The organism is Nocardia concava NBRC 100430, assembly GCF_000308815.1.
Taxonomy (GTDB): domain Bacteria; phylum Actinomycetota; class Actinomycetes; order Mycobacteriales; family Mycobacteriaceae; genus Nocardia; species Nocardia concava.
This window is the reverse complement of sequence record NZ_BAFX01000150.1, coordinates 56,152-113,822: the sequence shown is the minus strand read 5'-3', so window position 1 is coordinate 113,822 and position 57,671 is coordinate 56,152. Positions and strand designations below refer to the sequence as shown.

Here is a 57,671-nt window from a genome sequence, read left to right as displayed (position 1 = left end):
ACCGTCGCTCGGAGCTGAGTCAGCTCGGCACCGAGGCCGCCAAGCGCGTGCTGGAAACCGGTGAGCGCGAGGCCCTCTCCCCCATGACCCCGTTCGAGCGCAAGATCGTCCACGATGCCGTGGCTGCCCTCGATGGTGTGGTGAGCGAGAGCGAGGGCGTGGAGCCCAACCGCCGCGTGGTGGTGCTCCCCGCCTGACACGGCGACATGACGTAGGGCCCTCGAGTCGAACGGACTCGGGGGCCCTACGCTTATTCGCAGTCACGCGGCTTATTCGCCAGTCCCGCGAGTTCGGTTATTCGGAAGGATGTTTCACGTGGAACCAGAGACCGAGACGACCGCTCCAGGTCCGGTCGAACCCCCGGCCGCGGCGGCGGTGGTCTTCGGTGAGCGCTTGGACAAGGCTCGGCTCTACTACACCGCGCTCGCCACCGCGGGTGTGGAGCGCGGCCTGATCGGTCCGCGTGAGGTTCCCCGGCTCTGGGATCGCCACATCCTCAACTGCGCGGTGATCGGTGACCTCATCCCCCAGGGCGTGCGCGTGGTCGATATCGGCAGCGGCGCGGGCCTGCCCGGCATCCCGCTCGCCATCGCCCGGCCCGATCTCCGAATCACCTTGGTGGAGCCGCTGCTTCGCCGGACCGTCTTCCTGGCCGAGTTCGTGGCCGAGGCCGGACTCGACAATGTCCTGATCGTGCGCGGCCGGGCCGAGCAGGCGGGCGTGAAGAAGGAGGCGGGCGGCGCTGATGTCGTCACCTCCCGCGCGGTCGCTCCCCTGGCGAAGCTGGCCGGATGGTCCATGCCGCTGGTGCACGAGCACGGACGGATGCTGGCGCTCAAGGGAATCAGTGCCGCCGAGGAGCTCGAGCGTGATCGCGACGATCTCACCAAAGCGGGCGCGGGGCACGCGGAGGTTCTGGAATGCGGTGTGGGAGTGCTGGAGACGCCCACCTTCGTCATCAGCGCCGAGCGGCTGGCGCGCGCCGAACGCCGGGCGGAGCGTAAGAGCGGACGGTCCGGGACCAGCCGCCCGAAGCGTCACTGACGAAGCTCGCCGCGTGATGTTTCCCGTGAAACATGAACAGTTTTGCCGTTTTTGAGTGTGTCGCGGCGCGAAGGTGCCCGTTCAACTTCCGTATTGTGTCCTCTACTGGCAAGCTAGTGAACGTCGAGCGTGAACGACTTCCAGCCGATTCGAGCCAGCCCTCGGTAACAACGCAGCGTCGCGGCCGTTGCTGCCAGGTGCGCGAAATCTTGCTCGGCCACGTGTCTTTGAGTTCTCGGGGTTAGGAGCCTGTATGTCCAATCGTCCGGCGAATGTTTCACGGGAAACAACGTCCCGGGTGCCCGGCATGCTCGATAGCGGTCCCTTCGACACGGATGAGTTCAGCCGCACTCCGTTCGGGAACATCTCCCCCACCGAGACTCCGATTGCCGCCGAAGCGCAGCGGGCGAGCCAGGTGCTGTCGGGCACCAACGCGCACATCCCGCGTCCCAAGGAACAGCGCATCCTCACCATTGCCAATCAGAAGGGCGGCGTGGGCAAGACCACCACCGCCGTGAACCTGGCCGCCGCGCTCGCCATTCAGGGCATGCGGGTGCTCGTCATCGATCTCGACCCCCAGGGCAATGCGAGCACCGCGCTCGGCATCGAGCATCACTCGGGCATCCCCTCCAGCTACGAACTCCTCATCGGCGAGTGTTCGGTCAGCGACGCCATTCAGCAGAGCCCGCACAATGAACGGCTGCTGTGCATTCCGGCGACCATCGACCTCGCCGGCGCCGAGATCGAACTCGTCTCCATGGTCGCCCGCGAGGGCCGGCTCAAGGCCGCCATCCAGGAGGCCAACCTCGCCGGGTACGACATCGACTACGTGATGATCGACTGCCCGCCGTCGCTGGGTCTGCTCACCGTCAACGCGCTCGTCGCCGCCAAGGAGGTGCTGATCCCCATCCAGTGCGAGTACTACGCACTCGAGGGCGTGGGTCAGCTGCTCCGCAATATCGGTCTGGTGCAGGCGCACCTGAATCCCGAATTGCACGTCTCCACCGTCGTTCTCACCATGTACGACGGCCGCACCAAGCTGGCCGACCAGGTGGCCGAGGAGGTGCGCTCGCACTTCGGTGACGCGGTGCTGCGCTCGGTCATCCCCCGCAGCGTCAAGGTCTCGGAGGCTCCCGGCTACGGCATGACGGTGCTCGATTACGATCCGGGCTCGCGGGGTGCGATGAGCTACCTCGATGCCGGACGAGAGATCGCGTCGCGGACGGCGCGCCAGAACGCGGTTGCGCCGGTTTCCGACGCACAATCCGGTGTGTAAGTGATTTTCTCGGTGGCGGTGAACAACGGAAGGGGTCGGTACGCCGATGAGTCAGGCTAAGAAGGGTGGACTGGGGCGCGGGCTCGCGGCACTGATTCCGACCGGCCCGGCGACCACGCCCGGCGGGCTCGGCAGTGCCGCCGCCAATGTCGTCATCGGCATCGATCCGGTCGGGCCGCAGCCCGCCTCGGCGTATCTGCATCGCGTTCCGGATCCGGTGGATTCGGTCGACGCGCCCGATGCGGGCGCGGTGTACCGGGAGATCCCGCCGCTGCAGATCGAGCCGAACCCGAAGCAGCCGCGGTCCGTCTTCGAAGAGGAGGCGCTGGCCGAGCTGGTGCACTCCATCAAGGAATTCGGTCTGATGCAGCCCATCGTGGTGCGTCAGATGGCGACCCTGCCGGAGCCGCGCTATCAGCTCATCATGGGCGAGCGGCGGTGGCGGGCCAGCCAGGAGGCGGGGCTCGAGGCCATTCCGGCCATCGTGCGCGAGACCGCGGACGACTCCATGCTGCGGGACGCGTTGCTGGAGAACATCCATCGCGTGCAGCTCAACCCGCTCGAAGAGGCGGCCGCGTATCAGCAGCTGCTCGAGGAGTTCGGTGTCACCCACGAGGAACTGGCCGCGAAGATCGGGCGCTCGCGTCCGGTCGTTACCAATATGATTCGGCTGCTGAAGCTTCCGATTCCGGTGCAGCGCCGGGTGGCGGCGGGCGTGCTGTCGGCCGGCCACGCGCGCGCGGTGCTGGCGCTGGAGGCGGGCGCCGACGCGCAGGAGGCGCTCGCGGCGCGGATTGTCGCGGAGGGCATGTCGGTGCGCGCCACCGAGGAGGCCGTCACCCTGGCCAACCGGAACCCGGATCCGGAGCTCGCTCCCCCGGCGCCCAAGCGCAAGCCGATTCAGATGCCGGGTCTACAGGATGTGGCCGAGCGGTTGTCGGAGTCGTTCGATACCCGCGTCACGGTTCAGCTCGGCAAGCGCAAGGGCAAGATCACTGTCGAGTTCGGCTCCATCGATGATCTGGAGCGAATCGTCAGTCTCATGGAGCAGTCGAAGCCCTAGAAAAGGTCCATCCCGAGGGTCCTGGCGGAAACGTCACTGTGACGTTCGGGGTCAACGGCCCTGGAGAGGCGTAAAGCGTTGATCGCTTATTCTTTTTGGCGAGCACCTTTTGAACTGGCGTGAGTGTGGATGAATCGGACAGCTGGAGGCTGAGCAGAGCGGTGTCGACCAGCGTGACCGCACTTACCCTCGGCGGACTCGACAAACTTCCGGTACATGCGCGACGGTGCGTGTTCTGGGAGATCGATCCGGCGGTGGCGGCGGATTCCCATGACTTCAGCGACCCGACCTTCGAGAAGGAGGCCTGGCTCTCCACCGTGATGCTGCAGTGGGGTTCCTGCGGGCAGGTCGCCATGGTGGAGGACAAGTCGGCCGGCTGCGCGCTGTACGCGCCGCCCAGCGCGGTGCCGCGGGCCGGTCTGTTCCCCACCTCCCCCGTGAGCCCGGACGCGGTGCTGCTGACCACGCTGAGCGCCGAAATGCCGTTCCAGGACACCGACATAGCCCATCAGCTGATCCAGGCCGTGGTGGCCGATCTGGTGCGCCGCGGTGTCCGGGCCATCGAGGCGTTCGGCATTCGCAAGGATCCGCCGACGAATTCGATGCCGGCCATCGGATCCATGACGCTGCGCGAGCGGATCGGCTCGCCCCGCCGCTCCCCCAGCCCGGCGCCGTCCGGGTGCTCGCCCGAGCAGTGCATGATCGAGGCCGACTTCCTCGAGGACGTCGGTTTCAAGGTGGTGGCCTCGCATCACCGATTCCCGCGGCTGCGACTGGAATTGGATCACGAGCACCTCTGGAAGGAAGACGTCGAGCGCGCGCTCGATCAGCTCCTCGCGGCGGCGGAGCTCACCATGCCGACCCGCATCGCCACCCGCTAGATCGGAACGGCTCCCCTACGAAAAACCCCTCCGGCCCGAATGGGTTGGAGGGGTTTGTTTCATGTGAAACATCAGAGCCGGTCTGCGGCCGCCAATTCCTCTGCGAGCAGTTCGGCGAATGTGTAAGTCCCCGTGGGCTGGTCGTCCTGGCCGAGCAGGTACAGCCGCTTGACCGAGATCAGGATGGCCTCGGCGATCACATCGCGCATGCGCGGGTTGGTCAGCACCGACGCGTCGTAATCGTTGGTGAGGTAACCGATGTCGACCTGAACCGTCGGCATCTTGGTGAGCCGCAACAGATCCCAGGTGCGCGGGTGGGTCCGGCAGTCCTGCAGCGAGGTGCGTGCCACGATCTCGCGCTGGATGAACCCGGCCAGCACCTGCCCGATCATGGAGGTCGAGCCGTGCGAGTTACCGAAGTGGAAGCTGGCCACGCCGCTGGCGGAACCGCTGTCATTGCTGGCGCAGCGCAGCGAGATCATCAGGTCGGCGTCGAAGGTGTTGGAGGTCTCCGCCCGCTCGGCGTCGGAGGGGTTGGCGCCCCACGGCCGCGAGAGGAAGGTCTCCATACCCGTTGCGGCCATGCGTCCTTCGAGGCGGCTGGCCAGATCCCAGAGGATCTCGGATTCGTAGACGTCACCGAATTCGGTCGGCACCGCGGAGCCCTTGTCCGGCCCGCCCAGGCCCGGATCAATGACAATGCGCTTGCCGGTGAGCTGCGGCCCGGCCCGGTGCACAACTTCTTCCTCGGCGATGCGGTGCGGGTTGCCGCCGGTGACGCGCGCGCCCAGCAGGTCCAGCGAGCGCAGCGTGTCCGGACCGCAGATGCCGTCGGAGGACAGGCCGATCTCACGCTGGAACGAGGTGAGCGCGTCGTGGGTGTGCGGCCCGAAGTAGCCGTCCACCCGGTGCACGTAGAAGCCCAGGTCCTGCAGTCGCCGCTGCAGGGTGGCGACATCGTCGCCGTACAGCGGGGCGGAGAGCTGGTAGATGAGGGTGCGCGCGCCGAGCCGGTAGGAGGCTTCCTTGAGCGCGCGGTAGGTGGCCGGGCCGACCACGCCGTCGACCAGCAGGCCGCGGTGCTGCTGGAAGGCGCGCACCGCGGAGTCCAGATCATGGTCGAAGGTCGCGTCGGCGTCCTTCCAGTACTCCCCGATCGGACCCGACGGGTCGGTATTGGGGTGGGAATGCAGGAACCCGAGGCTTGCCAGGGTGCTCCGAACCTCTGCTACGGCTGGTCCTGTATCGCCGTGACGAAGTCGGTGCATGCGTGAGAGCCCTTTCCTTCCGCCAACCCGGGTACCCACTCATGCGGCGGTTCACACCTTCGCACGACCGGAGCGTCGAATGATTGTTTCAGACCCGGACCGAATTTCGGCAACTGTCGAGTGCAGGCATCCTAACCCCGGTGCCGGGGTCAGGGGCCGAAGGCGGAAGCTCACGCGAAACACGGGAGCCCCGCCAGCGCCGAAATTCTATCCAGCGTCGTTAAAGAACTTCTTGCAGTTCACGCAAGAGGGCCGCTTTGCCCTTTGCGCCCACGATCCGCTTGGTCTCCTTGCCGCCCTGGAACAGGACCATGGTCGGCAGCGACAGGATGCCGTAGTGGCTGGCGGTCTCCGGGTTGTTGTCGGCGTCCAGCTTGGCGATGGTGATCTTGTCGGCATTGCCGGCCGCGATCTCCTCGAGCACCGGGGCGACCATCTTGCACGGGCCGCACCAGGCCGCCCAGAAGTCAACGAGCACAGGCTTTTCGCTGAGCAGCACCTCATCGGCGAAGGTGGCGTCGGTCACCGTCTTGGTGGCCGAGGTCTTGGCGTCGGACATTGCCTTGCTCCTTAGTTGTTCACTTCCACCGGCGCACCGGCGTGATCGAGGGTGTTGGTGGTGATGTCACCCTGGTCGGCGAGCCAGCGCTCGGCGTCGATGGCCGCGCGGCAGCCGGTGCCGGCGGCGGTGATGGCCTGCCGGTAGGTGTGGTCGACGAGGTCGCCGGCGGCGAAGACGCCCGGCAGCGAGGTGTAGGTGCTCTGGCCCTTGACCTCGACATAGCCCTCGCCGTCCAGATCGACCTGGCCGCGCACCAGTTCGCTGCGCGGGTCGTGGCCGATGGCGACGAACAGGCCGGTGGCCGCCAGCGACGAGTTCTCGCCGGTGCGGGTGTCCCGCACGGTCAGGCTGGTGACGCTGTTATCACCATGCACCGCAACGACTTCCGAGTTCAGCAGGAAACGGATCTTGTCGTTGTTCTTGGCGCGCTCGAGCATGATGCGGGAGGCGCGGAACTCCTCGCGGCGGTGGATGATGGTCACCGAGCTGGCGAACTTGGTGAGGAAGGTCGCCTCCTCCATGGCCGAGTCGCCGCCGCCGACCACCACGATGTCCTGACCCTTGAAGAAGAAGCCGTCGCAGGTGGCACACGCGCTGACACCGCGGCCGAGCAGTTCCTGCTCGCCGGGGACGCCGAGGTAGCGGGCCGCGGAACCCATGGCGAGGATCACGGCGTAGGCCTCGAAGACCTCGCCGCCGACGGTCACCTTCTTGATCCGACCGCTCAGGTCGAGCTCGTCCACGTCCTCGGTGCGGATGTCGGCGCCGAAGCGCTTGGCCTGCTCCCGCATCTCCTCCATGAGGTCGGGGCCCATGATGCCCTCGCGGAAGCCGGGGAAGTTCTCGACCTCGGTGGTGGTCATGAGCGCGCCGCCGAACTGGGTGCCCTCGAAGAGCAGGGGTTCGAGTTCCGCTCGGGCGGCGTACACCGCGGCGGTGTACCCGGCCGGACCGGAACCGACGATGATCAGGTCGCGAACAGGCGTGCTCAAGGTGGCCCTCCGAAGCAGTTGTGCAGATTGGCTCGAATTAGTCGAGCGTGAGCGTGTCGGTCAACAACAGCCTAAACGCTGTTGTTCCCGCGCCTGTTCGACCTCGGATGTCAGCCGATATCGGCGCGTTGGAGCACCTGCGGATGGCCTGGGCCGCAGGCGGTTCCGAGCACGGCCGCGGTGATCTGCGGCGGTTTGGGCCCCGGGAGCAGCACCAGCACCGCGGGTGTGCCGGAGAACACAACGGTTTTCGCGCCGAGTACCTGGTGGTCGAGCCCGGCCGCCTGCAGGCACGTGGTGAGGGCGTCCCCTGCGGCCAGCGGCCCGGTGATGTCATGGCGGCCCATGGCGGTCAGCAGGACCGTGGGCGGCATGCTCGCGTCCAGTGTGGCGTCGGCGGCGAGTTTGGTGCCGGACGTCGCCGGGTGGGTGCCCAGGGCGTCCACGGCGACCACAGCGCCCGCGACGACCGCCGCGACGGCAGCGGCGACGGTGAGCCAGCGCAGGCGGCGGGACGGGCGCTCCAGCGGCGCCGGCTCGCCCGCTTCGGCGAACTCCTCGGGCTCGGGTTCGTGCTCGTCGAGCTCGCGCGGGTCGAGCCGCCCGGTATCGAAAATGGCGGAGCCGTTGAGAATCGGCATGGGCGCGGTGGCCGCCGGGGCCGGATGGGTGGAGCGGACGACCGGTGGCGGGGCGACCGGCAGCCGCGTGACGGTGGCGAGTCGTTCGGCGGGGCCGTCACCGCGGTCCGGAGCGTCCTTGCCGACGGCGAGATCGGCGATCATGGCCTCGAGCCGGTCGGCCACCTCGGGCGGCATGGGATGGGCGATGTGCTCGTCGCGGCCGAGGTCGCGCAGGCGGTCGTCGACGCGGTCGAGCGCGTCGAGATAGCGCATGGCCTCCGGGTCCTGCCGGACCGCGGGCCAGAGCCGTTCGGATTCGTCGGGCGGGAGCACACCGCCGTGCAGATCGGCGAGCAGCTCGGTGGAGAAGGGCGGCGTGGGCACGGTGGTACCCGCGAGTGCTCCTCCTGTTTCCTCCATTGCCCCTCCAGGGCTTTCGTGTGGAATCGCAGACCTGTCTTTGTATCTGACGCAGCGGAACCGTACAAGGTTCCACCAATATTGCGGTGTTCTACCGGAATTCAGGTGTTCATCGAGCGGAGGTGCGCTTCGAGTCGCCGCCGTCCCCGCGCGCACCGGCTCTTGACCGTGCCCTCCGGAATGCCCAGCAGCGCAGCGGCATCGGCGATCGAGTAGCCCTCGAGCTCCACCGCGACCAGGGCGGTGCGCTGCTCGGCGGGCAGTTGGAACAGGGCCGCGTCTACCAGCAGGCTGGCCTCGAGCGCCGCGAAATCGTCGCGGGGGCAGCGCGGTTCGTCCGCTTTGTCCTCGGGCAGCGGTTCGGTGCGGCGCAGCTTGTTGCGGCGGATGCGGTCCAGGCAGGCGTTGGTGACGATCCGGTGCAGCCAGCTGCGCACCTCGGCGTCACCGCGGAAGGCGGCGGCGGCCCGGTGCGCGGAGAGCAGGGCGTCCTGGAGCGAGTCGGCGGCGTCCTCGTGACCGTAGGAGGCGCGTAGCGCGGTCTGCCAGAGGTGGTCGTGGTGGCGGCGGATCAGTTCGGCGAAGGCGTACGGTGCGCCGTCGACGTGGGCGGCCAGCAGGTCGCGATCGCTGACCTGCCGTGCATTCACGAAGTCGTTCGCTGAAGACAGTTCGTTCGCTGACGACAATGCATCCCCTCGGACAGGTGGAGAGTACGCAAGATCATATCGACGATAACGATTCGGTAGCAATGGATCGCGCGAAAAAAGCCCTGGTAGGCGGGCTGTTCGGGCGAATCGGACGGATGAGAACCGTCGGAATGTGCGGGCCGGGTGTGGTCACCGACCGGTGTCGAACTGGGTGTCCCCCGGTGGAGCGGGTCGAGCCGAGCGTGGAATTACGGCGCCGATTCGAAGCGGACTTCGGCGATCGAGGACTGGAACTGTCCCCCGTTGTTGGCGAGCTGGGTGATCCAGATGAGCACGTACCGGGCGGGCTGGTCGGCCCGCACCGGGATCTCGGTGGTGCCGTCGCCGAGCATCGCCGACCCGATCAGCTGGGTCTGGTCCAGGGTCGGCGAGGCGGTCGGCGAGGTGCGGATCTCGACCTGCGTTCCGGGCGCGGGCGATTCGATGAGCACCTTGGTCAGCTTGCTGGGGCTGCCCAGGGTGCTCAGCACGCCCACGCCCTTCTTCAGGGCCGGGAACTGCTGGAAGTAGGCGTCGGTGCGCCAGGTGGTGGCCGGATTGTTGTCCAGCACCGCCCCGACGCTGCCGACATTGTCCGGGGTGCCCTCCGGGGAGAACACCGTGGCGCCGGTGACCGGCACCGGCACGCCGCCCGTGGCCGGGGCGCCGGCCGGGGTCTGGGACGAGCCCGGGCCGGGCGGCGGGGTCGCGGACGTGGTGAGGCCGATATTGCGCTGTTCGTTGAGCGGCGCGTTGGAGGAGCCGGGCGCGAACACGCTCAGCAGCCACCAGATGATGACGCCGACCACCAGCGCTGCCAGCACGCCCAGTCCGACCAGGATCCACATCATCCGCTGCGAGCGTTCCTTCTCGGCGGCGAGCAGTTCCGGATCGGCGAGGGTCTCGTCGGGCGCGCTCGGCGGCTTCTGACCCAGCCGCAGCACCGGGATGAAATCGGTCTTCTGATCGACCACCGACGCCTGCTCCAGCACGTGCTGGACGGTGGCGGCGGTGCGCACGCCCTTGTTGGACTCCAGCGACCGCACCGCGACCGCGGAGATCTCGAAGGGCACCTCGGGCCGAATCGTCCTGGGCTCCACCGGGGTTCCGTCCGGCCCGAAGTCGGCCAGCGGCAGCCCGCCGACGGTGACCGCGCTGCCGGAGATGCCACCGGGCCGAATCGGCCAGTGGGCGGTGATGAGCGCGTAGAGCATGGCGCCGAGACCGCGCACATCGGACTGGGCGTCCGAGTCCGACAGCGTGCCGGGGAAGGCCAGCACGGCATCGCCGGAGGCGCTGATCCGCACCCGGTCCGGATGGTCGATGGACAGCGAACCGCCGCCGCGGTGGGCCATTTCGGCCGCCGCCGCCAGCGCCCGCACCGCGCGCGCCGCGCCGATGGGCGAGGGCACGGTGTCGGCCATCTCCTTGAGCGAGCGGCCGGGCGTCCATTCGGCCACCACGATGCCGCCGGAGGAGCCGCGCACCACGTCTAGCACCCGCGCCAGGCCTGGCGAGTTGATCCGGCCCAGTCTCAGGGTGCGGGACAGAATGGCCTGCGGCCCATCGTGTCCGGAGTTGTCGGTGGCCTGCTGATCGGCGTCGACGAAGGTGAGGGCGACCTCGCGGTCCAGCTTCACGTCGAGGGCCTGCCAGAACTTGAGTCCGCGCGCGCCGCCGTGGCTGGCCAGCAGCCGGTACCGGCCGCCCGCCACGGACGCACCGGGCAGCAGCTTGGGGCCGCGCTGGATGCGCTTGCTCGGCGATTCCACCCGCATGGGCGGCATCATCGGCGAGACGGCCTCGTACACACCGGTTTCGGGACCCAGATGATCCTCTTCCTCCGGTAGGTTCTCGGGTTCCGCCCGATCGCCGCTGCCGCCGGAGCGGGCTGCGGATTCCGCACGGCCACCGGATTTTCCGCCGGACTCGCCGGGCGGAGGGGTGTCCGTGGAGAGCCCGCCGCCCGCGGCCGATGCGGATTCGGCGGCCGGGACACTGCCCGCCGCGTCGTCGCTCACCCTGGTTCCTCCTTCGCCGTGGTGTGTCGAAGACCGATGTGTCGGAGCCGGAACCGCCGCGTCGGCATCCGATGTCATGCGGAAACCACTCTCCTGTTTGCCGCGGGAACCGTCCGCGGGCATGCCGGATCGGGCAGTTGCGTTTGCCTGCGGAACAGGGTACGGGAACTCGCCCGTCCCGGTGATGTCAACCGCATCGGGCCGGATGACGGGCAGCACCATGGTCTGCGCGTCGAGGTACGGGTCGAAGCGGTAGTAGTACGGCGCGGCGCGCAGATCCGGCTTGGGCAGCAGGGTGGTCTCATGGATGTCCTCGAGCGGCGTGCCGTCGAGATCGAGATCCGGTGCGGGCGGCGTGAAGCCGAGCCGGCGCGAGACGGCGACGGTGATGGCCACGATCTCGGGAATACCGAGCAGCCGCATCAGGCCGAAGGCCACGCCGAACATGACGATGGCGGTGAGTGTGACCCGAATGATCGAGCCGATGCCGCCGAAGGACTCCGAAAGCCGGTTCAGCCCGATGACCTTGTCCACGATGAGCATCACCGCGCCGCCGGCCGCCGAGGACAGCACCACCCGGCTGATGGTGCGCTCAACATTGGTCATGCGCAGATCGCCGAGGCTGCGGTGCAGCAACCAGCCGCCGATGAGGGCGCCGGCCGCGAAGCCGAGGCCATTGGCCGCGCCGAGCGCGACGACCACCATGTCATCGGAGAAGAACACCGGAGCCAACAGCGACAGCACGATTTTCACGCCGGTGATGCCGAGGATGATCCAGGTTGGTGTCCAGGCCTGTTCACGCGCGTAGAACACGCGCAGGTGAATCAGCACCAGCGCGTAGGGAATCAAAGTGAACGCCGACCAAGAAACGGCCTCGCCGAGCCGGTGCGCGTCATGCGCGCCGAAGCGGCCGTACGACAGCAGCGCGGTGCCGATCTGCGGTCCGGCCAAAGTCATGAAGGTGACGATGGGGATCAGCGCGATCATGGTGAGCCGGGTAGCGGTGCCGAGATCGTCAACCACCGCGGGCGTGTCGTCGGCGGCGGCATTGCGCGAGAGTCGCGGCATGATCGCGGTCAGCAGCGTTACGCCGAGCACGCCCCACGGCAATTGCAGCAGCAGCCAGGCGAATTGGTAGATGGCCGGACCGGCGGTGTCCACGCCGGACAGCACGCGGGTGCTGACCATCCAGCCGATCTGACTGATCAGCACATAGAGGATGATGGCCGCGCCCATGGTGCCGAACTGCTTGAGCCGCGCGTCGACTCCCCACAGCGGCCGCAGATCGATGCCCTCGTGCCGAATTGCCGGGAGCAGGTTGGCGACCTGGACGACGACGCCGAAGGTGACGCCGATGCCGAGCAGGAGCAGTTTCGGCTCCCCCATCCGGACCGGGTCGAGGGTGATCTCACCGGGCAGCAGCCAGTAGACGATGAGCACCGCCAGCACCACGAGATTGTTCAGAACCGGTCCCCACGCACCGGGTTTGAACACCTGATGGGTATTGAGGATCGCCATGAGCAGTGCCGACATGCCGTAGAGCAGGATGGCGGGCAGCAGCAGATAGGTGAGTGCCGTGGTGAGCGGCGAGTTCACCTTGCCCTCGTCGGGTACCAGCAGGCTGGTCAGCAGGGGCGCGGAGACGAGCGCGATGACGGTGCCGATGCCGAGGACCGTGAACGCGGCCGTGCACAGCCGCCGGACGAAGGCCGCACCGCCGTCCGCATCCTCCTTTTCGGCACGCACCAGAGTAGGCACGACGATCGCGGTGAGGACCGCACCGAGCAGCAGCTCGGAGATCATGGCGGGCAGGGTGCTGGCGACCGTGAAGGCCGAAGCGATGGCCGGGCCGAGCACGGTCAGCAGCAGCAGCTGCTTGCCGAAACCGGTGACGCGACTGAGCAGGGTGGCGATGGCCATCGACCCGGAGTCGCGGACGAGCTTGGCGTTCGAGTTGTCCGGCTTCTCAACGACTTCCGCGGTCGCCGCGGACTGGCGCGGCATGACCTGTCGCTGGGCTCCACTCGGCGGTCCCGGTCGCGGGTTCGACATCGGCGGCGTCGGGTAGCGCTGGGGGCCGGGGCCGGGCGGGCGATTGCCCTCGCCGCCCTGGTGTCCCCAGTGGTAGCGCTCCTCGGGCGGGATGCGTCCCGCCGCGGGATCGGGTCGTCGTCCCGGCTGCTGCGGTGGCTGCTGCCGGGGTCGGTGCATGATGGGTCCGGATTCGGGTCCGGGCGGCACCTGCCGTTGCGGACCGGACGGTTGACCCGGATAGGGACGTCCCGGATTCCCTTGCGGATTACCGGGAACCGCGCGTTGCTGGCCGGAGGGCGGATACTGCTGACCCGGTACCCGGGGCTGCTGTCCGGAGGGCGGGTACTGCTGGCCGGGTACGCGGGGCTGCTGCCCCGAGGCGGGTCCCTGCGGTCGGCGCGGCACACCGCGTTCGCCGGGTACACCGCGTTCCCACGGGGCCGAGGGCGCGCGCCGTGGTGGCGGCCCGTCCGGTCCCTCGGGTCGGCCGGATGAGCGCGGCCCGCCGTACTCGCTCACCGTGCCTCCTGTCGTTTCAACTCCCGCTTACGCGCGCGCCTGCTCTGCCGTGTGCTCGGGTCGAACCCCTCGTCGGCCGGGTCGGACTGGCCGCGGAAGCGGTGCCAGAGTCGGCGGCCGACCAGCAGGAGCAGCAGTGCGCAGGCGCACGCAGTAATTATTGCCAACACCTGACCGTAGGCGTTGGATCGCACCGATACCGACACCGCATTGCCGAGCGGCACGCCGTCGGGTGTGGTAAGTCCGATGGGAATGACCAGGTTTCGGCTGTCGGAAACCTCGGTCGGGATCTGGAAGGATCGATTTCCCTTGGCAGGCAGCTGCTGTTCGCCGATATCGGTGATGTTCGTCTCGGCCGGGGCGTCGATCTTGAAGCGCACCCGGATGGCCACCGGCAGGTCGTTGCGGGCCACCAGCAGCAGCGGGCTCTGCTCCGAGGCGAGGGTGTAGACGCCGCCCGGCGGCAGCACGGTCACCGATCCGAACAGGTTGTCCACGGTCTTGGTGGTCTGGTCCAGGCGCCGCTGGGCGGTGGTGTCCGCGGCGGCGGGTCCGGCCCGGCGGTCGGACAGGGTCAGCACCCGGATCAGGTCGTCGCGCAGCGGCGTGAGGAAGTCGTGCGGGCTGAGTTCCTGCTGCGGCACGTCCACCAGGGCGCTCATCAGCTCGGTGATGCGCTGGGCCTGCTGGTGCACGGGTTCGGTGAAGTGCGCGGGCACCGCCTCGTCGGCGGCGGTGCTCAGGTAGTCGAGCCCGTAGGGCTGCGGATCCGGCTGCTGCGCAAGCAGTTCGGTGAGGGGCCGCGGGGTCGCGAGATTGTTCTTCAACAGCAGGTCCAGCTGTCCGAGCACGGCGGAGGCCTCGTCGCGGTTGGCGCCCCACTGCTGCGGCGGCACCAGCAGCGCCGAACGCGGCCGCCCGGGTTGCGGATTCAGCGCGGTCCAGGCGATGGCGCCCAGCGCGTCCTGCAACCGGGCCGCGCGCGAGTCGACGGTGACGTCGTAGCGGACCTTGTCCGGGGTGAAGGGCGGTGTCGGCGGGTTGGATCCGATGGCGGCCAGCGCGGTCGCGGCCCAGATGTCGAAGGTGACCCCGTGCAGGTCGGTGGGCACGGGCGGCGGTGTCGCGCCGGCGGCGGGCGGCAGGGTCACGTCGGCCAGGTTCACCACGTCGGGCGTGCCCGCTTCGGTGGCGGTGGCGGTCGCGCCCGGGGCGGCGGGGGTCTTGGTGGAGGTGAGGTTGGAGCGTCCGTCGCCGGTGGTGACCGCGCTGTCGGCGAGCACCGCGCTGGTGAATCCGTGGTGCGCGAAGAGTGTCGCGCCCTCGGTGTCCACGGTGCCCGCGTCCGGAACGGCCACGCCGCGCAGCGATTTCACCGAGAGCAGCTCGTCGACGCGATCCGCGGGCGCGTTGAGCGCCCGGTCGGCGAGGGTGACATCCCCCACCGCGGCCAGCGCGTTCGGGTCGACCTGCGCGAACGGCAGTGCCACCACGCACATTCCGTGCGCGAGCGCCTTCAACCGTTCCAGCCAGGCCTTGGCGGCGTGGGTGCCGGTGCCGGTGCGGGTGGGCCCGTCCGGATCCGACGGGCTGGCCAGCACCAGATAGTCCCTGGTCATATCCGACACCGTGTTGAGCAGGTCCGGGTCCACGGCCAGGCAGATGGCGTTGACCAGGGTGCGGTCGCGGCCGCTGTCGGGTTTGACGATGCTCTCCAGCGCCGACAGCAACTGGTCGAGCCGCCCGCCCTGGGCCAGTGACGCGGCCAGATCGTCGTCGGTGAGCAGTGCCGGTCCGTCCGGTGAGCCGGGCCGTCCGGCCACCAGGCGGGGCCGATCGGCCAGCGGCCACAACATGGTGGTGGCCACCGGCGGTGCGTCGGCGACGGGTGTACCGGACTGGGCGGCGGCGGGTTTGGCGTCGGCGCCGCCGGGCACGCCGAGCACCGGCAGCAGGAAGCGGGCGTCGTCGAGGCGGGCCTGGCCGCCGTAGGCGGGCTGCCCGTTCACATTGAGCAGCAGCGGGTACACGCCCGGCGCGGTGATGTCGACCGACGAGATTCCGCTGGGCAGTTCGGTTCCCGAGCGCAGGGCGACGGTGAGGCTGAACTGCTTGCGCTGCCCGGGCGTCAATCGCTCTGCGACATCCTGGAATTCGCCGTTGACGTCGTAGTTGATCTGGTCCAGCCGCAGCGCCGAGCGCAGCCCGCTGGGGCTGGTGACCGCCGCGCCGCGCTGGATGCGCACGCTGACGTCGTCCACCGGCCGGTCGCCGATATTGGTGACGGTCCCCGACACCACGAAGTAGGGGTCGCTGGTGGCGGTGACGGCGGTGGGCGTGACCGAATCCAGCGACAGTTTCAGGAATTTGGGCCCGCTGGACTGTCCGTTCCCGCTGCCGGTGGGTTCGGCGGCGGCAATGGGCGTGCCGATTCCGGGTCCGAGCCCCAGTGTCGTGAGCACCGCCAGCATTACCGCGACGAGTGAAAGCAGCGTGCGCTGCGATCCCGCACGCGTCATTGTCTGCCGTTCTCCATCCGGTCGATCAGCCGGTTGGCTACCTCGGCCAGCCTGCGTTCGTCAGCGTAGGCCAGCCGGGAATCCAGTTCGCTCAAGGGAACCCAGGCCACCTTGGTGACCTCGACGTCCGCGTCGGAGAGTTCACCGCCGAGCGAGCGCATCAGATAGTGGTGCACGGTCTTGTGTACCCGCCGGCCCTCGGTGACGAACCAGTAGTCGATGCTGCCGAGTTCGGCGACCACGGTGCCGTGGATGCCGGTCTCCTCCTGCACCTCGCGAATCGCGGTCTGCTCGGCCGTCTCCCCCTCTTCGATATGCCCCTTGGGCAGCGACCAGAGCAGTCGTCCGCGCCGATCGGTCCGGCCGATGAGGGCGGCGCAGCGCTTTTCGCTGGGGCCGTCGAGCCCGTCCACCACGAGGCCGCCCGCGGAGGTCTCGCGGACGGTGCGCATGCGCGGTTTCGCCGCGCCGGTGGATTTGGCCGCATTGCCGCCCGAACCGCGCCGCCGAGGCTGGCGGCGTCGACTGTTCGCGCGATCGGCCGGGGACACTGCGCCAGTCTATAGGTGATGACCGCTACGCCCGCCCCACCGCGGTGCCTCCCATATATACAGAGCTCTCGCAGCAGGTAGACGCCGGTCACGGGGCGGCACGCCGGGTACTTACCGCGGGTGGCCGGATGCTTTTCGGGGATCGGACACCCGAGCGACTAAGCTCCGTCCTCGTGGTTTCGCCGAAGTCCGAGGAAGCAGCCGTGGAGGATCGTCGTACTCGCCTGCTGGCGGCGGCGGCGATAACTCTGGGACGGCTCTCGGATGTGCTGACCCCGTTGGGCGAATTGTTCGCCCAGCACAATCACCAGCTGTATCTGGTCGGCGGCAGCGTGCGCGACGCGGTGCTGGGCCGGCTCGGCACCGATCTGGACTTCACCACCGATGCCCGCCCCGAGGTCGTGCAGGAGATGATGCGCGGCTGGGCCGACAATCTCTGGGACACCGGCGGCCTGGCCTTCGGCACGGTCAGCGCGTCCAAGGACGGTCAGCAGCTGGAGATCACCACCTTCCGCAGCGACTCCTACGACCGGGTCTCGCGCAATCCGGAGGTGACCTTCGGCGACACCCTCGAGGGTGATCTGGTGCGCCGCGACTTCCGGGTGAACGCCATGGCCGTGCGCATCGGCGAACTGGGCGAGCTGGAATTCGTGGATCCGCTGGGCGGGATCGAGGACCTGCTGGCCGGGGTGCTGGATACGCCTGCGCTGCCGCATGATTCGTTCCAGGACGATCCGCTGCGCATGCTGCGCGCCGCGCGCTTCGTCTCGCAGCTGGGTTTCGAGCTGGCCCCGCGGGTGCGGGCGGCCATTGTCGAGATGGCCCCGGAGATCGACCGCATCACCGCGGAGCGGGTGCACACCGAGCTGGACAAGCTGATCGGCGGCGAATACCCGACCGACGGCATCGACATCATGGTCGAGACCGGCCTGGCCGAGCGGGTGCTGCCCGAGGTGCCGGCGATGCAGTTGGAGATCGACGAGCATCACCAGCACAAGGACGTCTACCAGCATTCGCTGACCGTGCTGCGCCAGGCCATCGATCAGGAGCAGGGCGATCCGGATCTGGTGCTGCGCTGGGCCGCGCTGCTGCACGACATCGGCAAGCCGCCCACCAAGCGCAATGAGCCCGGCGGCGGCGTGAGCTTCCACCACCACGAGGTGGTGGGCGCGAAGATGGTGCGAAAGCGCCTGCGCGCCTTGAAGTATCCCAAGCAGTTCACCGAGGACGTGGCGCGGCTGGTGTACCTGCACCTGCGCTTCCACGGCTACGGCAAGGGCCAGTGGACCGATTCGGCGGTGCGCCGCTACGTGACCGACGCCGGGGACCTGCTCCCCCGCCTGCACAAGCTGGTCCGCGCCGACTGCACCACCCGCAACAAGCGCCGCGCCGCGCTGCTGCGTTCGACCTACGACGATCTGGAGGTCCGGATCGCGCGGCTGGCCGAGCAGGAGGATCTGGCGCGGGTGCGCCCGGATCTGGACGGCAACGCCATCATGGAACTGCTCGACCTGCAGCCGGGTCCGGATGTCGGCAAGGCGTGGCGCTTCCTCAAGGAGCTGCGCCTGGACCGGGGACCGATGTCCCGCGACGAGGCCGAGGCCGCGCTGCTCGAGTGGTGGCCGACCCAGAAGTCCTAGGCCCCTCGTCATTCCGGCGCGCTTTTGGCCGGAATCCACTGCAGCAGGATGGATCCCGGCCAAAAACGTGCCGGGATGACGGGGTGGATCTCAGAAGACGATGAGCGTCGTGCCCGCGACGATGGCCGAGCGGATCTGCGCCAGATCGAACGATCCGGTGATCGCGGGCAGGTCGGCGGCGAAGATGACGTGATCGCCGACGCGCTGTGCCCGGCTGATCCGCGCCTCACTGGGCAAGCCGGTCAAGGGGATCGGATTGAGTGTGGTGAATCGCTTGGGCGCCCGCACTTTTCGCCAGTGCGCCTGATGCACGGTGATCGACAGGACATTGTCGGTGACCTCGGCCTCGGCGAGCGCTTTGATCCTGCGGCGGCGGTGCCTGGCCAGGATCAGCCCGTCGGGAGCGGGTGTCAGCTCCCAGTCGGGCTGCCACCCGTTGATCCAGTCCAGCAGCGCCGCAAGCGATATCACGCCATTGAGGTCGAGCTGTGAGGTCCGCACCTTGGTGGGCACACCGGGCACCAGCCGCACGCCGTGCGCGATGACGGTCAGTTCCTCGATGGGATGCCGGTTCCAGTGCAGCCCGGTGAGCACGGTCTTGGTCTGGAAATGCGCCCCGCGCCGACGCACCTTGAGCGTGTGCAGCGTGGCCCGCAGATCGTGGCCGAGCAGGGTGGCGCTGACCTCCTGCCCGCCGAACTGGCTGAGGATCCCCTCCGAGAGCAGCGTCATGAGCACATCGGGCATCAGCGCGGTGACCGTCCCGGCGCCGAAGTCAGCGGCTGGTTCGAGCCAGGCCGTGGTGAAACTCGTCCACTGATCCAGCCAGCTCTGGTCGAACAAGCGTCTTCCGAGGTCCATGCCCAGGTCCACCGCGCGCAGAGGTGACCAGGCCTTCGGATCGAAATACGTGGCCATGATTGCTTCGAGCGTACCGGCGCGTTCAGGGGGTGTGGGTGTCGGAAACGTGAACAGGAACACCAATTCCTGTCGTGTGATCCGTATCTACGGATATATACGATTAGTAGTTCCGCATCTGCGGACATATCCTTCCCTATATGCCCGAAATTCGGATTCGCGACGCCGCCCAGCTGCTGGGCGTCAGCGACGACACCGTGCGCCGCTGGATCGACAGCGGAACGTTGTCTGCCCGCAAGGACGAGTCCGGTCGCCTGGTGGTGGATGGCAAGCAGCTCGCGGAATTGGCCGTCGAGCAGGCCCGCACTCCGCAGACCCGGATGGGTAGTGCCAGTTCGGCACGCAATCGGTTTCCGGGACTGGTCACCAGGGTGGTGGCCGATACCGTGATGGCACAGGTGGAGATGCAATGCGGACCGTTCACAGTCGTTTCGTTGATGAGCAGCGAGTCGGTGCGCGACCTGGGCTTGCAGCCGGGGAGCGTGGCGTGGGCGAGCGTCAAGGCCACCACGGTAGTAGTCGAGACGGCCGCCACGGTGTCCGATTCAAGGGAAAGCGGCGGCACGGCCTAGTTTCCAAGTCCGGTGCGGCGCTGGCCGCGACCGCGGTGCTGGGCGCGGGCCTGCTGTCGGGCTGTGGCTCCGACTCCTCGACGAGCAGTGACACGAAGACCATCACGGTCTTCGCCGCCGCCTCGCTCAAGCAGGTCTTCACCCAGCTCGGCACCCAGTACGAGACCGCGCACCCCGGCACCAAGGTGACCTTCTCCTTCGCCGGTTCCTCGGATCTGGTGGCGCAGTTGAACAATGGCGCGCCCGCCGACGTCTTCGCCTCCGCCGACCAGAACAATATGGACAAGGCGGTGAAGGGCGGCCGGATCACCGACAAGCCGCAGACCTTCGCCACCAATACGCTGACCATCGTGACGCCGCCCGGCAATCCGGCGCACATCAACTCGCTGGCAGACCTGTCGCAGTCCGGGCTGCGGCTGGTGGTGTGCGCGCCGCAGGTGCCGTGCGGTTCGGCCACCAAGAAGGTCACCACCGATGCGGGCGTGGCGATTTCACCGGTCAGCGAGGAATCCTCGGTGACCGACGTGCTGGCCAAGGTGACCTCCGGTCAGGCCGACGCCGGACTGGTCTACGTCACCGATGCCACCGGCGCGGGCAGCAAGGTGCAGACCGTGAACTTCCCGGAGTCGGCCAAGGCCGTCAACACCTATCCGATTGCCACCGTGGCGGATTCGAAGAACGCCGCAGCGGCCGAGGACTTCGTCACGCTGGTCACCGGTCCGGACGGCCAGAAGGCGTTGCAGCAGGCGGGTTTCGGCAAGCCGTGATCAAACCTCCGGTCTGGCTACTGCTTCCGGCGGCCCTCGGCTTCGTGCTGGTGGCCGGTCCGCTGGTGGCCCTGACCGGTGCGGTGGACCGGTCGCACTTCTTCGCCCTGATCACCTCCGAATCCTCGCGGGTGGCACTGGAGTTGAGCCTGCGCACCTCGCTCGCCGCCGCCGTGCTGTGCGTCCTGCTGGGCGTGCCCATGGCGGCGGTACTGGCCCGCTTCCGGTGGCGGTCGATGCCGGTGCTGCGCGCACTGGTGTTGCTGCCCTTGGTTTTACCGCCGGTGGTCGGTGGTCTGGCGCTGCTGTACCTGTTCGGCAGGCACGGTCTGCTGGGCCGGGAGCTGGAGTCGATGGGTATTCGCATCGCGTTCAGCACGACGGCCGTGGTGCTGGCGCAGACCTTCGTGGCCCTGCCCTTCCTGGTGATCACCCTCGAGGGTGCGATGCGGACCGCGGGCGACCGCTACGAGCGAATCGCCGCGACGCTCGGCGCGCGCCCGTCCATCGTGTGGTGGCGGGTGACACTGCCGCTACTGCGCCCCGCGTTGGTCTCGGGCACGATCCTGGCCTTCGCGCGGGCGCTCGGCGAATTCGGCGCGACGCTCACCTTCGCGGGCAGCCTGCAGGGAAAGACGCGCACCCTGCCACTGGAGATCTACCTGCAGCGCGAATCCGATCCCGATGCCGCCGTGGCGCTCTCGCTGCTCCTGGTGCTGGTGGCGGCCGTGATCGTGCTGGTTGCCTACCGCCGCCCGGGTCTCGCCGCGGACCGGGTGCCCGCCGGTGCGAGCTAGCGTGGCTGGCATGTCGTCGATTTTCGTGCCCCGTGCGCAGCGCATTGTCGATGCGCTGCTGACCGCCGATCCGCACCTGGCCGCCTCGGTCGGTGATCACCGGTCCGACGATCGGCTCCCCGACTTCTCGCGGGCCGCGGTGCGCGGCCGGGTCGCCATGCTCCGGGAGGCCTCGCACGCGCTCGCCGAGATCGACGACGAGGACCTGGGCCCCGAGGACCGGGTCGATCTGGCGCTGCTGCAGCAGCGGGTGGACGGCATGCTCTTCGAGCTCTCCGATACCCGCGAGCACGAGTGGAATCCCCTGCTGCACAATCCCGGACCGCTGCTCTATCACCTGCTGGCGCGTCCGTTCGCGCCCGCCGAGGTGCGGCTGGAGGCGCTGCGCGCCCGGCTCACGGCGCTGCCCGACGCACTGGCCACGGCGCGTTCGGTGCTCACCGATTCACCCCGCGTGCACGTTGAGACCGCGATCGCGCAGTTCGGCGGGGTGGCCGCGCTGATTCGCGAGCAGGTGCCGGAGCTGGCGGGCGAGGCGCCGGGCTTCGAGATCGAACCGGCTGCGGCCGAGGCGATCTCGGCGCTGGGCGAATTCACCGGCTGGCTCACCGAACGGCTGGACGGCTCCGACCGCGATCCGCGCCTGGGGCGGCGGATGTGGGAGGCCAAGCTCTGGCACACCCTCGACACCAATCTGAGTTCGCGGGAGATCCTGGAGCGCGCCCACCAGCACCTCGACCTGCTGACCGGCGAAATCCGCGCCGCCGCAGGGGAACTGCTGGGTGTCGTCAATCCGGACGACGAGACCGTGCGCAAGGCGATCGACCACCTGTCGGGTGAGCATCCCGCCGACGACACCGTGGTGGCGGTCGCGGCGGACGCGCTGGCCGAGGCCACCGCCTTCGTCCGCGACCACGGTCTGGCGAGCCTGGTCGACGATCCGCTGGTGATCCAGGAGATGCCGGAGTTCGCGCGCGGTGTCGCGGTGGCCTACTGCGATCCGGTCGGCCCGCTCGAAACGGCCGCGCTGCCAACCTTCTTCGCCATCGCGCCCACCCCGGCGGACTGGTCGTCCGACCGCGTGACCTCGTTCTACCGCGAATACAACAACCACATGATGCGCAATCTGACCGTGCACGAGGCCATGCCCGGTCACTATCTCCAGCTCGCCCAGGCCCGCCGATTCCGCGGCACCACCCCGATCCGCGCCCTGTGCTGGAGCGGCACCTTCATCGAGGGCTGGGCCGTGTACGCCGAAAAACTCATGGCGGACACCGGATTCGGCGGCCTCCCGTTGCGCCTGCAACAGCTGAAGTCGCATCTGCGCATGACCATCAACGCCATCCTCGACCAGTCGGTGCACTGCGAGGGGATGACGCGGGCCGAGGCCATGCGCCTCATGCTGGACCGCGGTTTCCAGGAGGAGGGCGAGGCCGCGGGCAAATGGCGGCGCACCCTGCTCAGCTCCACCCAGCTCTCCACCTATTTCGTCGGCTACACCGAGGTCGCCGCCCTGGCCGCCGACCGCCCCTCGGTCACCTCTCCGCGCGACTGGCACGACGCCATGCTCGCCCACGGCTCCCCCGCCCCGCGCCACCTGCGCACCCTGCTCGGTGTCGATGATGGGTGACGAGACGACTGCCCGGATCGGCGGCGGCGCCACCGGTTTCGGCCACGGCCCGCGAAGCGCCCTCGTGCGTGGTTCCGAGCCGTCCCCCACGAGCGGATTGCTGGTGGCGGCCACACTGTCGGATCGAGATTTCGACGTGGAGCTCGAAGTCCCGGACGGTCAGGTGCTCGCAGTGCTGGGCCCGAATGGCGCGGGCAAGTCCAGCCTGCTGGATATCGTTGCGGGCCTGACGGTTCCGGACAGCGGTGCGGTGCGCCTTGGTGACCGGGTGCTGACCGATATCGCGACGGGCGTCGCGGTGCCGCCGCATCGGCGCGGGGTCTCACTGCTGGCGCAGGACGCGTTGCTGTTCCCGCATCTCGCGGTGGTCGCGAATGTGGCCTTCGGCCCGCGCAGCCGGGGTATGCGTGGTCGTGCGGCGACGGCTCTCGCCCGGGACTGGCTTCGGGCCGTGGATGCGGATGAATTCGCGAACCGGTCGCCTGCTTCTTTGTCCGGCGGTCAGGCACAGCGGGTGGCGCTGGCTCGGGCGCTGGCGGTGCATCCGGAGATCCTGTTGCTCGACGAGCCCATGGCCGCGCTCGACGTGACCGCCGCCCCGGCCATGCGGGCGCTACTGCGCCGAGTTCTGCGCGAATCGGGCGGGCGCACGGACCGGCCCAAAGCGACGATTCTGGTGACGCACGACATCATCGACGCGGTGACGCTGGCTGACCGGGTCGCGGTGATCGAGGGTGGACGGGTCATCGAATCCGGTCCGGTGGCAACGGTATTGGCTCGACCCCGCAGTCGCTTCGCCGCCCGCATCGCGGGGGTCAACCTGATCCTGGGCACGGCGGCGAGCGGAGGCAGCACGGGTCTGGGCGCGGTCACGGAGGGCACGACCGAGGTTTTCGGCAGGTCCGAGGGCGACTGGCCGATCGGGGGCCGGGCGGCGGCGGTGTTCTCGCCGGTGGCCGTGGCGGTGCATCTGGAGCATCCGGAGGGCAGTCCGCGCAATGTGTTTCGGGTGCGGGTGGCCGAGCTGGAGGATCGCGGCGGCCTGGTGCGGGTGCGGGCATTCGACGGCCCGGGCGCGGCCGCGGGCCTGGCGGCGGATCTGACTCCCGCCGCCGTGGCGCAGTTGGGCGTGGCGCCCGGAATGGATGTGTATTTCGCGGTGAAGGCGACCGAGGTGGACGTCTACCCCTATTGATCGGGTAGTCCTGGATTCAGGCGGCGGCCAGTGCGCGCAGCCCGTCCGCGCAGGCCGGATACTGCGGCTTCCAGCCGAGTTCGTCCTTGGCCTTGGCATTGGAGACCAGCATGCTCGCGTGCGCCATCTCGTACAGGTACGACAGCGGCCGCAGCAGCAGGCCGGGCACCGTGGGCGGCTTGGGCGTGCCGAAGGTTTCGGCCACCAGCCGCACGTGCGCCCCGAAGCCGAGCGGTCCGTCGTCGACGATGTTGTAGGCCGAGCCGGGCACCCCGCCCTCGACGGCGTCGGCCACGGCCGCGCTCGCGTCGGCGAGGTTGATCCACGGCAGTACCCGCCCGTGGTCGTTGACGGCGGGCAGCCGCCGGTTTCGCAGCATCTCGACGATCGATTCGGTGCCGCCCTTGCCGTAGAAGCAGCCGTACCGCAGCGAAATCCCTTCGATGCCGGGCGTATTCAGCATGAGGTCCTCTTTGACCCGCATGCCCTCGAGGTGCCGCGCGATGGGTCCCGCTCCGCCCTGGCCGAATTCGTCGTTCTCGGTGAGCACGTGGTCGCCGAAGTTCTTGTAGCCGTAGCCGAAGACCATGGATTCGGCGATGACGCGCCGCGCCCCGACCAGCTTGGCGGCCTCCATGAGATTGGCGGTGCCGGTGACCCGCAGGTCATCGGTGGCGAACATGTCCTTGTGCCGCATGGGCGCCTTGCGCAGCGCGGTGGCCGCGTGCACCACGGTGTCGACCCGCAGGCCCTCGACCGCGCGCAGCAACTGGTCGCGGTTCATGAGATCGGCGGCTACATCGTTGCCCATGCCGCGTCCGAGGGACAGCACGGTGTAGCCGTGGTTCCGCAGTGCGGTGGTGATGTGCCCGCCGAGGACTCCGCTCGCGCCGGCCAGGAGAACGTTCTTCGTGTCATTCATGTCCATGGGACAGGGGGTGCCCCTGGAAAGTGACACCACACCTGTGTGATCCATGACACAGTTTTGGGCGTGAGATTCTTGTCGCCGGATGCGGGTGCGCCCACAATCGGATCACGACGACAGCTGGAGGACGCATATGACGCTGGATCTGAACAGCGACCTCGGCGAGGGCTTCGGCGACTATGTGATGGCCGATGACGCCGCCATGCTGGACGTGGTCACCAGCGCGAACATCGCCTGCGGCTTCCACGCCGGGGATCCGGCCATCATGCGCCGCACCTGCGCGCTGGCCGTGGAGAAGGGCGTCCGCATCGGCGCGCACGTCGGCCATCGCGATCTGGCCGGTTTCGGCCGCCGCGCCATCGCCGTCACCCCGGCCGATCTGCGTGACGAGACGCTGTATCAGATCGGCGCGCTCGAGGGCTTCGCCCGAGCCGCCGGTGACCGGGTGTGCTACGTGAAACCCCATGGCGCGCTGTATCACCAGGCCGCCGCCGACCGCGCGCTCGCCGATGCCATTGTCGCCGCCATGCGCGATTTCGGCACCGCGCTGACGCTGCTCGGACCGGCCTCGACCGAACTCGAGCACGCCGCCGACGCGGCCGGAATCCCTTTCATCGGTGAGGGTTTCGCGGACCGCGCGTACACGCCGGAGGGCCTGCTCGCCCCGCGTGGCCTGCCGGGTTCGGTGCTCGACGCGGACGCGGCGGTGGCGCAGGCGCTGTCGATCGCCCGCGACGGCAAGGCCACCAGCGTGGAGGGCGGCACGGTGGCGGTGTCCGCGGCGAGCATCTGCGTGCACGGCGACACACCGGCGGCGGTCGAGATGGCACGCCGGATTCGCGCCGCGCTCGACGAATCCGGCACGCCCGTCCGGGCTTTCGCCTGAGTGGGGTGAGCGGTCATGACCGATCCCGAGTTCTCCGATATCGCCGGTGAGGTGCGGGCGGCGGGTGACCGTGCGCTGCTGGTGATTCCGCCGGTGCGCGCCATGGTCGCGGATCTGGTGTCGGCCTTGCGCACCCGTCCGGCCGGAGTGGTGGATGTACTGCCCGCCGCCGAAACCGTGCTCGTCACGCTGACCTCGCCCGCCGTCGCGGAGAAAGTACGAAAACAACTGCTGGCCTTGCTCGCTCACCTCGACGCGGCGGCACGGGTCAGCGCGGGCGGTCGCGAACTGCCCGGGCGGCCGGATCGCGTCCGCCGCTTCATGGACGTAGACGATGCTCCGAGCGAACCCCTGGAAGTCCCGGTCCGCTATGACGGTGCTGATCTCGCCGAGGTGGCCCGCCTGCTGGGCCTGACCACCGCCGAGGTGATCGCCCAGCACACCGGCACCGTATGGCGTTGTGCCTTCGTGGGATTCGCGCCGGGCTTCGGCTATCTGGAATCTCCGGACGGCCGGCTGAGCGTGCCGCGGCGCACCCAGTCGCGGACCGCCATCCCCGCGGGTGCGGTGGCGCTCGCGGGTGGCTATTCGGCGGTCTACCCGCGCAGCAGTCCTGGCGGCTGGCAGCTGATCGGCACCACCGAACTCCCGATGTGGCAGGTGGATCGGGATCCGCCCGCCCTGGTGCGTGCGGGCACCGGGGTGCGATTCGTGAATGTGGGGGCGCGCTCATGAACACGCCGGAAATGCCCGAGCCCGGTTTACGGGTGGAGCGGGTGGGACCGCTGGCCACCATTCAGGATCTGGGCCGCCCGGGCTGGTTCGACTCCGGGGTCGGCACCGCGGGTGCCGCGGATCGCGCCTCGCTGCGGCTGGCCAATCGGCTGGTCGGGAATCCGGAGGGCGCGGCCGGCATCGAGGTGCTGCTGGGCGGCCTGGAGTTGGTGGCGCAGCGGCATGTGACGGTCGCGGTGACGGGTGCGTCGGCCCCCGTCACCGTCGACGACCGCCCGATGGGTCCGGCCAGTGTGCTGGAAATGGAAGAGGGCCAACGGCTTCGGATGGGATACGCGGCCACCGGGCTGCGCACCTATGTGGCGGTGCGCGGCGGTATCGAGGTCGCGCCGGTGCTGGGTTCCCGCAGTCGCGACACCCTCTCGGGCATCGGCCCCGATCCCCTGCGATCCGGGGACCTGCTGCCGGTGGGGAAGCCGCCGCGCAGCTGGCCGATCGTGGATGTCGCGCCGGTGCCCGCGCTCGGCAACGACCTGCTCACGGTGCGTGCCGTGCCCGGCCCGCGCGCCGACTGGTTCGCCGATGCCGCGGCGCTTTTCGCCGGTGAGTGGTCGGTGTCCTCGGATACCGATCGGATCGGCGCGCGCCTGGACCGCCGCAGCGGGCCGGACCTGCGGCGCAGCGTTCCCGGCGAATTGCCCACGGAGGGTATGGCATTGGGCTCGGTCCAGGTGCCGCCGAGCGGGCAGCCGGTGGTATTTCTCGCCGATCACCCCATCACCGGCGGCTATCCGGTGATCGCCGTGGTGGTGGACGCGGACGTGGACACCGTCGCGCAGGCCCGGCCGGGTCAGGCGCTGCGGTTCCGGAGGATCGAATAATGCTGCGTCACTTCAGCTTCGCGTGCATCAGATACACGTTGTAGCTGTTCCAGGCCGACATGGTGAAGTACAGATCCTTCCCGGTCGACCACGGATGGATGTATCCGCCGTAGGTCGACGGATAGTCGTCGGTGTCGACCAGTGTGACCGGATCGGTCCACGTCCCTTGCGGTTCCGCGGCGGTGCGCAGCACGATGGCGTGCCGGTCCAGGTCCAGATCGAGCATCTGCCACTGCCCGCTGGACTCGTCGTAGCGCACCGAGAGCTCCCCGGCCGTCCCGGAAACCAGTGGCGTGGCCAGTAATTCGTCGGGTCCGATCGCGGGCACCCACGTGTTGTTGATCCAGTACTGGTAGGCCGACTTGTTGAGCACCTGATCCGACGCCACCCGCGCCAGCCCGATGGTCCCGAAACGCCCATTGGGTGTGCCGAACATGTAGACGTACCCGTCGTGCGGCGCCATGCCCATGACCTGGAACCGCCCGAGCCCGAAGAAGTTGTCCCAGCGCGCCCATTCGGATTTGGTCCAAGTGCTGCCGCCGTCGTCGGACCAGGCCAGACCGCCCAGATTGGTCCACCACATGCCGGGCTTGTGGCGGCTCCAGCGGGCCACCGACATATAGGTGAGGTACTGCCGCCCGTCGAGCGCGAAACCCGAGGTGGGGATGGTGGTGATCTCGAAGTTGTCGACCTTGCGGCTGCCCAGGATCTCGGCCGCGTGGCAGCGGCTGTCCTGGGCGAAGGTGTCCAGCTTCAGCCCCTCGGACAGATCGCGATTGCTGCTGAAGGCGATGGTGTTGCTGCGCCAGTCCTGGTCCCCGGTGCCCGCGGCGGGCGGCTCCCACCCCTTGCCGAAGGTGTCGCCGAATGCGACCGCGATCTGTCCGGGCTTGGTCTCCCACAGGATTCCGAGGTCGGTGCCGTCCACCGACCAGCGCATATCCGTGCGATTGGTCGACCCGTGCCCGGTCACCTGGTTCACCAGGGTCAGCGAGTCGAGCTCGCCGGGGGCCACGGGCGCGGCGACCGGAGCGGGGGCCGGAGGCTGCATGGCCGGAGCGGGCTGGGCTTGCGGTTCCTCCGGCTCGCCGCCGGGCGTCGGAATCGGGACGGTCTCGGGGATCTGATCGAACTGCACCTTCGGCAGCTGCGGCAGTTGCGGCAGAGACGACGGCTGCGGCGCGGGGGATGGCTGCGGAGAGGGCGGCTCGTCGGCACCCGGATCGCCGGACGAGTCCGCTGGATCGGCGGGCGGATCGACCGGATCATCCGAGGGTGCAACGATTTCCGGCTTGGGGCTCTGGTCATTGCGAATGTCCGGGCACGGATTGGCGCACGGATCCTCGGGCAGCGGCGCGGGCTCGATCCGGGTGTTGTCCTGCCGCGGCCCCGGGATCTCGACCGGCGTGAACTGCGGGACCGGGATCTGGATGTGAATCGTATTGTCCGGCGCGGGTGGCGGAGGTGGCGGCGGCGCGTTCGGATCCGGCTCGCGGGCCAGCGGATCGAATTTCGTTTCGCCGCAGTCGTTCATCTGCGGCGGCTGCCACGGAGCCAGGGGCCCGGCGGTGGCGGGTGCGCCGGGCAGCAGCATGAGCGCCAAGACGGCCGCGCCCGAGAGTGCCAGGGCGGCAGTCGGTCTGGAGCGTGCCGTACGCATCCCTGCCACCGTAACCGGCGCGGCAGCATCCCGGTAGCGATCTTGGCGTGTCGGCGGCGGGGTGTGACCGAGCCGATACGTCGGCACCCGCTATTTCAGGGTCGCGTGCATGAGATAGACGTTGTAGCTGTTCCAGGCCGAGATGGTGAAGTACAGGTCCTTCCCGGTGGACCAGGGGTGGATGAACCCGCCGTACGCGGTGGGATAGTCGTCGGTGCCGAGCAGCGGCACCGGTTCGGTCCAGGACCCCTGCGGTTCGGCGGCGGTGCGCAGCACGATCTGCCCGCGCGTCACGTCCAGGTAGACCATCTGCCACTGCCCACTGGACTCGTCGTAGCGCACCGACAGTTCACTCGCCGTGCCGGACACCAGTGGCGTGGCGAGCAATTCGTTGGCCCCCTCGGCCGGGACCCAGTTGCCGTCGATCCAGTACTGGTAGGCCGACTTGTTCAGTACCTGCGCGGCGGGCACCCGGGCCAGCCCGATGACGCCGAGCCGCCCGTTGGGCGTGCCGAACATGTACACGTAGTCGCCGTGCGGAACCATGGTCGCGACCTGGAACCGCCCGACGCCGAACAGGTTGTCCCAGCGCGCCCACTGCGATTTTGTCCAGGTGCGGCCGTTGTCGTCGGACCATGCGATGCCGCCGAGATTCGTCCACCACATGCCCGGAATGCGGCTCCAGTGATTGACCGACATATAGGTCAGATACTGGCGGTCACCGATCGCGAATCCGGAGGTCGGGATGGTGGTGGTCTCGAAGTTCTTGACCTTGCGGGAGTCCAGGATCTCCGCGGCGTGGCAGCGGCTGTTCTGCACGAAGTCGTCGAGGACCAGGCCCTGCGACAGATCCCGATTGCTGCTGTAGGCGATGGTGTTGCTGCGCCAATCCTGTTGATCCGTACCGGCTCCCCCGGCCTGCCAGCCCTTGCCGAAGGTATCGCCGAACACCACCGCGACCTGTCCGGGCTTGGTCTCCCACAGCAGTCCGAGATCGGTGCCGTCGACCGACCAACGGGTATCGGTCCGGTTCACCGACCCGTGCCCGGTCACCTGATTGACGAGCTCGACAGCGTCCACCTGGCGCGGAGCCACCGGTGCGGCGACGGGTGCGGGCGCGGCGGGCTGGGGATCCGGGGTCGGCGCCGCCTGCGGTTCCGGCGGTTCCCCGCCCGGGATCGGAATCGGAATGGGTTCGGGCTCGGGCGCGATCTCGATTCGAGGCAGCGACACACTCCCGCCGCCGGGCTGGTTCGCGGGCGTCGGCGCGGCGGTGTCGCGGACATCCGGGCACGGGCTGGCGCACGGGTCCGACGGCAGCGCGACCGAATCGACCCGGGTGGCATCGGGTTTCGGGCCGGGCACCGGAACCGTCACGAGCTGCGGCACCGGGATCGGGATCTTGATGGTCGTATCCGCCTGCGGCTGCGGCGAAGCCGGATTCGACTGCCGGGCCAGCGGATCGAATCCCGTTTCGCCACAGCTGTTCACCGGCGCAGGCGCCCACGGATGGGTGGGAGCGGCCGAGGCGGGTGCGCTCGGCACCGTGACCGCGCCCAGGGTCACCACACCCGAAAGGATCAGCAGCGCTGGGATTTCGGAGGGACGAACGAAGGGTCGACGGCGAAATCCCCTGCGGTGCCCGATGAATCCCACTTGGGCACTGTATCGGGTCGGCTATTGCCCCGCTCGACGCCGGGAGTTCGCCGCAATGGCCACGATTCCGGCCGCGTAGACCGCAGCCGCCGCCATCACCACCGCCGGTGAACGCCCGTCGGTGGGAATCAGCAGCGCCGTGCCCGCCAGCGCCAGCACGAAGGTGATGTTGAAAACGGTGTCCTGCAGGGCGAATACCTGTCCGCGGTGGGCATCGTCGATATCGATCTGCATGGCCGCGTCACCGGTCAGCTTGATCACCTGCCCCGCCAGTCCGAGCAGGAAGGCCGCCGCCAGCAGCAGTATCTCGGCCCAGCGCTCGGCGTCTCCGGTGGCGATGGTGATGGGCGTGACCAGCACCAGCTGCACCGCGATGGCGGTCACCAGGCAGCTCACCACCGTGCGCGGGCGACCCAGCCGCGGGATCAGCAGCGGGGCGACCACGGCCGCGGTCAGCATGCCCGCCCCGGTCGCGGTGATGGCCGCGCTGAACTTCGCCAGGTGCGTCCCGACCGCCGCCTCGTCGCCGCGCCGCAGCACCAGCACCATGAGCAGCGTGTCCGCGCCGAAGACGATGCGGTGCGCGCCGATTCCCGCGAAGGTCGTGGTCACCTCGCGCGAGTGCCAGGCCGCGGTCGCGCCCTCGCGCAGGCCCGCGGCGATGGCCCGCACGGTGGTGCGCTCGGCCGGCCCGCCATCGTCCCCGATGCGTTCGGGTCCCAGGACACCCGGCCGGAATCCGGCCACCGCCAGCCCGCCCACCACCGATCCGATGGCGCTGACGGCCGCGGCCACCGCCGAGGCGGCATCGCCCGCGCCGATCAGTCCGATGATCGAGAAGGCCAGGCCCGCGCCCAGAATCGCGCACCCGGAGGCCACGGTGGCCAGCACCGAGTTCATCGGCACCAGCCAGCGCTGGGACAGCACCCGGGGCAGCGACGCGGACACGCCCGCGCCCACGAACCGGCTCACCCCCACCACGGCCAGCGCGCCCAGCAGCAGCGGGGTAGCCCGGATCCCGGCGGCCAGGCCGGCGGCCGTCAGCAGGATGAACACCGCCCGGAGTCCGTTGGCGACCAGCAGCACCCGGCGGCGGTCCCAGCGGTCGAGCAGCGCGCCCGCATACGGCCCGATGATCGAGTACGGCAGCAGCAGCGCCGCGAAACCGCCCGCGATGGCCAGCGGGTCGGTCTGGCGTTCGGGATTGAACAGGATGGCGCCCGACAGCGCGGCCTGGAACATGCCGTCGCCGAACTGCCCGGCCAGTCGGACCGCGGTCAGCCGCAGGGTGCCGGGGTTCTCGCGCAATCCGGTGCGGGCCGCCGCGAGCCGCTCGCGTAGGCCGGTCGGTGCGGGGGTGGTCACCGGGCCGGGTGCGTGGTCACCAGCGCGAAGACGGCCGCGCGCATATCGTCGGCCATGGGTAGGTTGTCGACGGTGTCGGCGTCGATCCACTGGTAGCGGTCGTGTTCGCTCGGATCCAGCCGGATCTCGCCGTCCTCGGCCTCGACCACGAAGCTGTATTTGCGGACCCGGGACTTGGTGCGGGTGGCGTAGTCGAAGCCGCCGAGCACGTCGGTAATGCGCACGACCCGCAGCGCGGTCTCCTCGAACAGCTCCCGAACCACGCACTCGGCGAAGGACTCCCCCGGTTCCACGCCGCCGCCGGGCAGTTCCCACATGCCCTGGTGCGATCCCTCGACACGCCGCACGACCAGCAGCTTTCCGGCCCGGAACACGGCCACGCCCACGACGAAGTGGACGATTCCCTCGCTCTGGGCCTGCAGCCGCAGCTCGCGTTCGATGCCCGCGAGTACCTCGGGTCGCATCCCCCTGCTCTCCCTCCCGTTTCGCTTGCGGCACATCATGATACGGTCGCCGACCTGGGCCCACCGGGCGCCGCGTGCGCCGGGCGCCGGGTCATTATTGTCGCCGTCCGTTTGCCCGCGCCCGCCGTCCGGGGCGAATGGCCTGGTCGGCAGCCGACGGAGCGACGGTGCTCCCACGCTAGACTATTTACCTGGAGTTCAGCGCGAGGCATGGATTGTGCCCCTACCCTGGAACCCGATCGGTGCTCGCCGGTGAGAGGAGTACGGCGGTGTCCACCCTCACGACACCACACATCGATATCCATCGTGGCGGCGACCGCATGAAAACCCGTGTGGCGTGGCTGGATTCGAAGCATTCGTTCTCGTTCGGAGAACACTACGATCCCGACAACACCCATCACGGCCTGCTGCTGGTGAACAATGAGGACATCGTCCTGCCCGGTGAGGGTTTCGAGACCCATCCGCATCGGGATATGGAAATCGTCACCTGGGTGCTGAGCGGCAGCCTGGTGCACCAGGATTCGCTGGGGCACAACGGCGTCATCTATCCGGGCCTAGCCCAGCGAATGAGCGCGGGCACCGGCATTCTGCATTCGGAGAAGAACGATTCCTGGCGTATCAGCGCCGCGCCGGAACATCAGGAGCCGGTGCATTTCGTTCAGATGTGGGTGGTGCCGGACGATTCCGGGCTGACGCCGGGCTATCAGCAGCTGGAGGTCGACGACGAACTGGCCGGCGGCGGCCTGGTCACGGTCGCCTCGGGGCTGCCCCGCTACCGCGACCGCACGGCCATCGAGATCGCCAGCAGCCACTCGGCCATGCATGTGGCCCGGCTGCCCGGCGAGGGCGCCGAGGTGCGTTTGCCGGAGGCTCCCTACCTGCACGTCTTCATCGCGCGCGGCGAGGTGGAGATGGAGGGCGCGGGCACCCTGTACGAGGGTGACGCGGTCCGGCTGGCCCGCAGCGGCGGTCAGCGCGTCACCGCCAACCTGCCGTCGGAGATTCTGGTGTGGGAGATGCACGCCCGGCTCGGCGGCCAATAGCATCGACACATGAACCAGTACCCGCCACCGGGGCAGTACGGCCAACCTGGTCCTTACGGTCAGCAACCGCCGCCGGGCAGCTATCCGCCGCCCGGCGGGCAGCAGTACTGGCAGGAATCGCCGCAGCGCAAGGGCATGGCGATCACCGCCATGATCTTCGGCATCCTGGCCGTGCTCACCTTCTGGACGGTGTTCGTCGGCGTCGTGTGTGGTCTCGTCGCGCTCGTCCTGGGTGCGATCGCCATGGTGAAGGCTCGCCGGGGCAGCACCGGCGGGTTCGGGATGGCGTTGACGGGTGTGATCACCGGTCTCATCGCGATCATCGGCAGCTGCATTGTCGGCGCTTTCCTGTGGATCTTCTTCAAGGACACCGGCGGCACCGATCTGATCGACTGCCTCGAGAAGGCGGGCAACGACCAGTCCAAGGTCCAGCAGTGCCAGGACGAGTTCAACAGGCGCGTGGAGGACAAGTTCAGCGTCACTTTGACGCCTCGGCCTACCCGGTAACGGGTCGGCACTCGCGGGTAGCCGCGACCACTTCGGCCAGTTCGGGGCGAAAGTCCCCTTCCGGCGGGTGAATCCACGCGCGGTAGCCGCTGTGCTCGTCCGACGGCGACGGCAGCACGATGTGGCTACCGGGCAGTGCCACCGCGGCACAATCCCTGAAAAGGTCTGAGAACAAGGCGGAGTCGAGGTACGAGTCGTCGGTCGGACCGGTCAGGAACGTCCATCGCCCCGAGCGCGGATGGGCGATGACGGGCCCGCAGCGGCCCTGTGCCACGAGGTGGTCGCGGACGCGCCGTCCCAGGTCGGTGGGCATGGTGACGGCCCCGACGGCCCCGACCTCCAACATGATTCGGCCCATGGTCGAGTCCACCACGCCGTACAGGCCGTGTTCCTTGCGGTAGCGTCGGCACCGGGCCAGCGCTTCCTGGGTGTCGGTATATGAGGACGGGTCCAGCGCGCTCATGGCGAACCTCCTGCTACCGACCCTAAGCCCGAGTAATCGCTATGACAATAGTCACACGCCCGCGAGTTGCGGGGCGTAGCATCCGTCCTCATGGCACCCGTCTCCCCTACCGTCGCCCGGTGGGAGCTGGTCTTGCGGCTGCGCGAATTGCGCGAGCAGCGCGGCTTCGACTCGGCGACCTTCGCCAAGCGCGTCGGCTTCACCCCGGCCAACTGGTCGCATGTGGAGAAGGGCCGGCGCGTGCTCACCGCCACCACCATCGGCCCGGTGCTGGAGCTGCTCGAGGTGGAGGGCGAGGAGCGCGAGGAGCTGCTCGAACTGCTGGTGCTGAGCAAGGAGCGCGGCTGGTGGGCCAAGTCCTCGGCGCTGATCGGGCCTGAGCTGCAACGGTATTACGGCATGGAGCTGGGCGCGGAGAGCATTCGCAGCTACGACAGCCTGGTGGTGCCCGGGCTGTTGCAGACCGAGGAATACGCGCGGGCGCTCATCAGCGCCGACGTCATGATCCGCCCGGTACAGGTGGAACAGCTTGTGGCCGTGCGGTTGCGGAGGCAGGAGCGGTTGCGCGGTGATGATCGGGTGGAGCTCACCGCGGTGATCGGCGAGGCCACCCTCCTGCAACAGATCGGCGGCCCGAAAGTATTGCGCGGGCAACTCGAACACCTGGCAATGCTGCTGGACGAACTGGATTCCATTTCGGTACGGGTGATTCCGTTCACCGCGACCCGGGGCGCACTGCTGGGCGGCTCGAGTTTTCATCTGCTGGATTTCTCTTCCGAGAATTTGCCCACCTTCACCTGGGTGGAGAGCGCGGTTTTCGGTGGGGCGGTGGAAGATCCGGAGCAGATTCGCGATCTGCGGTTCGCATTTGTGCGCGCACTCGACCAATCTCTCGGTCGCGCAGAATCTTTGGAGATGATCAAACGCTATTCGCAAGGGCAGGAAACGCATGCGTAACGGTAAAATGCTGCCCATGCAAACCACCGCGAAGTATCAGCCGGAATCCACCGGCTGGTTCACGTCGTCTCGTACCAATAACGGAAATCAGTGCGTGGAGGTTCGATTCGACGGTGATGCGGTGCTCATCCGCGACAGCAAGTACCGGCGCAATCCGGAACATCGCCTTGACGACGAGCCCATCATCACCGTCACCGTGGCCGAATGGATGACATTCCTGGCCGCTGTGCAGGGCCGCCATAACCACCGCACTGCGCTCATCGCGGAGACCGGTGCGGACGGCCACACCTCCCTCCGGCACGGAGCGATCACCCTGATCTACACCCCGGGCGAATGGCGCGCCTTCGTCGCCGGGGTCCGGGACGGAGAATTCGACCGAGTCCCCGTCGACGCCTGAGCCCTGAGCCATTGCGTTCACTGATCGTGAACGCACCTGGTGCGAAGTTCACACAGCCCGGCCGTGTGCCTCCGGAGTGGGCATACTGGGCATCGTGACTTCGCAGCTGACTCCCTCCGGTATCGACCTGTCCTTCCGTGACGCGGACGTGCGGGTGCAGGACGACCTGTTCGCGCACGTCAACGGGAAATGGCTGGACAGTTACGAGATACCGGCCGACCGCGCGGTCGACGGTGCCTTCCGCACGCTCTACGACCAGGCGGAACTGGACGTGCAGAAGATCATCCAGGACGCCTCGGCCTCCGGCGCCGCCCCGGGCAGCGATGAGCGCAAGATCGGCGACCTCTACAACAGCTTCATGGCCGCCGACGCCATCGAGGCCGCGGGCCTGACCCCGATCGCCGAGGAGCTGGCCGCGGTGGCCGCCGTGGCCGACCGGGCGGGCCTCGCCGCGCTCATCGGCAGCCTGCAGCGCACCGGCGTGGGCGGCGCGCTGGCCTTCTACGTCGACACCGACGACAAGAACTCCACCCGCTACCTGGTGCACGCCACCCAGTCCGGCATCGGCCTGCCCGACGAGTCGTACTACCACAAGGACGAATACGCGGAGATCCGCGAGAAGTACGTCGCCCACATCCGCCGCATGTTCGAGCTGGCCGGGCTGGATTACGACGCGCAGCGGGTCTTCGACCTGGAGGCCAAGCTGGCCGCGGGCCACTGGGATGTGGTGCGCCGCCGCGACGCCGAATTGAGCTACAACCTCACCACTTTCGACGCTCTGGTCACCGAGCACCCGGAATTCGACTGGACCGCCTGGACTTCCGCGCTGGCCGCGGGCCTGGACCGCTCGGGCGCCGAGCTGTTCGCGGAACTGGTGGTGCGCCAGCCGGATTACGTGCGCACCTTCGCACAGACGTGGGCGGCGGAATCCCTGGACGACTGGAAGGCGTGGACCGCCTGGCGGGTGGTGAAGGCCCGCGCGCCGTTCCTGACCGCCGATCTGGTCGAGGCCAACTTCGACTTCTACGGCCGCACCCTGACCGGTGCGCAGGAGAATCGCGAGCGCTGGAAGCGCGGCGTCTCCCTGGTGCAGGATCTGCTGGGCGAGGCCGTCGGCAAGCTGTATGTGGCGCGGCACTTCCCGCCGGAGGCCAAGGCCCGCATGGTCGAGCTGGTGGAGAACCTGCAGGAGGCCTACCGCCGCAATATCTCCCGGCTGGAGTGGATGGGCCCGGACACCCGGCAGGCCGCACTGGCCAAGCTGGAGAAGTTCACCCCCAAGATCGGTTACCCGGACGAGTGGCGCGACTACTCCGCCGTCACCATCGACCCGGCCGATGTGGTGGGCAACTACCGCCGCGGTTATGCCGCCGAGCACGACCGCGACCTGAACAAGCTGGGCGGCCCGGTCGATCGCGGCGAATGGTTCATGACCCCGCAGACCGTGAACGCCTACTACAACCCGGGCATGAACGAGATCGTCTTCCCCGCGGCCATTCTGCAGCCCCCGTTCTTCGACATGAACGCCGACGACGCCGCCAACTACGGCGGTATCGGCGCGGTCATCGGCCACGAGATCGGCCACGGCTTCGACGATCAGGGCTCCAAGTACGACGGCGACGGCAATATGGTCGACTGGTGGACCGAGTCGGACCGCACCGAATTCGGCAAGCGCACCAAGGCGCTGATCGCCCAGTACAACCGGTTCTCCCCCAAGGACCTGTCCGACGACCACACCGTCAACGGCGAATTCACCATCGGCGAGAACATCGGCGACCTGGGCGGCCTTTCGATCGCCCTGGAGGCCTACAAGATCGCCATGGAGGGCAAGGAATCCCCCGTCCTCGACGACCTCACCGGCCTGCAGCGCGTCTTCTTCGGCTGGGCCCAGGTATGGCGCACCAAGGCCCGCACCGAGGAGGCCATCCGCCGCCTCGCCGTCGACCCCCACTCCCCGCCGGAGTTCCGTTGCAATGGGGTGGTTCGCAATCTGGACAGCTTCCACGATGCGTTCGACGTGAAGCCCGGCGACGACCTCTACCTGGACCCCACCGAGCGCGTGAAGATCTGGTAGCGGTCAGGCGGGATTGCGCGCGTGGGTCAGGGTCTCCCACAGGCTGAACATGAGCACGCCCTCCGGGCGCAGCTGATCGGTCAGTCGCTGGGTTTCGGGTAGATCCTGACCCATCCGGTCGTGCAGCGCGTTCAGTGCGACCTCGGTGATGGGGCCGAGCTTCTTGTCGAACTTCCCGCCGCAGATGTCGGCCGGAAGCGGTTCGCCCAGTTGGTATCTGGAGTGGAACTCGAACGCGGCCCGGAGCCGATCGCCGACCTGCGGGTACAGGTCCTGATTCTGGATACGACTGGTTTCGGCGATATGGGCGATGCTCGAGAGGCCATATCCGGTGTGCTCGAAGTCGCGGCAGGTCTCCTGCGCCAGACCGTCCACGAAGGTGGACTGGTTCTGCCAGTACTTGATGACGGCCTCGGGCGTGCGCAGATCGCTGCGCGCCGACACCTTCGGCATCGACCCGTCCGAGGACAGGTAGATATAGGCGGGTACCCGGTCCAGGTACATGCCGATGGCCTTGTCCCAGGTGGGCCGGTCCTCGGTGTAGACGGCGATGCCGAGGGTCGCTTCGAGCTCGACGAGCTCCCAGTTGCCGTTGGACTGCGAACCGTTGATCACCTTGGGCAGGTAGACGTTTCGCAGCATGTCGCCGAAGCGACCGGCACCGGGCCAGTCGTGGCTGTATCGAATGATCTCCGCCGCCCGGGTCCAGATGGACGCCGCCCAGCCGCTCTGGATCGGCGCATTGGAATTGGTGTGGTCGGTAACGGTGCCGGACCAGGCGTCCATGATCTCGATCGCCTTGTCCGCGTAGCGATTGTCACCGGTCAGGTACCAGGCCAGCGCGTCGGTGTAGGCCGAGACCGCGTCCTTGCGTTCGTCGGTGCAACCGTTGTCGGGCTTCGAATACGACCCGCAATCGACCACGGCCCGCGGCACGGGCGCGTGATCCAAAGCGGCATAAGGACTTCCGATCAACTGATCGAATGCGCCCTTCCACGGCTGTGCACCGGCCGCCACCTGCTGCTTGGCGAAGTCGAGCTGGGCCCGCGAGACCAGCACGCCCGGGTGCGCGAACAACAGGGGCGCGGCTCCGCCCGGCGGCGCGGCGAGGGTGACGGCGGGCAGGAGCGCCACCGCGGCCGCGGCCGCGATCGCGCCCAGCGCCCGACTAGCGAAGGCGCTCTTCGGTTTCGGCATCGAAGAAGAACAATTCATCCTGTTTGGGAGTCAAGTACAGGCGGTCGCCGAGCGCTACTCGGAAGCGGCGGTCGACGCGGGCCACGACCCGGCCGGAGCGGCTGGACCATTCGTCGGCGATGCCGTGAGAGTAGAGGAATGATTCCGCGCCGAGTTCCTCGAGGAGCTCCACCTCGACGGGGAGGGCATTGGCCGGATCGGTGGTGACCTCCCAGGATTCCGGGCGGATGCCGACGACGACGTTCTTGCCATCGATTGTGTGCGGCACCGGGATTCGCAGGTCGTTGAGCACGGCCTCGCCCTCGCGCACCGGAGCGGTCAGCAGGTTCATGCCCGGGGAGCCGATGAATCCGGCCACGAAGGTATTGACCGGATCGGCGTAAAGGTCACGGGGAGCGGCGATCTGCTGCAGCTTGCCGTCCTTCATGACCGCCACCCGGTGGCCCATGGTCATGGCCTCGACCTGGTCGTGGGTGACGTAGACCGTGGTGGTGCCCAGCCGCTTCTGCAGCGCCGCGATCTGCGAGCGGGTCGAAACCCGCAGTTTCGCATCGAGATTCGACAGCGGCTCGTCCATGCAGAACACCTGCGGGCGGCGCACGATGGCCCGGCCCATGGCCACGCGCTGGCGCTGACCGCCGGACAGGCGTGCCGGCTTGCGGTCGAGCAGGTCCTCGAGCTCCAGCATGGCCGCCGCCTCCTTGACGCGAACCATGGTGTCGGCCTTGTTCATTCCGGCATTGCGCAGCGCGAAGCCCATGTTCTCGGCCACGGTCATGTTCGGGTAGAGGGCGTAGCTCTGGAACACCATGGCCACATCGCGCGAGCGCGGCGGCAGGCCGGTCACATCGAGTCCGCCGATGCGGATGTGCCCGGCCGTCACCGCCTCGAGACCCGCCAGCATGCGCAGACTGGTGGACTTGCCGCAGCCGGAAGGCCCGACCAGCACCAGGAATTCGCCGTCGGCGATGTCCAGGTTCAGGTCTTCGACCGCCGGACCGGGCGCACCCGGGTAGGTGAGGGAAACTCCCTCGAACTGCACAGTCGCCATGCTGGCGTGTCTCCTCTATCCGCTCTTACTTGGGCAGCCCGCTCTTATTTGGGCAGTTTGGGCGTGATCTGCCGGTCGATGATGGTCTGCAGCTGGCTCGAGATATCGGCGAAAGTGGCTGCCGTATCCGCGTTCTGCAGGCCGATCTTCTCCAGGCCGGTGCCGATGATCTGGTCGCCGCCGGGCACGAACACGCGCGCGTAGTTCTGCGGCTTGGTCAGCGCGAGCTGGTCGATCGCGGTCTTCGAGTTCGGGTTCTTGGTCAGGAAGTCCTGCTCGCTGGGGTCGTTCACCGCCGACTTGCGCACCGGCATGTACCCGGTGGCCTGCGAGAAGTACGCGGTATTGGCCGCATTGGTGATGAAGTCGATGAACTTGAGCGCGTTCTCCTTGCGCGCGTCGCTGATCCGCGACGGAATCGCCAGGCCCGCACCGCCGGTGGTGGCGCCCGCGCCGTTCGGGTGCGGCAGGAACCCGGTGCCGAATTCGACCTTGCCCGCGGCATTGGTCTTGATGCTCTTGAGGTCACCGGTGGAGCCGATGGCGGAGGCGATGATGCCGTTGCCGAAGTCGACCGCGTAGGTGGGCCGGATGGCCGCGTACTTCTTGTTGTTGATGGAGTCGCGCAGGTAGTTTCCGGCCTTGATGGTGGCCGGGTCGGTGAACTTCAGCTTCCACTCGTCGGAGTAGGCGCCGCCGAAGGTCCAGCACGGACCCTGGAAGGTCCAGGCCAGGTAGTTCTTGGCGTCACCCCAGCCGTGCGCCCACTTGTCGCCGCCGCCCATCACGCTCTGGATCTTGGGGCCCCACTCGTCGAACTCGTCCCAGCTGTTCGGGGTGCGGTCGGGCAGTCCGGCCTTGGACCACAGATCCTTGTTGTAGTAGAAGATCTGGGTCGAGCGCGAGTACGGCAGCGCCCAGGTCTTGCCGTTGAACTTGTAGTCGCCGACGAAGGTGTCCACGTAGTCGGACACGTTCACCCCGGCCGAGGAGAAATGGCTGTCCAGCGGCTCGATGGTGCCGTTGAGCGCGTAGTTGAACCACCACACGTCGGACAGGATCACCACGTCGGGCAGCTCGCCGCCGGACAGGGCCGCGTTGAACTTGGTCGCGACCTCTTCGTAGTTCTTGCCCGCGTCGACCAGATTGACCTTCAGATCCGGGTACTTGGCCTGGAACCGGTTGATCAGCTCGGTCTCCTGGTCCTTGGAGGTGCCGGGGTGGTTGGACCAGAAGGTGATCGTCTTGGAATCACCGCCCTGGGTGCCGCCACCACCGGAACCGGCACAGGCCGTCAGCGCGACCGCGCCCGCGGCCGCACCGGCGAGGCCGAGAAACCCGCGGCGCGACAGCGCGGAACGGTGCCTCTGAGAAGCGCGAGAATCGGACACGGGAATCTCCTTCTGGGACTTCATTTTCGGACGCTCAGCCCTTGACCGCACCGGAGGTGAGGCCCTTGATCATCTGGCGCTGGAGCACCAGAAAGACGATGAGAATGGGAAGCATGGTCAGGATGACCCCGGCCATGACCGGACCCCAGTTGGTGACACTGGGGTTCTCGGTGTTCTGCAGCAGGGTGAGGCCGACCGGCAGCGTGGCCACCCGCGCGTCATCTGCCATCAGGAACGGCCACAGGTATTCGTTCCACTCGTTCACCAGTGTGACCACCGCGAACGCCACCATGGTCGGCCCGGACATGGGCAGCACCACCCGGGTCAGCAGCCGCCACCAGCCCGCGCCGTCCATGCGCGCGGCCTCGATGACCTCACTGGGCAGCGACAGGAAGTGATTGCGCATGAGGAAGGTGCCGAAGGCGACGCCGCAGAGCGGAAGAATGATGCCCGCGAACGTGTTTCGCAGTCCGGCCTGAGCCATCAGCGCGTAGTTGGAGATGATGGTGATCTGGTTGGGCACCATGAGCGCCGCGATGATCGTCAGGAACAGCACGTTCTTGTACGGGAAGCGCAGGAACACCAGCCCGTAGGCGCTGAGCACGCCCAGCACGAACTTCACCGTCGACACCACGGCGGTCACGATGATCGAGTTCCGCAGGAACTGCCAGAACGGCAGCACGGTGGTGGCGTCGTGGTAGTTCGAGCCCAGCCAGTGCTTGGGCCAGTAACTGACCGGCTGCGAGTAGACCTCCGCGTGCTCCATGAACGAGCGGGTCAGGATGTAGTACAGCGGGACGCCGACGATGATCAGCACGCACAGCATGGCCGCGTAGCCGAAGAGCTTCGCCCACAGCTCCCGATTCAGATTGAGCCGGTTCACTTCTCGTCCCCTCGGTCCATCATGCGCACCTGTACGACGGTGACCAGCAGCAGCACCAGGAACATGATGGTGGCGACCGCGGCTCCGTAACCGGCGCGCTGGTTGACCCAGGACTCGCGATAGACCTGGTAGATCATGGTGGTGGTGCCGGTGCCGATGGGCCCGCCGCGGGTCATCACATTGATGAGGTCGAAGACCTGCAACGAGTTGAGCAGCACCGTGATCGACAGGAAGTAGGTGGTCGGCCGCAGCTGCGGCAGCAGCACCCGGGTGAAGGTGGTCCAGCGGCTCGCGCCGTCGATCTCGGCGGCCTCCATGAGATCGGTCCGAACCCCTTGCAGCGCCGCCAGATAGATGACGAAGCTGTAGCCGAGGTTCTTCCAGATGTAGGTCACCGTGATCATGAACAGCGCCCAGTGCGGTTCCTGCGCGAAGTCGGGCGAGTGGATGCCCAAGCGCTGCAGGATATCCGGGATCAATCCGAAGCCGGGATCGAAGATGAACTGGAAGCCCACGCCGATGGCCGCGCCGGAGATGACGTAGGGCGCGAAGATCGCCGAGCGAACCACATTGCGCCCGAACAGCTTGCGATCCAGCAGCATGGCCAGCGCCAGGCCCAGGACCATGCTGCCCAGCACGGCGGCGACCGTGAAGACCACGGTATTGCCGACGATCTGCCAGGTGTCGTCGCGCTGGAACCACTCGGTGTAGTTGTCGAAACCGATGTAGTTCAGGCTGGTCGCGGAGATGTTCCAGTCCGTGAACGACAGGCGAATGTTGTCGGCCAGCGGCCGATAGACGAAGACGCCCAACAGAATCAGGTTCGGCGCCACCAGAATGACGAAGAGCGCATAGTCCTGCCAGGGTCTGCTTCGCCACCCGCGCCCGGGGGGCTGCGGGAGTACTCGTTCGGGCCAACTTCGCACCCGCGCAGCCTTGCGTCTGAGAGCAAATGTCTGGTTAATGAAAGATGCAGAGCCGCTTAACTGTCGGTCGGCACGCGCCACCGTCTGTTCATCGGTCACACCTTCGGGCGGCGCGGACATGGGCCGAATCGTACGATTGCCCAGTTGGTTTCGTGACCAAAATCATCTGAACGGTTAGCCAACAGAAAGAGCGAGGGCCCCGCTCGGATGAGCGAGGCCCTCGAAATCAAAGCTGGAACGTCAGTTCCAATCGCCCCAGCCGTCGCCGGTCGACAGGGTGCCGATCGAGTTCTTGACGACGACCGGGTCGCCCTTCTTCACGTTCTCCTGGAACCACTTGGCGTCCTCGGTGGAGACGTTCAGGCAGCCGTGCGAGGTATCCGAGACGCCCTGCTGTGCAACGCTCCACGGGGCGGCGTGCACGAAGATGCCGCTGTTGGACATGCGGGTGGCGTACTCGACCTCGAGCTTGTAGCCCTGCGGGTCGGTGATCGGGACACCATAGGTGGACGAGTCCATGATCATCTTGCGGTTCTTCTCGCTGACGATGTAGGTCCCGTTCGGGGTCTCGTGCCCCTTCTTGCCCATCGAGGTGGGCATGGTCTTCACGACCTCGCCGTTGCGGGTGATGGTGATCTGGTGGGTGGCGTCGTCGGCGGTGGCGATGAACTCCTCGCCGATCTCGTAGGCCACCTTGGTGTCGCCCGCCTGCACGGTCACCTTGGACCCGGCCGGCCAGAACTCCTCCGGCCGCCAGCGCACCTGCTTGTCGCCCATCCAGTAGAAGTGGCCGTTCACCTTGTTGGTGGAGGTGATGCGGATCGACTTCTCGGCGCCGGCGTGATCGCTGACCGGGTCCTTGAAGTTGATGATGACCGGCATGGCCACGCCGACCACGTCCCCGTCGCCGGGGCTGATGTTCGGGGCCGCGAAGGGGGCCGGCGGAATCGGCGCCTTGGCGTTCGGATCGGTGGGCAGCGAGCCCGGCTCGGGCTGCGGCATGACGGCGGAGGGCACGCCCGGGATATCCGGGCCGCCCGGCCATAGCGGAGTCGCTGACGCCGGCGCCGCCACCACTGCTCCGGTCGCCGCGATGGCGGCGAGGGCGATCAGTCCCGTTCTCCGATAGCGGGTATGGCGCACAGCTTTGGTCCTCTCAGATCTTCGTTCAACACGCAGATTGCGGGCGCACTTCACCCGCGTAGGTCCCAACCCCGCGTCCATTACTACAGCGATCCGTCCGGCAAGCCAATTGGCTTCTGCCAGTTATGCATACCGACTTGCTGGTGTGTGCCACGTCACACGACTCGGAGTCGGTTACTCGGTTGGCGTGTATGCGCCGATGGCATCGGCGATTCCCCGAAAGTGACACCGCTGCGGCCGGTTTCGGAGCGATCGCTTCCCGAAACCTCGCTGTGATCGAAATCACCGATGCCGCTTCAGGGTTGAACGTCGAAGGTGATCGCGGTGCGCGGACCGACCGTGATGGTGTGCGGCACCGACAGCGGGGCGGGCCCGCGCGCGAAGCGCGGCGCGAGCCGCAATCGCACGCTAGTCAGTACAGTAGCCAATACAATACGGAGTTCATAGTCGGCCAGCGCCGCGCCCACGCAGCGCCGGTGACCACCGCCGAACGGCGCGAACTCGAAGGGACTGTAGCGCCGTTCGAGAAACCGCTCCGGCCGGAACTGCCGCGGCTCGGGCCACACCGCCGGATCGGTGTGCAGCAGATGGACCGAGATGCCCATGGTGTCCCCCGCCACCAGCGGCGCCCCGCGGAACATGAAATCACCGGTGAGCCTGCGCAATACGATCGGCACCGGCGGATGCAGCCGCAGCGTCTCTTGGCAGACGGCGTCCAGGTACGGCAGCTTCATCAACTCGGCCGGGTCGGGATCGGTTCCGGCCGAGGACAATTCGTCGAGCAGCCGCTCCAGCACCGCCGGTTCCCGGTGCAGCCGGTACAGCGCCCACACCAGTGCGGTCGCCGTGGTCTCGTGCCCCGCGACCAGTAGGGTCCGCAATTGTTCGCGCAGATCGGTGGCGGTGATCGCGGTGCCGTCCTCGTAGCGGGTGCTCAGCATGAGCGCGAGCAGATCCTCCCCGCCGCCCCCGTCCGCCCGCCGCCGCTTCACCTCGTCGTCGATGAGCTCGTCGAGCCGATCCCGGGCCGCGCCGAAGCGCTCCCAGCCGGAGAGTCCGTGCAGATCGCGCCGCAGGGCCGGGAAGAGGAACAGGGTGGTGCCGAACGATTCCAGGAATTCCGTTGTGACGGCGGTGTATTCGGCCCGTCGCACCGGCTCGTCGATACCGAACACCGCCGCCAGGATCACCCGCAGCGTGAGCGCCCGCGCCGCCGCCCGGGCATCGATCCGCAGGCCGGGCCGCCACGGATTACCGGTGCGCTCCCCGTCCAGCTCGGCCCGCGCCGCGGCGCGAATGGCGTTGCCGTAGGCGCTGATTCGGCCGCGATGGAAGGCGGGCGCGAGCAGCGCTCGCTCCTGCCGGTGCCGCCCGTCCCGCGCCAGAATGAGCGAGGCCGCGCCCACCATGGGCTCGATGGGGTTGGGCAGCGGCGGTTCCAGCAGATCGACGGGTGCGCGGAAGAGTTCGCGCGCCCCGTCCGGGGTCCCGGTGAACACGACCGATCCCAGGCCGGGAATGCGCACCCGGAACGGATCGCCGTCCCGCCGGCGCCGCCACGAGGCGTACAGCTCCAGGATGTCGGTGCTCATGAATCCGTACACGAAATGGTTCGCCACCTCGGTTCGATCTCGCCCGTCCGTGCCATGTGATCTTCGGCGTGCGGCCGTGCAATCATGGGCACGAAGTCAAATCTGTTTGTTTCGAAATATAGGACTCACCCGTGTTGCGTCAGCAGCCTTTCGCCCGGATCGCCCTGCCCGCGATCTCCGCCGCCACCCTGCTGCTCGCGGGCTGCGGTTCCACCGTATCCGGCCATCCGCAGGCCGCGCCCGGCGACAATCTTCTCCCCTCCAAGGCGCCCGTCACCACCCCGGCCAAGCCGTCGGGCAAGCCGGGCTCGGGCGCGCCCACCACCACGCCCCGCGCGGATCGCGGCGGCCACACCGATTTCCACGCCAGCATCGGCGAGTGCGTGAAGCTGGGCGGCACCACCACCGACGCCACCATCGAGAAGGCGACCTGCGGCAGCAAGGACGCCAATTACAAGGTGACCGGCAAGGCTCCGCAGAACGCCCAGTGCGGCAAGGGCGCCGATCAGGTCTACTACGAGACCCTCAACGGCGTGGAGACCGGAGCCCTGTGCCTGACCGTCGACTGGGTGGTGGGCGACTGCCTCGAGGTCGGTACCGATGTCGCGCACCGGATTCCCTGCACCACCCGCGATGCCACCGACGGTGTGAAGGTGGTGTCGATCCTGCAGAACGCCACCACCGTGGACGCCTGCCCCGGCGACGCCCAGGGCTATGTCTATGAGGACCGCAAGGTCGTCGTGTGCGTCGATACCCTCTGAACTCTCCGGCGGGAAAGCTCTCAATCGAAAGGGGCGGTGATCCTCGGATCACCGCCCCTTTCAATATTGTTCGTGGGTCATCGTTCGTGGATCAGATCGGGTAGTACCCCGAGCCGATGCCGCCGCGCCCGTTCAGGTCTCCCATGATCGAGCTCATGTTGGTGCCGACCTCGGGCCCGAAGCAGGCCACCGCCAGATAGGCGTTCACCATGCCGACCAGCGTGGTGCCGACGACGACCGGCGCGCCGGAATCGCCCTCCACCACGCACATCTGGCTCCAGGTCTCGACGCTGGTATCGAAGACGTCACCCCAGGAGATGCCGCAGGTATTGCCGGTGGTCCGGCCCTCCTTGCAGACGATCATCGGAAATCCCGGCGGGCCGCCGAGTCCGGTGATGGTGACATTGCCGATCCGGTTGACCGGGATGACACGAGCCGGATCGAACTGGATGACCGCGTAGTCGAGATCGTGGTTCGAGTAGACGAACTGCCCGATCTGACCTGCGGCGCGGTCCTTCTCGGCCCAGACCCTGGCCCCGGCGTCGCCGCAGTGCCCGGCGGTGAGCCCGACCAGGCGTCCGGCCCCGTCGTGGCCGATGGTGGTCACCGTGCATTCGAACTGGTCGTCAATGATGATGCCCGACCCACCGCCGATCACGGCGGGTGCGGGATCGGCGTGAGCGGCTCCGATGCCGAAGAACGTGGTGCCCAGGGCGATAGCGAGCGCGCCGGCCGCCCCGGCGAGTTTGTTGATCATGTCCCTCCAGACGTCGGAAGCCGCACGAATCTCAACCTGCGGTTACTCATCCTGTCAGTATTCGAGCCCGATGGCCTCTTGTACTGCCACATGTTGCCGAGCCGTGTCCTGCCGAGGTTCGTGGCGGAAACCTAGTTGGATGGGGTTATCGGAACAATGCGCATGCGCTATGGAATTCCGATAAATTTGATCCTACAAATTGTTACCCGGTCGGTGTTCACATGCACCGGTGGATAGTCAAAAACTAGAACAAGTTCTAGATCTCTGCCAGGTTCTTTAGGCCATAAACCAACCCTGATGTGGCTGTTCACAGCAATACGGCGAAAGTGATCCGGCTCTATGACCGGAACCACACATGCCTGGTGTGTTTTTCCTAACTCCGTAGTAAGGTGCGTCAAGCAAACAGTCGCCGGAGGCGGGTATCCCGGCGTCGAGAGGGGTAGTCAGTGCAGTTGACCAAAAGCCCGGGGGACCAGGGGAGTCCACCGCCGGCATCACGGATGAATGCGGCCGTGGATTGGGCGAAGGGGTACTGGCAGGATCATCCGAAACGGTCGCTGGAAACCGGTGGCCGGATGATGACCATGGGCGTGTCGGCCGTCGCCGAGCTTTTCATCGCGATCTTTCGCCGCCGCTTCCCTTACGCCGAGTTCATCCGGCAGTGCGCCTTCATGGCGAATGTCGCGGCCGCCCCCACGGTGCTGGTCGCCATTCCGATCGGCGTGATCGTCTCCATCCAGGTCGGCTCGGTCGCCGGGCAGGTCGGCGCGACATCCTTCATCGGCGCGGCCAACGGCCTCGGCATCATTCAACAGGGCGCACCCCTCGTCACCGCGCTCATGATCTCCGGCGCGGTCGGTTCGGCCATCTGCGCCGACCTCGGCTCCCGCACCATCCGCGAGGAGATCGACGCCATGAAGGTGATGGGCGTCGACCCGCTGCGCCGCCTGGTGGCCCCCCGCCTGGGCGCGGCCATGCTGGTGTCCGTACTGCTGTGCGGCTTCGTGGTTTTCGTCGGCTTCCTGACCGGCTACGTCTTCAATATCTTCGCCCAGAACGGCACGCCCGGCTCCTACATCGGGACCTTCTCCTCCTTCGCGGTCACCACCGACCTCATTGTGGCGCTGCTGAAGTCGCTGATCTACGGCCTGCTCGCCGCGGTCATCGCCTGCGACTCCGGGCTCAATGCCAAGGGCGGTCCGGGCGGTGTCGCCAACGCGGTGAACACCGCGGTGGTCATGTCGGCGGTCATGCTCTTCGGCGTCAACCTGATCATCACGCAGCTCTACAACTCCTTCTTCCCGCCGCAGGTGGTCTGAGTCGTGTCAGCTACTTATGTACCGCCGCTGCTGCGGCCGCTCCGCCGGATCAAGGGTGCGGCCGGCGCGCCGCGCGACTGGCTGGCCCGCATCGGCCACCAGGTGTTCTTCTTCCTGCGCTCGATCGGCTCCATGCCGATGGCGTTCAAGCACTACCCCAAGGAAGTCTGGCGCCTGCTGTCCGACGTCACCTGGGGCAACGGCAATCTCGTGGTCGGCGGCGGCACCATCGGCGTGGTGCTGATCCTGTCGGCGTTCGGCGGCATGACCGTCGCCATCCAGGGCTACACCTCGCTGAACCTGCTCGGCCTGAGCCCGCTCACCGGCGCCATCTCCGCGTTCGCCACCACCCGTGAGCTCGGCCCGCTGCTCGCGACGGTCGCCTTCGCCTCGCAGGCGGGCTGCCGGTTCACCGCGCAACTGGGCGCCATGCGCATCTCCGAGGAGATCGACGCGCTGGAATCGGTTGCCATCCGGCCGCTTCCGTATCTGGTCAGCACCCGCATGATCGCGGCCATGATCGCCATCGTGCCGCTGTACTGCCTGGCGCTGCCGCTGGCCTACATCTCCTGCTCGCTGACGGTGACCCTGATCGGCGGCACCGCGTCGGGGACCTTCCAGCACTACTTCTATCAATTCCTGATTCCGCACGATGTGCTGTACTCACTGCTGAAGGCGATCCTGTTCGTCGCGGTGACCACGTTCATCCAGTGCTACTACGGGTTTTTCGCCTCCGGCGGCCCGGAGGGCGTGGGTGTGGCGGCCGGCCGCGCGATCAAGCTCTGCATCATCGCGGTCGTCTTCGTCGACCTGTTCATGACCTTGGCGATCTGGGGCGTCAACCCCGGCATCCGGATCTCGGGATAGGGGGCGACACCGATGCTTATCGATCCGAGTGGACGCGGACCGACGATGCGGCAGCTGCTCATCGCCGGGGTCTGCGGCCTCACCGTGCTGGCCATCGTGCTGGGTTTCCTGTTCGCGCGCTATCGCGGCTACTTCGTCGAAAAGGTCAATGTCACCGCGAATCTCACCACCACCGGTGACGGCCTGCCCGCCCAGGCGGACGTGAAGTACCGCGGCGTGCTGGTCGGCGCGGTCAAGGACGTGTCGGTGGCGGCCAAGGGCGAGAAGCAGGAGGTGCACATCGAGATGAAACCCGAGTACACCGACGGCATCCCGGCCAATGTCACCGCGCGCGTGGTGCCCTCCAACCTGTTCGCCGTCACCGCCGTCGAACTGGTCTACAACGGGCCCGATGCCACGCATCTGAAGGAGGGCTCGCAGATCGCCGAGGACACCTCAACGGGCACCATCGCCCTGCAGGACACCCTCACCAAGGTCCGCGAGGTCTTCACCAAGATCGATCCGGTGCAGTTCGGCCGGGTGCTCGGCACGCTGTCCTACGCCCTCGACGGCAGCGGGCGCATGCCCGGCTCCAGCGTCGAGCGCATCGACCGCTGGCTCGACGGGGTGCGCGGTTCGGTGCCGAACGTCGGCGGCTTCCTCGACGACCTCACCGCCTCCATGCACGCGCTCAACCAGTCCGCGCCCGAACTCATGGGCGTGCTGCGGGATTCGGTCGAGACGGCCAAGACCATCTCCGACCGCCGGGCCGAGCTGACCGCGCTGCTGGCGGGCACCTCGACCACCATCGACAAGGTGAACGGGCTCTTCGCCCGCAACCCCAATGTCGGCAAGGACGTCACCACCGGCACCAGCGCCCTGTTCGGCGCGCTGTCGGACAACCCGGACGCCATCCCGCTGTCGATCGCCAATCTGAACGACTCGGTGCGCAAGCTCAGCGGTGCGTTCGGCTGGGGTCCGCAGCAGCAGATGAAGTGGAACGTCGGCATCACCTTCACGCCGTACAAGCCCTACACCCGCGACGACTGCCCGCGCTACGGCGAGCTCGCCGCGCCCAGCTGCGGCACCGCGCCGCTCACCTCGGATCCGGGCACGCTGCCGGAATCCATGCGGCCCAAGGCCATCGACGCCGCCAAGGACCTGCCGCTGATGTCGTCACCGCCGCCGGGCTTCCCGCTCATTCCCGGCGTGACCGTCATCGGCACGCCCGAGGCGCCGAAGGCCGACGCCCCGAAGCCGGGCACCGACCCGCTGGCGGGCACCCCGCTGCAGGGCATGTTCCCGAATCTGGCCCCGGCGGCTCCGGCCGCTCCGGCCAGTCAGCCGGGCACGCCGGGCACGCCGGGCACGCCCACGGGCAAGGACATCGTCTTCACCGGTGACGACGCCATCACCGCCCTGCTGGGCCGGCGTCCGACCGCGGCCGAATACCTGCTGTTGAGCCCGATTCTGAAGGGTGCGACCGTGCAACTGAGTCAGAGCGGGGGCGGCCGATGAGTGTCCGCAAACCGCTGATCGGCTTCACCATCTTCGCGATCGTGTCGGTCCTGGTGACCGCGGTCATCTGGAATACGCTCGCCCGCACCGTGAAAGGCGATACCAACTCCTACTCCGCGACCTTCAGCGACGTGCTCGGCCTGCGCGAGGGCGACGACGTCCGGATGGCCGGCGTGCGCGTCGGCAAGGTCGAGAAGATCGAGCTGGACAAGAAGAACCAGGCGAAGGTGACCTTCATCGTGCAGCGTGACCAGACGCTGTTCGGCGACACCAAGGCGCTGGTGCGCTACCAGAACCTGATCGGGCAGCGCTATGTCGCGCTGGCCCCGCCGGATCCGAAGAAGCCGCACACCGGTGATCACGTCGCGCTGAAGAACAATGCCTCGATCCCGCTCGAGCGCACCGAGCCGTCGTTCGATATCTCGGGTCTGCTCAACGGTTTCCAGCCGCTGTTCCAGGTGCTGCAGCCCGAGCAGGTGAACAATCTGTCCAACACCTTCATCCAGGCGCTGCAGGGTGACGGAGTCTCGTTGAGCGCGTTCATCACCCAGGCCGCCTCGGTGGCCTCGGACTTCGAACGCCGTGACGGCATCCTCTCCGATGTCATCACCAACCTGTCCGGCGTGATGCAGGGCCTGGCCAAGCGCGGCGACGAGCTGGAGACGCTGGTCACCCAGACCCGCTCCCTGATCGGCGGCCTGTACGCGCAGGGGCAGTCGCTGCAGTCCTCGACGGTCCAGATCGCCGATGCCACAACGGCTCTGGTGGGCATGTTCGGTTCCATCCAGCCCAAGCTGATCACGGCGCAGGACTCCACCCAGGCCGCGCTGGCGCTGCTGCTGGCCAATGGCGCCAAGCTGGACCAGGCGGCGGTCGACCTGCCCGCCATCCTGGCCAACGTCGGCAAGTTCACCCAGAACGGCGCCTACGCCAACGCCTACATGTGCAGCCTGGACGTCTCGCTGTACGGTGTCCTCTTCCCGCGCGGTCTGTTCTCGCAGATCGGCGGCAACTCCCACTCGGCGGTGTGCCGGCCATGATGACGAAACTCAAGTCCCGCTTCAACGCCAATCGCAACTTCTGGCTCGGTGTGCTCGGCGTGGCGCTGATCGCCGCGCTGCTGCTCGGCTCGACCGCCTACAAACAGGTCGGCCTCGGAAAGAACAGCATCAAGGCCGAATTCGTGCAGACCGCGGGCATCAAGGTCGGCGACAAGGTGGACGTCGCCGGCGTGCCCGTCGGCTCGGTCTCGGGCGCGGAGCTCGAGGGTGACCATGTGCTGATCACGCTGAAGGTCGACGACAATGTGAAGCTCGGTCCGGACGCCAAGGCCGCGATCAAGATGGCGACGCTGCTCGGCGCGCGCTACATCGACCTCACTCCCGGCGACGGCTCCGGCCTGAAGGGGAACCGAATCCCCAAGAACAACACCGTGGTTCCCTACAACCTGGCCGATGTGGTGCAGGAGGGCACGCCCAAGTTCGAGGAGCTCGACACCAAGAAGCTGGCGGAGTCGCTGAATGTGATCAACCAGCAGATGGGCGACACCCCGCAGATGACGGTGCAGGCGCTCGACTCCATCGGCGCGCTGGCCAAGACCATGAACAACCGCAAGGACCAGGTCGACCAGCTGCTCAAGGATCTGGACCGGGTCACCAAGATCCTCGGTGACAACCGGAACAGCCTGCTGCTGGTGATCACCCAGGGCGAGGCCATCGCCAACCGGGTGATGGAGCGCCAGGGCCTGCTCAAGAACCTGCTGGACAATATCGCCACGCTCAGCGGACAGCTGCAGGCGATCGGCGCGGCCAACGACAACAAGTTCGGGCCGACGCTGCAGCAGCTCAACACCATGGCCGAGGGTCTGCAGAAGAACAAGGACAATCTGGATCGGCTGCTGTCGATCATGCCGCCGTCGATCCGGCAGTTCAACAACGCCTTCGGCAACGGCAACTACGGTGAGGTCGCGCTGCCCTGGCTGTTCCCGGACAACTGGTTGTGCTTCGCGCAGGTGAACGAGGGGTGCCACCAATGACAGAGAAGAAGCAGCTGCTCGGTCGAATCACCAAGGCGGCCATGATCGGTGCGGCCGCCCTCGCGGTGGGCTCCTGCTCGATCATCCCGCTCGGAGTCAAGGACGCGGCCGGGCAGACCAAGCACATCACCGCGGACTTCTTGAATATCGCGGGCATGTTCGAGGGCAACCCGATCACCGTGCTCGGGCTCGAGGTGGGCCGGGTCGACAAGATCATTCCGAAGGGTCAGTACGTCGAGGTCCACATGACCGTGGACAAGGGCGTCGACATCCCGAAGAACGTTCAGGCCGCGCTGGTTTCGCCATCCATCGTGACCGACCGGCACATCGAGCTCACCCCGCGCTACACCGGCGGCGACAAGCTGCCCGACGGCGCGCACCTGACCACCCAGCAGACCAAGACCCCGGTCGAGCTGGACACCATGATCAAGACCATCGACAGCTTCGCCGCCGCGCTGAAACCCCAACCGGGGCAGGAGGGTATCGGCCCGCTGTCGGGCCGGGTGCTGTACCCGATGCTGAACGGCAACGGCGACAAGATGCGTGATGTGCTCAATGCGCTCTCGGGCGCGCTGAAGACCGGCGTCGACAACAAGGACGCCATCTCCACCATCATCATCAAGCTCAACGAGCTGACCACCATGCTCGCCGAGAACGACGATTCGGTGCGCGGGTTCAGCAACAAGATCACTCAGATGACCGGGCTGCTCGCCGACCAGGCGCCGGGCCTGCAGGCCACGCTGGATCAGCTGAACGCCTTCCTGGCCAACACCAGTGGCGCGTTCTCGCAGTACTCCGATCAGCTCAACGGCACCCTGACCGGGCTGACCGCGGTGACCAAGCAGCTGCGCGACAACGCCGCGGGCGTCACCGAGATCGTCGACGTGGCGCCGCTGCTCATGCAGAACCTCGACAAGTCGGTGAACCGGGACAAGAACTTCATCCGCCTGCACGGGCTGCTCGGCACCACCCTGTCGGGTGAGATCGTCAGTCTGTTCTGCGAGCGCATCCAGATGAAGTCGGACGGCTGCCGCACCGGGAAGATGGAAGATTTCGGACCCGACTTCGGGCTCATGGCGGCGGTGCTGGGGATGACCAAATGAGTAATCGTCTGCTGCGAGATCTTCGCTCCGGCAAGCGCGCCCGGCGCGCCGTCATCATGCTCGCGGTGTCCGCGACGGCCCTGGTCGGAACCGGTTGCGGTGTGACGGTGGAGAGCCTGCCGCTGCCCAAGCCGGGCGCGGGCGGCGAAACCTATACCGTGCACGCGGTTTTCGACAATGCCCTGAACCTGCCCGATCAGGCCAAGGTCAAGATCGGCGGCTCCGACGTCGGCGTGGTCACCAAGATCACCACCAAGGACTTCAAGGCCAATGTCGACCTGTCCATCCGCAAGGACATCGAGCTGCCCGAGGGCAGTACCGCGGAACTGCGCCAGGCCACCCCGCTCGGCGACGTCTTCGTGGCGGTGTCCAAGCCCAAGACCGCGCCCGGCGCGACCATGATCAAGGACGGCGGCAAGCTCACCGACACCTCGGCGGGCGCGACCGTCGAGGAACTGCTCATGTCGATCTCGTTGCTGTTCAACGGCGGCGGCATCGCCAACCTGTCCAAGCTCACCTCCGAGCTGGACTCCATCGTGGGCGGCCGCGGCGACCAGCTGGCGCATGTGCTCACCCAGATGACCAGCGTCATGACCAGTCTCAACAACAACAGCAGCCGCATCGACGGCACGTTGGCCGGTTTCAGCGCGCTGGCGAACACCATCGAGGCCAACCACCAGCAGCTCGGTTCGGTGGCCGACAGCCTGCCCGGCATGATCGGCGCCATCGCCGAGAACAACCAGGCGCTCGGCGATCTGCTCACCAAGGTCTCGACAACCAGTGCGGCCCTGGGCGATTACGCCAACACCACCTCCGACGCCCTGGCCAGCCTGCTCGACAATGTGGCGCAGCTGATGAACGCGCTGGCGCGCACCGACCAGACCCTGGGACCCGCGCTGGACGCGCTGCACGAGATTCGGCCCAAGGCCGACGCCTCGTTCAAGGGCGACACGCTCGCCGTCGCGGGCACACTGACGCTGCTCGATGTCGGCCTGCTCACCGACCCGGCCAACAGCAAGTTCTTCGATCTCAAGGACCTCAACGACTTCGGGGGCAGCCTGATCCAGGTCCTGCAGATCATCTACGGCCGGATCAACGGGGGACACCGATGAACTGGGTGAAGAGCCACAAGAACCTGGTCTCCAACACCGCGCTGGTGATCATCCTGCTGCTCGGCGCGTCCTACCTGGCGATCAGCGTGATGCGGGTGAACCCGCTGCGCGAAACCTACAAGGTGACGGTCAATCTCGACCGTTCCGGCGGTCTGCAGGCGGGCAACGATGTGACCCTGCGCGGCTACCGGGTCGGCAAGGTCACCGAGATCAAACTGGTCGACAACGGCGGGGCCATCGCGGCCACCGCCGAGATCGACAAGAAGTACTCCATTCCCTCCGACACGCTGGTGGCGGTCGGCGCGCTGTCCGGCGCGGGCGAGCAGTACATCGACTTCCGCCCCAATGTCGATCAGGCTCCGTACCTGCACAACGGTTCCGTGGTGCAGTTCGACGTGAACAAGGTGAAGACACCGACCCCGGTGTGGTCGGTGCTCGACAACTCCAGTGCCCTGATCGCACAGGTGGATCCGGACAAGTTCGGTGTCATCCTCTCCGAGCTCGACACCGCGCTGTCCGGCGGCCCGGATCAGCTGCGGTCCATGATCAATGCCATCAGCCTGGCCACCACGGGCCTGGATAATCTGCTGCCGCAGACCACCAATCTGCTGAAGAATCTGCAGACCATCTCCGGGACCACCTCGCTCGCCCAGCCGGATCTGGGTACGCTGACCCGTAATTCGGGTGTGTTGTTCACTCAGTTCAACGACGCGAATGCCGAACTCCAGAAGATCCTGGAGCAGGCTCCCGGCCAGATGCAGGAACTCGGTGCGGTGCTCGACAAGACCGCCGATCCGATGACCAGCCTGGCCGCCAACTTCGCGGCCATCACCAGGGCCGCGCAGCTGCGCACCCCCGCGCTGCGCGCACTGTTCCCGTCGCTGGTGGTCGGCAGCTCCGCCATCGGCGTCCCGGCGCACGACGGCGAGTTCTACACCGTCGTCGACGCTCTCGCGATGCGGCCCTTCTGTGACTACGTCACCAAGAAGGTGCGACCCGATGTGGCCACCGAGAACACCTTCCCGAGGTGGGCGGGCTACTGCCAGAATCCGCCTGCGGATCAGCAGATCCGCGGCTCGGGCAATGCCCCGCGACCGGACGTGCCGAACAATGGCGCGCTCCCGCCCGCGGGGTCGGATCCGAACGAACGGACCCTGCCCCCGATCAAGTGAGTGGCCGTCGCGGCTCTTGTGTGCGACAGGCATACTCGCTGACGAAACCTAGACGGTGCGTCCGCAGCGCACCGGGAAAGTGATCGATACATGACGGACGACGCTGCCCAGGACAAGAAAACCGAAGACGATTCCATCGCCGAGGCCGATGCCCAGGGCAGCGCCGAGACCGCCGCCGAGGCGCCGAGCAAGGACGCCGAACCGAGCACGGCCGACGAGCCGAAGGTGACGGTGTCCAAGGACGAGCCGAAGGCCGCCGAGCCGGAGTCTGCAGCCGAGGCCAAGCCCAAGGCCAACGCCGAGGCCGAGACCGCGGATTCGGCGAAGGAATCCGACGAAAAGCCGGAACCGGCAGCGGAATCGGCGTCCGGCGGAAAGTCGGCCCTGATGTCGGCCGTTGGCGTGCCGCTGATCGCGCTGGTCGCGCTCGGCGTGCTGCTGGTCGGAGCCATCGCGGCGGCGGCCGGGTTCGCGTGGCAGTCCCACACCCGCGCCAACCAGCTCGACGAGCGCGAGGCCCCCACCCAGGCGGCCTGTGACTTCATGCGCACCTTCACCGCCTACGACGACAAGTCCATGCCCAACTTCGCCGAACAGGTGAAGGCGCGGATCACCGACGGTCAGTTCAAGAAGAGCTTCGAACCCGCGGCCACCGAGCTGCAGGAGCTGCTGATCAAGCAGCACGCGAAGGCGACGCTGAACTTCCTGCACTGCGGCTACGAGACCGGTGACGCCGACAAGGCGACCGTCCTGGTGAACGCCCTCCAGACCGCCAGCAACGATCTCCACAACCAGCCGCTGGTGCTGCCGATCCCGGCCTTCGTCGACCTCGAGAAGAAGGACGGCAAGTGGCTGGTGTCCGACTTCCGCG

Annotated in this window: 52 protein-coding genes (2 of these 52 only partly in view); 29 read left to right on the top strand and 23 right to left on the bottom strand. The window is 67.6% G+C overall.

Features of this window, described 5'->3' with window-relative positions; genetic code table 11:
* From ON43_RS35020 to ON43_RS35000, 5 genes are all read left to right on the top strand, one after another.
* Positions 1-197, top strand: the final stretch of a protein-coding gene (locus ON43_RS35020) for a Jag family protein (protein ID WP_083913984.1). Its footprint begins 346 nt before the window's first position; 197 of the gene's 543 nt are visible here — the last part of the coding sequence; its start codon lies off the left edge, out of view; it ends in the stop codon at positions 195-197.
* 109 nt (positions 198-306) lie between these two features.
* Positions 307-1,044, top strand: a complete 738-nt coding sequence (gene rsmG, locus ON43_RS35015; RefSeq protein ID WP_051179642.1) for a 16S rRNA (guanine(527)-N(7))-methyltransferase RsmG — start codon at positions 307-309, stop codon at positions 1,042-1,044.
* Positions 1,045-1,351: 307 nt separating this feature from the next.
* The gene (locus ON43_RS35010; RefSeq protein ID WP_174416526.1) at positions 1,352-2,320 is read left to right on the top strand and encodes a ParA family protein; all 969 of its coding nucleotides are present in this window, start codon (positions 1,352-1,354) and stop codon (positions 2,318-2,320) included.
* A gap of 46 nt (positions 2,321-2,366) precedes the next feature.
* Positions 2,367-3,383, top strand: coding sequence for a ParB/RepB/Spo0J family partition protein (locus ON43_RS35005; RefSeq protein WP_040814476.1), 1,017 nt, complete (start codon positions 2,367-2,369; stop codon positions 3,381-3,383).
* Positions 3,384-3,544: 161 nt separating this feature from the next.
* Complete coding sequence (locus ON43_RS35000) at positions 3,545-4,264, top strand: hypothetical protein (protein WP_083913971.1); 720 nt, start codon at positions 3,545-3,547, stop codon at positions 4,262-4,264.
* A gap of 71 nt (positions 4,265-4,335) precedes the next feature.
* On the opposite strand, the gene ON43_RS34995 is transcribed toward ON43_RS35000, so the two are convergent.
* The 8 genes from ON43_RS34995 to ON43_RS34955 form a co-directional block, all read right to left on the bottom strand.
* The gene (locus ON43_RS34995; protein WP_040814473.1) at positions 4,336-5,532 is read right to left on the bottom strand and encodes an N-acetylmuramoyl-L-alanine amidase; all 1,197 of its coding nucleotides are present in this window, start codon (positions 5,530-5,532) and stop codon (positions 4,336-4,338) included.
* 220 nt (positions 5,533-5,752) lie between these two features.
* Positions 5,753-6,091 (bottom strand): thioredoxin, encoded by a 339-nt coding sequence (gene trxA, locus ON43_RS34990; RefSeq protein ID WP_040814471.1) that lies wholly within the window; start codon positions 6,089-6,091, stop codon positions 5,753-5,755.
* 11 nt (positions 6,092-6,102) lie between these two features.
* Positions 6,103-7,086, bottom strand: coding sequence for a thioredoxin-disulfide reductase (gene trxB, locus ON43_RS34985; RefSeq protein ID WP_040814469.1), 984 nt, complete (start codon positions 7,084-7,086; stop codon positions 6,103-6,105).
* 110 nt (positions 7,087-7,196) lie between these two features.
* Complete coding sequence (locus tag ON43_RS42950) at positions 7,197-8,129, bottom strand: RsmA family anti-sigma factor (protein ID WP_051179640.1); 933 nt, start codon at positions 8,127-8,129, stop codon at positions 7,197-7,199.
* 101 nt (positions 8,130-8,230) lie between these two features.
* Entirely contained in the window at positions 8,231-8,779 is a 549-nt protein-coding gene (sigM, locus tag ON43_RS34970) for an RNA polymerase sigma factor SigM (RefSeq protein ID WP_040814467.1), read from the bottom strand.
* Positions 8,780-9,027: 248 nt separating this feature from the next.
* A complete protein-coding gene (murJ, locus tag ON43_RS34965) occupies positions 9,028-12,843 on the bottom strand; it encodes a murein biosynthesis integral membrane protein MurJ (RefSeq protein ID WP_245568878.1) in 3,816 nt (1,271 codons plus the stop codon).
* A 545-nt stretch (positions 12,844-13,388) separates the two neighbouring features.
* Positions 13,389-15,911, bottom strand: a complete 2,523-nt coding sequence (locus tag ON43_RS34960; protein WP_040814465.1) for a DUF6049 family protein — start codon at positions 15,909-15,911, stop codon at positions 13,389-13,391.
* A complete protein-coding gene (locus tag ON43_RS34955) occupies positions 15,908-16,462 on the bottom strand; it encodes an NUDIX hydrolase (RefSeq protein ID WP_040814463.1) in 555 nt (184 codons plus the stop codon). Before ON43_RS34955 ends, ON43_RS34960 begins: the two co-directional genes overlap by 4 nt.
* A 173-nt stretch (positions 16,463-16,635) precedes the next feature.
* Between ON43_RS34955 and ON43_RS34950 the strand changes: the two genes are divergently transcribed.
* Positions 16,636-18,102: a CCA tRNA nucleotidyltransferase gene (locus ON43_RS34950; RefSeq protein ID WP_040814460.1), complete on the top strand. Its 1,467-nt coding sequence runs from the start codon at positions 16,636-16,638 to the stop codon at positions 18,100-18,102.
* Between the two features lie 90 nt (positions 18,103-18,192).
* Here the strand turns inward: ON43_RS34950 and ON43_RS34945 are convergent, their stop codons facing one another.
* Positions 18,193-19,020 (bottom strand): hypothetical protein, encoded by an 828-nt coding sequence (locus ON43_RS34945; protein ID WP_040814457.1) that lies wholly within the window; start codon positions 19,018-19,020, stop codon positions 18,193-18,195.
* A 140-nt stretch (positions 19,021-19,160) separates the two neighbouring features.
* Between ON43_RS34945 and ON43_RS34940 the strand changes: the two genes are divergently transcribed.
* From ON43_RS34940 to ON43_RS34920, 5 genes are read left to right on the top strand one after another with little or no spacing between them, the layout of a single operon-like run.
* Positions 19,161-19,592 (top strand): TOBE domain-containing protein, encoded by a 432-nt coding sequence (locus ON43_RS34940; RefSeq protein WP_040814455.1) that lies wholly within the window; start codon positions 19,161-19,163, stop codon positions 19,590-19,592.
* 20 nt (positions 19,593-19,612) lie between these two features.
* Entirely contained in the window at positions 19,613-20,359 is a 747-nt protein-coding gene (gene modA, locus ON43_RS34935) for a molybdate ABC transporter substrate-binding protein (RefSeq protein ID WP_040814543.1), read from the top strand.
* Positions 20,356-21,156, top strand: a complete 801-nt coding sequence (locus tag ON43_RS34930) for an ABC transporter permease (protein WP_040814453.1) — start codon at positions 20,356-20,358, stop codon at positions 21,154-21,156. Before modA ends, ON43_RS34930 begins: the two co-directional genes overlap by 4 nt.
* Before the next feature lie 10 nt (positions 21,157-21,166).
* A complete protein-coding gene (locus tag ON43_RS34925) occupies positions 21,167-22,786 on the top strand; it encodes a DUF885 domain-containing protein (protein WP_040814451.1) in 1,620 nt (539 codons plus the stop codon).
* Positions 22,779-23,981: a sulfate/molybdate ABC transporter ATP-binding protein gene (locus ON43_RS34920; RefSeq protein WP_083913965.1), complete on the top strand. Its 1,203-nt coding sequence runs from the start codon at positions 22,779-22,781 to the stop codon at positions 23,979-23,981. Before ON43_RS34925 ends, ON43_RS34920 begins: the two co-directional genes overlap by 8 nt.
* A gap of 16 nt (positions 23,982-23,997) precedes the next feature.
* On the opposite strand, the gene ON43_RS34915 is transcribed toward ON43_RS34920, so the two are convergent.
* Positions 23,998-24,903: an NAD-dependent epimerase/dehydratase family protein gene (locus ON43_RS34915; RefSeq protein WP_218003441.1), complete on the bottom strand. Its 906-nt coding sequence runs from the start codon at positions 24,901-24,903 to the stop codon at positions 23,998-24,000.
* Positions 24,904-25,039: 136 nt separating this feature from the next.
* Between ON43_RS34915 and ON43_RS34910 the strand changes: the two genes are divergently transcribed.
* From ON43_RS34910 to ON43_RS34900, 3 genes are read left to right on the top strand one after another with little or no spacing between them, the layout of a single operon-like run.
* Entirely contained in the window at positions 25,040-25,792 is a 753-nt protein-coding gene (locus tag ON43_RS34910) for a LamB/YcsF family protein (RefSeq protein ID WP_040814447.1), read from the top strand.
* 15 nt (positions 25,793-25,807) lie between these two features.
* Positions 25,808-26,527 carry a 5-oxoprolinase subunit B family protein gene (locus ON43_RS34905; protein ID WP_051179639.1) on the top strand — a complete coding sequence of 240 codons (720 nt, stop codon included), beginning with the start codon at positions 25,808-25,810 and terminating at the stop codon, positions 26,525-26,527.
* Positions 26,524-27,408, top strand: a complete 885-nt coding sequence (locus ON43_RS34900) for a 5-oxoprolinase subunit C family protein (RefSeq protein WP_245568875.1) — start codon at positions 26,524-26,526, stop codon at positions 27,406-27,408. The genes ON43_RS34905 and ON43_RS34900 overlap by 4 nt, the downstream gene beginning before the upstream one ends.
* A 7-nt stretch (positions 27,409-27,415) precedes the next feature.
* Here the strand turns inward: ON43_RS34900 and ON43_RS34895 are convergent, their stop codons facing one another.
* The 4 genes from ON43_RS34895 to ON43_RS34880 form a co-directional block, all read right to left on the bottom strand.
* Positions 27,416-29,068 (bottom strand): glycoside hydrolase family 183 protein, encoded by a 1,653-nt coding sequence (locus ON43_RS34895; RefSeq protein WP_040814445.1) that lies wholly within the window; start codon positions 29,066-29,068, stop codon positions 27,416-27,418.
* Between the two features lie 90 nt (positions 29,069-29,158).
* Positions 29,159-30,664: a DUF4185 domain-containing protein gene (locus tag ON43_RS34890; RefSeq protein WP_051179646.1), complete on the bottom strand. Its 1,506-nt coding sequence runs from the start codon at positions 30,662-30,664 to the stop codon at positions 29,159-29,161.
* Positions 30,665-30,745: 81 nt separating this feature from the next.
* Entirely contained in the window at positions 30,746-32,089 is a 1,344-nt protein-coding gene (locus ON43_RS34885; protein ID WP_040814441.1) for an MFS transporter, read from the bottom strand.
* Positions 32,086-32,553 (bottom strand): NUDIX hydrolase, encoded by a 468-nt coding sequence (locus tag ON43_RS34880; protein ID WP_040814439.1) that lies wholly within the window; start codon positions 32,551-32,553, stop codon positions 32,086-32,088. The genes ON43_RS34885 and ON43_RS34880 overlap by 4 nt, the downstream gene beginning before the upstream one ends.
* Positions 32,554-32,822: 269 nt before the next feature.
* Here ON43_RS34880 and ON43_RS34875 point away from each other — a divergent pair, with 269 nt between their 5' ends.
* The gene (locus tag ON43_RS34875; RefSeq protein WP_040814437.1) at positions 32,823-33,596 is read left to right on the top strand and encodes a pirin family protein; all 774 of its coding nucleotides are present in this window, start codon (positions 32,823-32,825) and stop codon (positions 33,594-33,596) included.
* Positions 33,597-33,605: 9 nt separating this feature from the next.
* The gene (locus ON43_RS34870; protein ID WP_040814435.1) at positions 33,606-34,103 is read left to right on the top strand and encodes a DUF4190 domain-containing protein; all 498 of its coding nucleotides are present in this window, start codon (positions 33,606-33,608) and stop codon (positions 34,101-34,103) included.
* Here ON43_RS34870 and ON43_RS34865 read toward each other — a convergent pair.
* On the bottom strand, positions 34,093-34,566 hold the full coding sequence (locus tag ON43_RS34865) for a hypothetical protein (protein WP_040814433.1): 474 nt from the start codon (positions 34,564-34,566) through the stop codon (positions 34,093-34,095). The genes ON43_RS34870 and ON43_RS34865 overlap by 11 nt on opposite strands.
* Positions 34,567-34,656: 90 nt before the next feature.
* Here ON43_RS34865 and ON43_RS34860 point away from each other — a divergent pair, with 90 nt between their 5' ends.
* The 3 genes from ON43_RS34860 to ON43_RS34850 all read left to right on the top strand — a co-directional run bounded on the left by ON43_RS34860 (position 34,657) and on the right by ON43_RS34850 (position 37,994).
* The gene (locus ON43_RS34860; RefSeq protein ID WP_040814431.1) at positions 34,657-35,523 is read left to right on the top strand and encodes a Scr1 family TA system antitoxin-like transcriptional regulator; all 867 of its coding nucleotides are present in this window, start codon (positions 34,657-34,659) and stop codon (positions 35,521-35,523) included.
* A gap of 16 nt (positions 35,524-35,539) precedes the next feature.
* A complete protein-coding gene (locus ON43_RS34855; RefSeq protein WP_040814535.1) occupies positions 35,540-35,920 on the top strand; it encodes a DUF397 domain-containing protein in 381 nt (126 codons plus the stop codon).
* A gap of 94 nt (positions 35,921-36,014) precedes the next feature.
* Positions 36,015-37,994, top strand: coding sequence for a M13 family metallopeptidase (locus ON43_RS34850; protein ID WP_373283521.1), 1,980 nt, complete (start codon positions 36,015-36,017; stop codon positions 37,992-37,994).
* Between the two features lie 3 nt (positions 37,995-37,997).
* On the opposite strand, the gene ON43_RS34845 is transcribed toward ON43_RS34850, so the two are convergent.
* The 7 genes from ON43_RS34845 to ON43_RS34815 all read right to left on the bottom strand — a co-directional run bounded on the left by ON43_RS34845 (position 37,998) and on the right by ON43_RS34815 (position 46,177).
* Positions 37,998-39,191 carry an alginate lyase family protein gene (locus tag ON43_RS34845; RefSeq protein ID WP_040814429.1) on the bottom strand — a complete coding sequence of 398 codons (1,194 nt, stop codon included), beginning with the start codon at positions 39,189-39,191 and terminating at the stop codon, positions 37,998-38,000.
* Entirely contained in the window at positions 39,163-40,242 is a 1,080-nt protein-coding gene (locus ON43_RS34840) for an ABC transporter ATP-binding protein (RefSeq protein ID WP_040814427.1), read from the bottom strand. The genes ON43_RS34845 and ON43_RS34840 overlap by 29 nt, the downstream gene beginning before the upstream one ends.
* 44 nt (positions 40,243-40,286) lie before the next feature.
* Positions 40,287-41,633, bottom strand: coding sequence for an ABC transporter substrate-binding protein (locus ON43_RS34835; protein ID WP_040814531.1), 1,347 nt, complete (start codon positions 41,631-41,633; stop codon positions 40,287-40,289).
* A 34-nt stretch (positions 41,634-41,667) separates the two neighbouring features.
* On the bottom strand, positions 41,668-42,459 hold the full coding sequence (locus tag ON43_RS34830) for a carbohydrate ABC transporter permease (RefSeq protein ID WP_083913980.1): 792 nt from the start codon (positions 42,457-42,459) through the stop codon (positions 41,668-41,670).
* A 53-nt stretch (positions 42,460-42,512) separates the two neighbouring features.
* Positions 42,513-43,442 carry a carbohydrate ABC transporter permease gene (locus tag ON43_RS34825; protein ID WP_040814425.1) on the bottom strand — a complete coding sequence of 310 codons (930 nt, stop codon included), beginning with the start codon at positions 43,440-43,442 and terminating at the stop codon, positions 42,513-42,515.
* 240 nt (positions 43,443-43,682) lie between these two features.
* Positions 43,683-44,585 carry a L,D-transpeptidase gene (locus ON43_RS34820; protein ID WP_040814423.1) on the bottom strand — a complete coding sequence of 301 codons (903 nt, stop codon included), beginning with the start codon at positions 44,583-44,585 and terminating at the stop codon, positions 43,683-43,685.
* A gap of 296 nt (positions 44,586-44,881) precedes the next feature.
* Complete coding sequence (locus tag ON43_RS34815) at positions 44,882-46,177, bottom strand: cytochrome P450 (protein WP_051179644.1); 1,296 nt, start codon at positions 46,175-46,177, stop codon at positions 44,882-44,884.
* A gap of 131 nt (positions 46,178-46,308) precedes the next feature.
* Between ON43_RS34815 and lppU the strand changes: the two genes are divergently transcribed.
* A complete protein-coding gene (lppU, locus tag ON43_RS34810; protein ID WP_040814421.1) occupies positions 46,309-46,938 on the top strand; it encodes an LppU family putative lipoprotein in 630 nt (209 codons plus the stop codon).
* A 91-nt stretch (positions 46,939-47,029) separates the two neighbouring features.
* Here lppU and ON43_RS34805 read toward each other — a convergent pair whose 3' ends face one another.
* Positions 47,030-47,695 carry a chymotrypsin family serine protease gene (locus tag ON43_RS34805; protein ID WP_040814419.1) on the bottom strand — a complete coding sequence of 222 codons (666 nt, stop codon included), beginning with the start codon at positions 47,693-47,695 and terminating at the stop codon, positions 47,030-47,032.
* Positions 47,696-48,195: 500 nt separating this feature from the next.
* Here ON43_RS34805 and ON43_RS34800 point away from each other — a divergent pair, with 500 nt between their 5' ends.
* The 9 genes from ON43_RS34800 to ON43_RS34760 form a co-directional block, all read left to right on the top strand.
* Positions 48,196-49,014, top strand: a complete 819-nt coding sequence (locus ON43_RS34800; protein ID WP_051179635.1) for an MlaE family ABC transporter permease — start codon at positions 48,196-48,198, stop codon at positions 49,012-49,014.
* Positions 49,015-49,017: 3 nt separating this feature from the next.
* Positions 49,018-49,881, top strand: coding sequence for an ABC transporter permease (locus tag ON43_RS34795; RefSeq protein ID WP_040814417.1), 864 nt, complete (start codon positions 49,018-49,020; stop codon positions 49,879-49,881).
* 45 nt (positions 49,882-49,926) lie between these two features.
* A complete protein-coding gene (locus ON43_RS34790; RefSeq protein WP_245568874.1) occupies positions 49,927-51,378 on the top strand; it encodes an MlaD family protein in 1,452 nt (483 codons plus the stop codon).
* On the top strand, positions 51,375-52,418 hold the full coding sequence (locus ON43_RS34785) for an MCE family protein (RefSeq protein ID WP_040814414.1): 1,044 nt from the start codon (positions 51,375-51,377) through the stop codon (positions 52,416-52,418). Before ON43_RS34790 ends, ON43_RS34785 begins: the two co-directional genes overlap by 4 nt.
* Positions 52,418-53,413: an MCE family protein gene (locus ON43_RS34780; RefSeq protein ID WP_040814524.1), complete on the top strand. Its 996-nt coding sequence runs from the start codon at positions 52,418-52,420 to the stop codon at positions 53,411-53,413. The genes ON43_RS34785 and ON43_RS34780 overlap by 1 nt, the downstream gene beginning before the upstream one ends.
* The gene (locus ON43_RS34775; protein WP_040814412.1) at positions 53,410-54,516 is read left to right on the top strand and encodes an MCE family protein; all 1,107 of its coding nucleotides are present in this window, start codon (positions 53,410-53,412) and stop codon (positions 54,514-54,516) included. The genes ON43_RS34780 and ON43_RS34775 overlap by 4 nt, the downstream gene beginning before the upstream one ends.
* Positions 54,513-55,628 carry an MCE family protein gene (locus ON43_RS34770; protein WP_051179634.1) on the top strand — a complete coding sequence of 372 codons (1,116 nt, stop codon included), beginning with the start codon at positions 54,513-54,515 and terminating at the stop codon, positions 55,626-55,628. Before ON43_RS34775 ends, ON43_RS34770 begins: the two co-directional genes overlap by 4 nt.
* Positions 55,625-56,800, top strand: a complete 1,176-nt coding sequence (locus ON43_RS34765; RefSeq protein WP_040814410.1) for an MlaD family protein — start codon at positions 55,625-55,627, stop codon at positions 56,798-56,800. Before ON43_RS34770 ends, ON43_RS34765 begins: the two co-directional genes overlap by 4 nt.
* Positions 56,801-56,890: 90 nt before the next feature.
* Positions 56,891-57,671, top strand: partial view of a hypothetical protein gene (locus ON43_RS34760; RefSeq protein ID WP_040814408.1) — the 5' portion only. The gene runs 131 nt beyond the window's last position; 781 of the gene's 912 nt are visible here — the first part of the coding sequence; the start codon lies at positions 56,891-56,893; its stop codon lies off the right edge, out of view.

Excerpts from the sequence above, each read along its gene's own strand:
- ON43_RS34925 (WP_040814451.1), top strand. The coding sequence starts at position 21,167 with ATGTCGTCGATTTTCGTGCCCCGTGCGCAGCGCATTGTCGATGCGCTG.
- ON43_RS35010 (WP_174416526.1), top strand. The coding sequence starts at position 1,352 with ATGCTCGATAGCGGTCCCTTCGACACGGATGAGTTCAGCCGCACTCCG.
- ON43_RS34790 (WP_245568874.1), top strand. The coding sequence starts at position 49,927 with ATGCGGCAGCTGCTCATCGCCGGGGTCTGCGGCCTCACCGTGCTGGCC.
- ON43_RS34860 (WP_040814431.1), top strand. The coding sequence starts at position 34,657 with ATGGCACCCGTCTCCCCTACCGTCGCCCGGTGGGAGCTGGTCTTGCGG.
- ON43_RS35005 (WP_040814476.1), top strand. The coding sequence starts at position 2,367 with ATGAGTCAGGCTAAGAAGGGTGGACTGGGGCGCGGGCTCGCGGCACTG.
- ON43_RS34905 (WP_051179639.1), top strand. The coding sequence starts at position 25,808 with ATGACCGATCCCGAGTTCTCCGATATCGCCGGTGAGGTGCGGGCGGCG.
- ON43_RS34815 (WP_051179644.1), bottom strand. The coding sequence starts at position 46,177 with ATGAGCACCGACATCCTGGAGCTGTACGCCTCGTGGCGGCGCCGGCGG.
- ON43_RS34830 (WP_083913980.1), bottom strand. The coding sequence starts at position 42,459 with ATGCTGTGCGTGCTGATCATCGTCGGCGTCCCGCTGTACTACATCCTG.
- ON43_RS34940 (WP_040814455.1), top strand. The coding sequence starts at position 19,161 with ATGCCCGAAATTCGGATTCGCGACGCCGCCCAGCTGCTGGGCGTCAGC.
- ON43_RS34845 (WP_040814429.1), bottom strand. The coding sequence starts at position 39,191 with ATGCCGAAACCGAAGAGCGCCTTCGCTAGTCGGGCGCTGGGCGCGATC.
- ON43_RS34770 (WP_051179634.1), top strand. The coding sequence starts at position 54,513 with ATGAGTAATCGTCTGCTGCGAGATCTTCGCTCCGGCAAGCGCGCCCGG.
- murJ (WP_245568878.1), bottom strand. The coding sequence starts at position 12,843 with ATGCCGCGCCAGTCCGCGGCGACCGCGGAAGTCGTTGAGAAGCCGGAC.
- ON43_RS42950 (WP_051179640.1), bottom strand. The coding sequence starts at position 8,129 with ATGGAGGAAACAGGAGGAGCACTCGCGGGTACCACCGTGCCCACGCCG.
- ON43_RS34765 (WP_040814410.1), top strand. The coding sequence starts at position 55,625 with ATGAACTGGGTGAAGAGCCACAAGAACCTGGTCTCCAACACCGCGCTG.
- ON43_RS34910 (WP_040814447.1), top strand. The coding sequence starts at position 25,040 with ATGACGCTGGATCTGAACAGCGACCTCGGCGAGGGCTTCGGCGACTAT.
- ON43_RS34915 (WP_218003441.1), bottom strand. The coding sequence starts at position 24,903 with ATGAATGACACGAAGAACGTTCTCCTGGCCGGCGCGAGCGGAGTCCTC.
- ON43_RS34785 (WP_040814414.1), top strand. The coding sequence starts at position 51,375 with ATGAGTGTCCGCAAACCGCTGATCGGCTTCACCATCTTCGCGATCGTG.
- ON43_RS34900 (WP_245568875.1), top strand. The coding sequence starts at position 26,524 with ATGAACACGCCGGAAATGCCCGAGCCCGGTTTACGGGTGGAGCGGGTG.
- ON43_RS34945 (WP_040814457.1), bottom strand. The coding sequence starts at position 19,020 with ATGGCCACGTATTTCGATCCGAAGGCCTGGTCACCTCTGCGCGCGGTG.
- trxA (WP_040814471.1), bottom strand. The coding sequence starts at position 6,091 with ATGTCCGACGCCAAGACCTCGGCCACCAAGACGGTGACCGACGCCACC.
- ON43_RS34780 (WP_040814524.1), top strand. The coding sequence starts at position 52,418 with ATGACGAAACTCAAGTCCCGCTTCAACGCCAATCGCAACTTCTGGCTC.
- ON43_RS34775 (WP_040814412.1), top strand. The coding sequence starts at position 53,410 with ATGACAGAGAAGAAGCAGCTGCTCGGTCGAATCACCAAGGCGGCCATG.
- ON43_RS34840 (WP_040814427.1), bottom strand. The coding sequence starts at position 40,242 with ATGGCGACTGTGCAGTTCGAGGGAGTTTCCCTCACCTACCCGGGTGCG.
- ON43_RS34880 (WP_040814439.1), bottom strand. The coding sequence starts at position 32,553 with ATGCGACCCGAGGTACTCGCGGGCATCGAACGCGAGCTGCGGCTGCAG.
- rsmG (WP_051179642.1), top strand. The coding sequence starts at position 307 with ATGTTTCACGTGGAACCAGAGACCGAGACGACCGCTCCAGGTCCGGTC.
- ON43_RS34855 (WP_040814535.1), top strand. The coding sequence starts at position 35,540 with ATGCAAACCACCGCGAAGTATCAGCCGGAATCCACCGGCTGGTTCACG.
- ON43_RS34895 (WP_040814445.1), bottom strand. The coding sequence starts at position 29,068 with ATGCGTACGGCACGCTCCAGACCGACTGCCGCCCTGGCACTCTCGGGC.
- ON43_RS34800 (WP_051179635.1), top strand. The coding sequence starts at position 48,196 with ATGAATGCGGCCGTGGATTGGGCGAAGGGGTACTGGCAGGATCATCCG.
- ON43_RS34960 (WP_040814465.1), bottom strand. The coding sequence starts at position 15,911 with ATGACGCGTGCGGGATCGCAGCGCACGCTGCTTTCACTCGTCGCGGTA.
- ON43_RS34870 (WP_040814435.1), top strand. The coding sequence starts at position 33,606 with ATGAACCAGTACCCGCCACCGGGGCAGTACGGCCAACCTGGTCCTTAC.
- ON43_RS34920 (WP_083913965.1), top strand. The coding sequence starts at position 22,779 with ATGGGTGACGAGACGACTGCCCGGATCGGCGGCGGCGCCACCGGTTTC.
- ON43_RS34995 (WP_040814473.1), bottom strand. The coding sequence starts at position 5,532 with ATGCACCGACTTCGTCACGGCGATACAGGACCAGCCGTAGCAGAGGTT.
- ON43_RS34805 (WP_040814419.1), bottom strand. The coding sequence starts at position 47,695 with ATGATCAACAAACTCGCCGGGGCGGCCGGCGCGCTCGCTATCGCCCTG.
- ON43_RS34865 (WP_040814433.1), bottom strand. The coding sequence starts at position 34,566 with ATGAGCGCGCTGGACCCGTCCTCATATACCGACACCCAGGAAGCGCTG.